The organism is Alterinioella sp. B-7, assembly GCF_056857775.1.
In genome coordinates, this window is record NZ_JBSXNT010000036.1 from 1 (window position 1) to 55,477 (window position 55,477).

A 55,477-nucleotide genomic window follows, 5' to 3' on the forward strand; every position below is an offset into this window, starting at 1 on the left:
AGTCCGTCCAAAATCGACCAAACCGCCGCTCAGGCGGCACAAACGGCGCGAAAATCGCTGGCAACGGCGTCTGTCCGGCGCCAAACTGCCTTCAAGCCGAAGCCTCGGCGCAGCCGAAGGCGTTGATCAGACGTTCCCTAACGAATCGCTTCATAGAGTTTTCTTTGAAGACGTGTCGCCGCTGAAACGCATCCTGGCACATGCCGATAGCGTAAAACTGATATACTATATTCGCGATCCCCTGTCACAGGCCCTCTCTGCATACGGCCAATCTGTCAAACGAGGGGGATCGATGGCATCTGTCTCTGAATATCTTCTGTCTGACATAAATTTGAAAATCTCAATAGAGTTCCTGGAGCTTTTGGATGCACTTCCGGTCCAGGTTGAAATCGTGAATTATTCGCGCCATGAAGATCGCCATATCGCGCGCTTCGGCCAGGCTTTGGGCCTGGCCGATGATGTGCTTTCTTTGCCCGAAGGACGACGGGTCAACCGGTCGCTGACAAGGTCCGAGCTGTATTTTCAACAGCAGTTGAGCAGCCATGCAAAGAACCCAAAAGCTGCCAATATTTCCGATGCACTTTGCAACGGGCTGCCAGATATTCCTTCTGAAATTCCTTATTTCAGTGCTGAAACCCATCGGGCCTTCATCGAAGCGCAGCTTCCCTGGGTTGAAAAACTGAACTCTATGATCCCGGCCGAAGAAGCGTTGGCGCTGCCGCAATATGACGACATTGCCCCAAATCTCGCACCGAAGGACGAGACAGTGTTGGAGTTTTCCACGGCCCAGATCGACGTTTTGGCAAGAACGCTGATGCAGAGAATTCCGTCTCAGATCCTTAATAAGGACGTGCGCGAGCTTGCTTCGCGAATCCGGCCTGACCACCAATTGACCGAGACCGATGCGGTTATCCTGCTGGATATGGCGGCGGCGTTCTTGCCGAACGCTGAAGGTGTCCGCAGGAAAAGGGACAGGCTGCGTGAAAAAATTGCTGGTCGGACAAAGGGGAAAGCTCCGGCGCGAAACAAGTAGGTCGTTTTCCCCACTCTAAGGATTGTAATGTCGCGAGCGTGGGTCACGCGGTGGTGGGTCTCTCAATCAGATGTGGGGTCGTCCCGTTTTGTGGGCGAATTGAACCTGATGGGCAGAACAGTATCTGAAGCGGTCCGATTGAGATCTTGCGGCTGACCGAAGGAACGGAGTAGGCAGTGGGCGACCCGCGAAGGAGGCCCAATGACCGAAGAATTCCTGAACAGCTTCATGACCGGACCCGACGAACGCGGCCGCTTCGGCGATTTCGGCGGGCGCTTCGTCTCGGAAACCCTGATGCCGCTGATCCTGGAGCTGGAAAAGCAATACGAACACGCCAAGACCGATGACAGTTTCTGGGCCGAGATGAACGATCTCTGGACCCATTACGTGGGCCGCCCCTCGCCGCTCTACCATGCCGACCGGCTGACCGCGCATTTGGGCGGGGCCAAGATCTACATGAAGCGGGACGAGCTCAACCACACCGGCGCGCACAAGATCAACAACGTCCTGGGCCAGATCATCCTGGCCCGCCGCATGGGCAAGACCCGCATCATCGCCGAAACCGGCGCAGGCCAGCACGGCGTCGCCACCGCCACCGTCTGCGCCAAGTTCGGCCTGAAATGCGTCGTCTACATGGGCGCGCATGATGTCGAGCGTCAGGCCCCCAACGTCTTCCGGATGAAGCTTCTGGGGGCCGAGGTGGTCTCGGTCACGTCCGGGCGGGGCACGCTCAAGGACGCGATGAACGACGCGCTGCGCGACTGGGTCACCAATGTGCGCGACACGTTCTACTGCATCGGCACCGTCGCGGGCCCGCACCCCTACCCGGCCATGGTGCGCGACTTCCAGACCATCATCGGCAAGGAAGCCAAGGAACAGATGCAGGCGCGCGAGGGCCGCCTGCCCGACACGATCATCGCGGCCATCGGCGGCGGGTCGAACGCGATGGGCCTCTTCTACCCGTTCCTCGACGACAAATCCGTGAACATCATCGGGGTCGAGGCGGGCGGCAAGGGCGTCAACGACAAGATGGAGCATTGCGCCTCGCTGACCGGCGGCCGCCCCGGCGTGCTGCATGGCAACCGCACCTACCTGCTCCAGGACGATGATGGCCAGATCCTGGAAGGCTACTCGATTTCGGCGGGGCTGGATTACCCCGGTATCGGGCCGGAACATTCCTGGCTGCACGAGATCGGGCGCGCGAAATATGTCTCCGTGACCGACAAGGAGGCGCTCGCCGCCTTCCAGCTCTGCTGCGAGACCGAGGGGATCATCCCCGCGCTGGAGCCTTCGCACGCACTCGCCTATGTCATCAAGATCGCGCCGGAGCTGCCCGAGGATCATATCATCTGCATGAACATGTGCGGGCGCGGCGACAAGGACATCTTCACCGTCGCGCGGCACCTGGGTTTCGAGATGGGCGGGCATTAGGCTCTGTCGGTCGGATTCTGGACAGACGGGGGCAAGGCTGCGGTCTCGGCCTCGGTTTTTCCGGTCGTAAACCTCCGTTTATTCCCCTCATCCGGTGTTTATGCGAGGCTGGCTAAACGCCGGGCCAATGGCGTCATGGCCCGGTTCAGGCCATCTGGGGTCTCAAGCGGCGAGGACCAATCCCTTCCCGCATCACCCTTTGGAGAAGGAAAACCCCATGTCCATCAAACGCCTTACCGTCCTTATCGGCGCCGCCAGCCTGATCGCCACCGTCGGCCTCGCCCAGACCGCACCCCAGGCCGGATCCTCGCCCTGGCTCGCCACTGTGATGGAGGAGCTTGCAGCCGCCGGCTACGGCCAGTTCGAGATCGAGACCGAGGGGAACCAGGTCGAGGTCGAAGCGCGCAACGGGGCCGACGAGATCGAGCGCTACTATTCCCTGGACGGCACCTTGCTGCGCGAGGAGGTCACGGTGAACGGTGTCGAAACCGAACGCTATTTCGATGCCGATGGCAATGTCATCCGCGAAGAGATTGACCGCGACGATGACTGACCCCATCTGAAAATGGCACCTGCTCCGCCAGCGATGGCGGAGCGACCCATCGGAGAAAGCGCATGCGCGCCCTCATCACCCTTCTGTTCTTGACCCTCGCCACGCCCGCGCTGGCCGATGGAGCCGCTGCCGCGAGGCTCTGGATGGCGCAATTGCAGGCCGAGGGCTATACCGAGATCGAGGAAAGCTACACCTGGCTGTGGCGGATCCGCATCCTGGCCGAACGCGGCAATGTCGAGCGTGAGATCATTCTCGACCGTGCCACAGGCGAGGTCTTGCGGGACATCTCGCGCGCCGAAGATGGCTATCTGCACCATCCCGATGAAGACGATGATGACGAGGATGATGCAGATGACGACTAGGCGCATGACCTGGGCATTGCGTCTTCTGGTGGCCTTTCAGGCCGCTTTTACAGCGGTGTTCCTGTGGGATCTGGCGGCCAGCATCCTGGGCCTGCGGACAACGCCCATATCGTGGCAAATGCGCGAATTGATCGAGGTCGGGGCAGCACTCGGCCTGCTCGCCGGGCTGGTTGCCGGCACATTGGTGTTGCGCCGCGCCCGGGCGCGCCAGCTCCGCGCCGAGGACAGCCTGCGCGCGGCCTCGGGTCATTTCATGGATCTCGTGCAGGACCGCTTTGCCGATTGGGCGCTGACCCCCGCCGAACGGGACGTGGCGCTCTTCGCGCTCAAGGGGATGTCGCTGTCCGAAATCGCGGCGTTGCGCGACACCTCCGAAGGCACGGTCAAGGCGCAGACAAACGCGATCTACCGCAAGGCGGGCGTCACCGGCAGGCCGCAATTGCTCAGCCTCTTCATCGACGATCTGCTGGCCGGGGCGCCGCCCCTGATCACGACGCCGCCGCGTGCGCCCGCAAAACCTCCAGAGGTACGATCTCCAGCGCCTTTTGATGTGTCGCGGCCAGGTTGACCTGCGGCGCGCAGCCCTCGTCATGGGCCTGCAGGAACCGCGCGGCGCAAAGGCACCAGTGATCGCCCGGGTCCAGCCCCGCGAACCCGAACTCGGGGCGCGGCGTGGACAGGTCGTTGCCGACATATTTAGAGAACGCCAGGAACTCCGCCGTCATCAGGGCACAGACCGTGTGGCTGCCTGCATCCTCGACGCAGGTATTGCACGCCCCGTCGCGGAAAAACCCGGTCATCGGCTCGGTGGAGCAGCTTTGCAACGCCTCGCCCAGAACATTCACCGACGGATCCATATCACTCATGTCTCATCCTCCTTTGCGCCAGCCTACAGGCTTTCGGCGATCAGGCGAAAGATGCGGATATTCTCTTCATTTACCCCTGGCTCCCGGAACTGCCGGTCGGCGGCATTGGCCGCGATCACCACGCCGTTCACCTGATCGACATAGACATATTGCCCGTAAATGCCGCGCGCCATGAACTGCCCCGGTTCCGCGCCGACAGGAATCCACCATTGATAGCCATAACCGATCCGCCCCGGTTCCGTATTGGCCGAGGGTGTGGTGGAGGCGTCGACCCAACCCTCCGGCACGATCCGCGTTCCGCCATAGACACCGCCTTGCAGGAACATCAGCCCAAGCCGCGCATAGTCGCGTGTGGTCAGGTTCAGCCCGCCCAGGACGAAGGCGACCCCCTCGCCATCGGTGATATAATAGGGCTCCCGCTCCAGCCCCAGGGGCGCGATCACGCGCTCGGAGAGGAGGTCGGGGATGCTGCGGCCCGTGGCCCCCCGGATGACCATGCCGATCACATGCGTGTCGATCGAGACATATTGCCATTGCTCCCCCGGATCGCGGTCCCGCGCCTCCAGGTCGGCGGCGAACCGGTCCATCGACCGGCCAAGCGCCAGCGCCCGGCCCATCCGGTTGATGTCGGAATCGTAATCCAGGTAATCCTCGTCGAATGTGACGCCCGATTGCATCTGCAACACGTCGCGGATCGAGGCCCCCTCATAGGCCGACCCCTCCAGCAGCGGCGCGTAGTCCGTCACCGGGGCGTCGAGATCGGGGATGGTGCCATCGGCGACCAGCGTTCCCATCAGCGCGGAAAGATAGCTCTTCGCCACCGACCAGCTGATCCGCAGATCGTCCGGCCCGGTGCCAAGATGATAGCTTTCATGCACCAGATCGCCCTCGTCGAGGATGACCAGCGCGGTGACCGATCGCTCCTCGATCCAGGTCTCCACCTCATCCGGCAGGTCGTAGGGCGCGCCCTCGGGCAGGGGCGACACGGGGCCATCGCCGCGCGGTACGGGGGTGGTCAGGAAGGCGCGGTCCATATGGCTGAAATTCTGCACGATCCGGTCGGGCGCAAACAGCGTGTTGACCGCCCAAAGCCGCATGATCTCCTCGCGCTTCCAGACGCCCAGGGCGGCCGCTGCCAGCAGCAGAACCAACAGAATTCGCAGGCTTATCCTCAACACGCGCCGCATGATCGCTCCTCCCCCGTTTGGCCTGCAGCAGATCACGGGCGACCCGCCCCGATCAATCCGAACCCGACGTCACGCGGCCCATTTGATCCAGCGGCCATGGAAATCCACCCGCGCCAGCGTCTTGCGCGCGCCACCCGGCCACAGACGCACCGTCAGCGCCGCGCCATCACCGAGCGCATCGGCCTCCATCGCCAGATGCGCCAGCGGGGCGTGTTGCGTGGCCCGTGCGCCCGCGTCTTGCAGCGCCGCTTCGCATCTTGCCGCGGTCTCGGGCGGGAAATACTGCCAGGCGATGGTGTTGTAGACAAGGTGCAGGGCGCCGGGGCAGGGGGGTGCCAGTCTGGCCTCCAGCCAGGGCGCGGCATCGCCCCGCGCGGGCCGGGTCGTGGCAAGCGCAATGGCGTTCCGGGTCAGCGCCGCGCGATAGGGCTGGTCGGGCCAGAGATAGGCCAGGATGCGCAGCGCATCGCCCGCCTCGGAGGGGTCCAGCGGGTTCAGGTCGATCCCCGCACGGTCCTGCACGGTGATGGGGGCAGGGGCGGGGGCCGCGCCGTGCCAGTCGGGGGTAAAGCGCACCGGGCTGCCGCCCGCGCCGATCACCCCGCCGGGCGTCTCAAGCGCATAGGCGTCAAAGGCCATGTTCAACCCGGCGCTCGCCCCCAGTTCCGACAGCACAAAGGGCAGCCCGCAGCGCCCCGCCAGCCAAGCCGCGCCTGCCAGCAGGACCGCCGACCGGCGCACCTCATTGGTCTGCGGGGCCGAGTCCAGCCAGTGCAGGATCTGCGCCTCGTGGGTCTGCACCGCGGCCGCAAGCGCGGGTTTCAGAACGTCATCCCCCACATCCTGCGGCGGATAGGCCGCGACCAGCCCCGCATCCTTGCCCTGCAGGACCAGCGCATGCAGCGCGCCCGCCAGCCGCAAGGGCACCGAATGGCCCGAGGGCGACAGATCGCCTGGCCACGCCTTCACCCGCGCCGCCACCGCGCCGGTGTCACCCTCCAAGACCTGCCACAGCAGCGGAAGCATCCGCCCCATGAAAGGCGAGTCAAGCTTGGCGCAGGCCCGCGACTGGATGGCAAAGGCGTCTGCCGCCCTCACCGAAACTTGTCCATCAGCTTCTGCATCGCGCTGCGCGTGTCGGGCGCCTCGGCGGGGGGCTGCTCGGCGGGCTTTTCCGCCACCTCTGTGCTCGTCTCGCGCACCGGCTGCATCCGCAACGCAATCGCGTTCATGAACCGGCCCTTGTCGCCCGCCGCCAGGTCCGGCGCCCCATCCGCGATCCCGCGCAACAGGTCGTCCAGCCCGTCCTGCTCGGCCTTGGCGAAATCCGACAACACATATCCCGACACCCGGTCCTTATGCCCCGGATGCCCGATGCCGATCCGCACGCGGTCATACTCCGCCCCGATATGCGCGTGCAGGGACCGCAGCCCGTTATGGCCCGCGTGACCGCCGCCCGTCTTGACCCGCACCTTGCCCGGCGCAAGGTCCAGCTCATCGTGAAACACGGTGACGTCACCGGGCTCCAGCTTGAAGAAGCGCATCGCCTCACCGACCGATTGGCCCGAGAGGTTCATGAAGGTCTCGGGCTTCAGAAGCGCCAGTTTCTCGGACCCGAACCGCCCCTCGCTCAAGCTGCCCTGGAACTTCGACCGCCACGGCGAAAACCCGTGCTCCTCCGCGATCCGGTCCAGCGCCATGTAGCCGATATTGTGCCGGTTGCCGGCGTATTTTCCGCCGGGATTGCCCAGGCCGACCCAAAGTTGCATCCCCGTCCCCTGCGATTGCCAATTCCTGCCGTTCTATAGGCGGGCCGCCGGGATCTTTCAACAATTCCGGGGCTTGGCGGGACGGTGTCGCGGTCTTACCTTTGGCCCCGGCGCAAAGCGGACAAGGGGGCGGGCGCATGTGGGACTGGCTGTCGGAGAACGCGGGGATCATCCAGGTGGCCGTGGCCGCGATCACCGCGCTGGTCTGGCTGGTCTACCTGCACATCCTGGTCTCGGGCCTGCGCCGCCAGCGCCGGACCGAGATCCTGATCCATCTGGGCGGCGCCGAGGACACCGATGCCCGCGTCATCGTCAGCAATCTGGGGTTTGAGCCGATCTACGTGCTGGAGGTCATCCTGTCGATCTGGAACGCCGATGGCGGGCGCGAAAGCTCGGTCGCCGATCGCACCGAGATCGCGCGGCAGGACCTGACCTCGCCCTTGCAATCGACCCTGCAAGGCCCCCTGAACAGCGGCGAGTTCGTCGATATCGGCAGTTTCGAGAACCTTTTGCAGCGCACCCGCTGGAAGACCGCGGAAGACCTTGAGATCGCTGACCTGGAGCGCGCCGAGATCAAGGTGGCCGCGATCACGGCGGGGCGCAGCAATATCGTCGCGGCCTACCGCCAGTTCCATATCGAGGCCAAGGGGGATGTCTGCCGGATCAGGCCCGACACGCTCTCGGCCAGACAAATCCGATCCTGGTGGGGGCGCAGCAAGGTCAGGCGGCAATTGCAAGCGCGGCTGGACGGCTGACAGCCCAAAGAAAAACGCGGGGGCCATGACAGCGCGCCCCGCGTTCCTTGATAACCTTGCGATGGAACCCCCGGATTACTCCTTGGTTTCGCCTTCGCCGTCGCCAGCCTCGTCCGATCCATCCTGATCGACATTGATGGCTTCGACCTCGTCGGCGGCCACCTCATCCTCGTCCTCGGCTTCTTCAGCAGCGGTGAGGGCGGAGGGGGCGGTGATGTTGGCGATGACGAAATCGCGGTCGATGGTCGGCTTCGCGCCCGAGGGCAGCTTGACCGAGGAGATCGAGATATTGTCGCCGATCTCCATTTCCGACACGTCGATGGTGATGTGATCGGGGATATCGCCCGCGGTCACTTTCAGTTCGACTTCCGGGCGGATCAGCGTCAGCACGCCACCGCGCGACAGGCCGGGGCTCTCCTCTTCGCCGACAACCTCGACGGGGATGTAGAGCGCGATCTTGGTGGTGCGGCGCAGGCGGATCAAGTCGATATGCGTCGGCAGGTCCTTGACCACGTCCCGCTGCACGGCGCGGCAGATGACGCGCACGTCGTCCTGGCCTTCCATCTTCAGGTTGAAGAGGGTGGCAAGGAAGCGGCCCGCCTTCAGGTGCTTGATCAGCGCGTTGAAGGGGATCTGCAACGCCAGCGGATCAGCACCGCCACCGTAAACGACTCCGGGCACCATGCCATCACGGCGTGCTTGGCGGGCGGCCCCCTTGCCTGTCCCCGCGCGTGCCTCGACTACGAGATCGGGAATCTCTTTAGCCATAGGTATTCTCCATATATTAAAGGGCGGCCTCCAAGGGTGTCCGCCACGTGAAGCCGCGCGTATAGACCAGGATCGCCTGCTTGGAAAGGGGCAAAGGCGCTTTGGCGATTGCTTTGGATAAGGCCCCGTGGCAAGGGCCGATCCATGTCGATCCTTTCCGCCCTGCGCCTCAGCCATCGCCCCGCCCGCGGCTTTGCCGTGATCGGCGTCCTGTGGGGCAGTTTCGCCGCCCAGGTGCCGGTGTTCAAGGCCGGGTTGGGGGTGGATGACACGCTTTTCGGCCTGATCTTCCTTGGCACTTCCCTGGGGCTGGTGACGACGATCTGGCTGGCCCCGCTTTTCGACCGCATCCTGGGCCGCTCCGCCATGCCGGTTGCCGCGATGCTGGTGGCCAGCGCCTTCCTGATGCCGGGGCTGGTGACACATCCCGCCCTCTTCATGGGCGTGATGATGGCGCTCGGCCTCACCTCCGGCCTGCTCGACGTGGTGATCAATGCCCGCGTGTCCGAGCTTGAGGCCGCCAACAACCGCTCGCTGATGAACGCCAATCACGGCATGTTCTCGCTGGCCTATGCGATCTCGGCCATGCTGACGGGCCTCGCGCGCGAGGTCGGGCTGCCGCCCGTCGCCGTTTTCGCCTGCCTCTGGCTGGTCATCGCGGTGCTGGCCTCTGGCATGCGCCTGACCCCCGCCCCCGTCGATGAGGCCGAGCGCGCGGCCCAGGGCGCCTTCCCCTGGCGCGTTGTCCTCATCTGCGGCGGTATCGTCCTCATCGCCTTCTTCGTCGAGGCCACGGTCGAAGCCTGGTCGGCCCTGCATATCGAACGCACCCTTGGCGGGCGGGCGGCAGAAGGCGCGTTCGGTCCCGCCGTCCTGGGCCTCACCATGGCCTTCGGGCGCTTCTCGGGGCAGGCGATCTCGGGCCGGTTCTCGGAGACCTCGGTGATCGTGATCGGCTCGGGCCTTGCCAGTATCGGCGCGCTCATTGCCGCCGCCGCGCCCGGCCCCGCCATCGCCTATCTGGGCTTCGGCACCATGGGGCTTGGCATTTCCGTGGTCGGGCCGATGGGTCTGGCGCTGGTCGGCCGCCTCGTGCGCCCCGGCAGGCGCACCGCCGCCGTGGCGCGCGCCGCCGTGATCGGCTTCGTGGGTTTCATGGCCGCGCCCGCCGTGATGGGCCTGATGTCAGGCGCCTTCGGGTTGCGCATGGCCTTCGTCGCGGTGGCGATGCTGGCGCTGATCGGCCCCGGCCTGGCGCTGGCGATCCGCGTTCAGGCCCAGTTTCCCTCGAAATCGGCGGGGATCAGCAGGTTGTGACGGCCCAGGTTGCGCACGTCGCGCTCGCCTGACAGGGCCATGGCGGTGTCCAGCTCCTTGTGGATCACCTCCAGCGCCTTGGTCACGCCCGCCTCTCCCATCGCCCCCAGCCCGTAGACGAAGGCGCGCCCGATATAGGTGCTCTTCGCGCCCATCGCGACCGCCTTCAGCACGTCTTGGCCCGACCGGATGCCGCTGTCGAAATGCACCTCCACCTTGTCGCCCACGGCCTCCAGGATCGAGGGCAGCATCCGGATCGCGCTCAACGCCCCGTCCTGCTGCCGCCCGCCATGGTTCGAGACGACAATCGCATCCGCCCCCACATCAATGGCCCGTTTCGCATCCTCCACATCCAGGATCCCCTTGAGGATCACCCGCCCATCCCACCAGCTGCGCAGCTCGCGGATCCGGTCCCAGTCCAGCGCGTGATCGAACGCCTTCGAGGTCCATTCGCTGAGCGACCCGGTCGCATCCACCCCCTTGGCGTGGCCCACGACATTGCCGAAGGTGTGCCGCCTGGTGCCAAGCATCCCCAGGCCCCACCGCACCTTGGTCATCATGTTGGCGACAGAGGCAGGTGTCAGTTTCGGCGGTGCGGAAAGGCCGTTCTTCACGTCCTTGTGCCGCTGCCCCATGATCTGCAAATCGGCGGTGATGACCAGCGCCGAGCAGTTCGCATCCTTCGCCCGCGCGAACAGGCGGCGCATGAAATCGTCGTCCTTCAGCGTGTAGACCTGGAACCAGAACGGTTTTTCCGTGTTCGCGGCCACATCCTCGATGGAACAGATCGACATGGTCGAGAGGGTGAACGGCACCCCGAACCTCTCCGCCGCCCGCGCCGCCTTGATCTCGCCATCGGCGCATTGCATCCCCGTCAGCCCGACCGGGGCCAGCGCCACCGGCATCGCCACCTCCTGGCCCACCATCGTCGTCGCGGTCGAGCGGCCCGTCATGTCCACGGCGACCCGCTGGCGCAGGCGGATCAGCTCGAAATCAGTGGTATTCTCACGAAAGGTCTGCTCGCTCCAACTGCCCGATTCCGCGTAATCGTAGAACATCTTCGGCGTGCGGCGCTTATAGATGCGCTTGAGATCGTCGATATTGGTGATGACGGGCATCGGGGCGTCTCCGCGTGTGACTGGTAAGATAGTTTTACCAATCAAGCCCAGACCGCGCAATGCCCTTCGCCCGCGCCCCTCAGGCCCGGTGTGCGCCCTCGGCCAGCGCGCGCACGAAATCCAGAACCTCGGCCACCGGCTTGCCTGCCGCGATCTCGGACACGATGGCCGAGCCCACGACCGCCCCATCCGCGATCCGCGCGATGCCTTCCGACATCTCGGGCGTGCGGATGCCGAAGCCCACGATGATCGGCAGGTCGGTCTGCGACTTGATCCGCGCCACTTCGGGCGCCACGTCATCGGCCTCGGGCGCGGCGGCCCCGGTGATGCCGGTGATCGAGACGTAATAGACAAAGCCCGACGTGTTCTCCAACACCTTGGGCAGGCGGGCATCATCGGTGGTGGGCGTGGCCAGCCGGATGAAGTTCAGCCCCGCCTTCTGCGCCGGAATACACAGTTCCTCATCCTCCTCGGGCGGCAGGTCCACCACGATCAACCCGTCGATCCCGGCCTCCTTTGCGTCCCTCAGGAACGCCTCCACACCGTGGTTGTAGATGGGGTTGTAATAGCCCATCAGCACGATGGGGGTGGTGTCGTCGCCCTCGCGGAACGCGGCGGCCATCGCCAGCGTCTTCTTCAGCGTCTGGCCGGCCTCCAGCGCGCGTTGGCCCGCAAGCTGGATGGTGGGGCCGTCGGCCATCGGATCGGTGAAGGGCAGGCCAAGCTCGATGATATCGACGCCCGCGGCGGGCAGGCCCTTCACCACCTCCAGCGAGGTGTCGTAATCGGGATCGCCCGCCATCACATAGGTGACGAAGGCTTTCTTGCCCGCGCTGGCAAGCTCGGCGAATTTGGCGTCGATCCGTGTCATTCTGGGTTCCCCATCTGGCGTCCGGCCCGGTTTGGCGAATGCCGCGCCGGAAATCAATGGGGTCCGCACAGGCGAGGACGCCCGGCAGGGGCGGAGGAGCGGCTCCTCGCCCCCGTTCCGGGCGCTCCTCGCCCTATCCCGTTGCGCCCTATCCCGCATCCGCATAGAAGGCGCGCAGGATCAGCCAGGCGGAGAGGGATCATGGGATTCAGGATGGGAATTGTGGGTCTGCCCAATGTCGGCAAGTCGACCCTTTTCAACGCGCTCACACGCACCGCCGCCGCGCAGGCCGCCAACTTTCCCTTCTGCACGATCGAGCCCAATGTCGGCGATGTCGCCGTCCCCGATGCGCGGCTGGACCGCCTCGCCGCCATTGCCGGATCGAAACAGATCATCCCCACCCGCATGACCTTCGTCGACATCGCGGGCCTGGTGAAAGGCGCGTCGCGCGGCGAAGGGCTCGGCAACCAGTTCCTCGCCAATATCCGCGAGACCGACGCCATCGCCCATGTGCTGCGCTGTTTCGAGGATGGCGATGTCACCCATGTCGAGGACCGCATCGACCCCGTCGCGGATGCCGAAACCATCGAGACCGAGCTGATGCTGGCCGATATGGACTCGATCGAGAAACGCCTGCAGACCATCACCCGCAAGCTGCGCGGCGGCGACAAGGAGGCGGTGCAGCAGGAACGCCTGCTCAAGGCGGCGCTGGCGATGCTGGAAGACGGCAAGCCCGCCCGCATGGTCGAGGTCGCCCCCGATGACGCCAAGGCCTGGAAGATGCTGCAACTTCTGACCACCAAGCCCATCCTCTATGTCTGCAATGTTGAGGAGGCATCCGCGGCCACGGGCAACGAATTCTCCGCCAGGGTCGCAGACATGGCCGAGGCCCAGGGCGCCGCCCATGTCGTGATCTCCGCCCAGATCGAGGAGGAGATCAGCCAGCTCGACGCCGAGGAGGCCGCCATGTTCCTCGACGAAATGGGGCTGGAGGAGGCGGGCCTCGATCGCCTCATCCGCGCCGGATACGAGTTGCTGCACCTTGAGACCTATTTCACCGTCGGCCCCAAGGAGGCGCGCGCCTGGACCATCCGCACCGGCACCACCGCGCCCAAGGCCGCAGGCATCATCCACGGCGATTTCGAACGCGGCTTCATCCGCGCCGAGACGATTTCCTATGACGATTACATCGCCCATGACGGCGAACAGGGGTCAAAAGACGCGGGCAAGATGCGCGCCGAGGGCAAAGCTTACGTCGTCAAGGATGGCGACGTGCTGCACTTCCTGTTCAATACGTAATCCAGGTCAGAACGCGACCTGCAAGACTGGCCAAACGATCAACAGGAAAAGCGCGGCGCAGCAAAACAAGGCCAAGCCGAACCCGGCAGCTTTGACCCGCCGCACCCGGCGCACCATGTCGCCGCGCTCGATCTCGGTCAGCGCCGCACCGGTGTTCAGCTTGTCCTCAAGAATATCCGCCTCACGCTCAAGCGCCTGTCGGCGATAGGTGAACATCGCGCCAAATCCCGCGATCAGATGAACAACAGTCGGCAGCAGCGTCGTGGCGATCATCAGGTAGAGCGGGATGCCGCGCAGCGGGTTCGACGCGATTTCGGCCCAATAGGCCTGCCACGTAAAGGGCAGGGTGCCGGGGCTGACCCGGTCCCAGACCGCAAGGGCCAGAACGATGGCGGCCAGCAGACCGGCAAGACAGATCAGCGCCAGCACCAGATCAAACGCCGACCGCATCAGGATCAATGGCAGCGATGGCCGTTTCGCCGCATCCGTGGCGGCCTCTGCCAGCGGGGCCAGAAACCGCCGCGTTATGGCAATCGACAGCCAATCGGCCACCGCGTTGAGGATTGGCAGGGCCAGGTAGAGCAGCAGGATCAGCGCCGCCGCTTCTTGATTGCCAACGGCAAAGGCAACGGCACCGGCAAAGGCAAAGGCAACGGCACCGGCAACGGCACCGGCACCGGCAAAGGCAAAGGCAAAGGCACCGGCAACGGCAACGGCAAAGGCAACGGCACCGGCAACGGCACCGGCACCGGCACCGGCAAAGGCAAAGGCACCGGCAACGGCAACGGCAAAGGCACCGGCAACGGCAACGGCAAGCAATTCAAACCCCGCCCGGACCGCCTTCGCCAGAAAACCGGTCCGGGCGGGGGCAGTGTCAAGTGGGCCGAGCAAACGGTCAACAAAAAAATCGGCAAACTTTTCGGCGTTTTTCAGGATCCAGAAACAGATGCCCCACGCGCCAATCAGGGCCATGGCCTTTCCGATTCGCACCAGGAACCGGGGTTCATCCGGGAACAAAGCCAACCCACCCGGATCATACGCATTGGCCACAACCCACCCCAGCAGAACCGCCAGGATCGGATAGAGCAGGGCAAGGGTCAGGCAGCGGTCGAATGCGCGAAGGGAGAGTGCTTTGGGCCCATAGAAGGCGACCGCGAATTGCTGAACCTCGGCGATGGCATCGAAATAGGCCTGGCCCCACCCGCGCCGCCATCTTTGGGTCAGTCGCGGCCAGGATGCCCTGTCCTTCAGAATATCGCCGAGCGACGGGATGCCCGCCCGTGCCCGCGCCCCGATCAGGACGGCAAACAGCAGCGACAGCACCAACGCGAAAAAGGCGATGATTCCGCTATGTGCGTTCGTCCAGTCTCGAAAAAGGCCCCACCATTCCATTCGCAACGCCGCTCCTGCCCGAGGTTTCCCTAACCGTAAGGGGGGACCGTTTTTCGGGCAAGATGCGCGCCGAGGGCAAAGCCTACGTCGTCAAGGATGGCGACGTGCTGCATTTCCTGTTCAACACCTGACGGGCGGCGCGGCGGGATCGCCAGGTGTCGCCGCCACCAGCCAGCCCCGGTAGCGCACGATCAGCGCCCCGGTGATCGGCGCGCGCAGGCTGACGTCGAAATGGAACCTGCCGTCCCGCACATGCTCCCGCGCCTCCGAGACCGGCAGCAACCAGCGCGGCATCGGGATCGGCCCGACGCGGCCCGACCTGACCGGATAGAGCAGTTCCTCCCCCGCGACCCTCAGCCCCAGGAGGAAGGTGAACGGTCCAAAGCGTTCCGTCATCCCTGCGCGTGTCGGGATCAGGTGCGACCGGAACCGCCGCGTGCCAAACCGCCTCTCCCAGGTCTCGCCGCGCCGCGTCACGGTCTTCGTGACCTCCACCTCCACATCCGGGCTGGCGGGCGGAAACCGGACCAGCGCGGCCAGCAGCCGGGGCCAGAGCCCCGCCCCGCGCATCACCTCGCTCCGCCCCTGCCAGCGGCTCTTGTCCGCCGTCACGTGGGTCTGCCGGATCGGCGCGGGCAGGGCCGCGAAGCTTTCACCAAGGACGGCCTCGAAGATCGGCATGAACGGCACGGTATCGCGTTCCGTCCGCACCTGAAGGTCGCGCATCGCGGCCTCGGCTTCCGCCAGCGTGACGACCCCAAGCGCGGGCCGCGCGCCCAATGGCAAGGCGTCCCGGCGCAGGAGGGCGCGCGCGGCAATCGCCGGGATGAACGGCCCGTCGCCATCCTCGGCCAGCAACCGCCACCTGCGCCGCTCGCGCCCCGTGATCACCGTCACCGACATCGCGCCGCGTCCGCTGCCGAACGGGGCCAGCAGGTCGGCCAACCCCTTGAACACCGCCAGCACCGGCCCTGAGATCGGCACCGGCACCACCCGGCGCAGCATGGCGAAAGCGGCCAGCCCGTAGCGCATCACGGCCAGTTCCAACCCGGCCCGGAACACCACCGTCCCGGCCCCGAAATGCGCCGGGAAAAGGCGCAGGTCCGGCACCTCGATCATCCATCCCTGCCGCCTTGTGCCACCCGGCAGAGTGTAGCGCGCCGGGCTGGACCATCCCGGCACCTCCTCCCACGTCCCGCCGCGCCAGACCGCCATTGGCCGCCCGGCCTGTGACAGGATCGAGCGCATCACCGACCGCCCGCGCGGGCTGCGGTTTCCGGGCAGGATCGCGGTGTCGATCACCCGTGGCCGCTCCTCGCCCGCCAGCGCCGTGACCGCCGCCGAGGACAGCGCCGGAACCGACGAGAGGCCCGAGATCACGCAGACCCCGGCGGCCCGCGCCGCATCGTCCAGCGCGGTAATCCCGGTGCAGAAATCGGCGTCGTCGCACAGGTCGAGGTAATGCACCCCCGCCGTGATCGCCGCGCGCGGCAGGCGGTAGGGATCGCCGCCATAGGCGTGAAACGGCCCCGCGGCGTCGATCACGACCTCAAAGCCCGCCAGCCCGTCCAGCGCCCCCGCCCGGTCCATCCGCAACGCCCCGGCCCCGATCTCGGTGGCCAGGCGCTCGGCGGCCCCAAGGTCGCGCCCCGCGATGGTGACCGCATGGCCATCGCGCACAAGAAGCCGCGCCAGCCGTTCGCCGAAGACGCCATAGCCGCCAAGCAAAAGCACCTTCATCGCAGCAACCTCGCCTGGAAATCCGGGTCCGGCAGGGCGCAGAGATCGGCCCGCCCGAACAGCCGGTAGCGGTTGCGCGCAAGTGCCCGGTAGAACCAATCCCTCACCGGACGCGGCAGCACGCGCAGCCCCCCGGCGATCCGGCCCCATCCGCCAAAGCACCGCCCCGCTTTCATGATTGCATCGCTGTCGGCATACGCCACGCCATCCACGAGGAACAGCCAGCTTTCAGGATCCTCCGCCTCCAGCCCGTAATGCGCCATCAGCGCGGCGCCAAGCGGCGTCTGCATCGGGCAGATGCGCACGCGCCCGGTCTTGTCCAGCCGGTGGATCATCCGCGCGCCCCAGCTGCAAATCGCGCAGCTTGCATCCAACACCGCAACCGGCGCGCTGTCATCGAAGGCGGGCACGTCGGGGTCGTCGCGATAGGAATTGGGCGGGGTCATTGCGGGGCCGACTATCCGCCAGGTCCGTCCCCGCCACAAGCCCGCGCTTCAGCCGGAAACGCCGACGGCTCCCTATTCGGCGGCGATCCGTGCGGCGGTCGGCAGCGCCTGTTCCAGATCGGCCAGAATATCCTCGACCTCCTCCAGCCCCACCGACAGGCGGATCAGCCCGTCGCCGATGCCATGCACCGCGCGTTCCTCGGGCGTATAGACCGAATGTGTCATGGATGCCGGATGCTGGATCAGCGTTTCCGCATCGCCAAGCGACACCGCGCGCTGGATCATCTGCAACCGGTTCATCATGGCGCGGCCCGCCTCCATGCCGCCCTCCAGTTCAAAGGCGATCATCGCGCCGGGCTGGTCCATCTGGCGGCGTGCCAGCGCGACCTGACCGAAGCTCTCCAGCCCCGGATAATGCACCTTGGTGACACCCGGCTGCGCCTCCAGCCAATCGGCGATCACCTTGGCCGAGGCGCAATGCCGGTCCAGCCGCAGCGCCAGCGTCTTGAGACCGCGCAGCACCAGCATCGCGTTGAAGGGCGCCATCACCGCGCCCGTCATGTCCTTCATGCCCACCATGCGGATTTCGGTGATCTCTTCGGCGCGGCCCACCACGATTCCGGCCACGACATCGCCATGCCCGCCCAGGTACTTGGTCGCGGAATGTACCACCAGGTCGGCCCCAAGCGCGATGGGCCGGGTCAGGTAGGGCGTGGCATAGGTGTTGTCGACCACGACCGTCGCCCCCGCCTCATGCGCGATCTCCGCGACCGCGCGAATATCGACCAGCCGCATGTTGGGGTTCGCGGGCGTCTCGAAATAGACCACGCGGGTCTTTTCGCCGATCGCGGCGCGCAGGGTCTCCGGCTCGGTCAGGTCGATATGCGTGACGGTGACGCCCCATTTCTCCAGCCCGTGATGCAGGTAGGTGAAGGTGCAGCCGTAAAGCGTCTTGTCGATGATGATCTCGTCGCCCGGTTTCAGCAGCGTCCACAGCGTCGAGGTGATCGCCCCCATCCCCGAGGACAGCGCGAGGCCCGCCTCGGCCCCCTCCAATGTCGCCATGCGGTTCTCCAGCAGGTCGCAGGTCGGGTTCGAGATGCGCGAATAGAAATGGCCCTGACGCTCGCCCGCGAAAATCTCGCCGCCCGCCTCGGCGGTGTCGAAAGTGAAGGTCGAGGTCAGGTGCAGCGGCGGAACCAGCGCCCCCTCGTTCTGCCGCGGATCATATGCGTGGTGAATTGCGCGCGTGGAAAAACCCTTGCCGACAGCCATGACAGCCTCCTCATGTGCGATTTGCGGCAGGATGGCATGGGGGCAGGGGCATGTGCTTGCTATCTATGCCACTTTGACGGTAGATATTGGCATTAAATGCCAGAGCTGGCCGAAATTGGGGGCAGAATGGATAGCAAGGATCGCCAGATCCTCCGCGCCTTGCAGCAAGATGGCCGGATGACCAACCTGGAGCTGGCCGAGCGGGTCAGCCTCTCGCCCTCGCCCTGCCTGCGCCGGTTGCGAAACCTCGAGGCTTCGGGGGCCATTCGCGGCTTTCACGCCGATGTCGACCGCGCCGCCTACGGCCTGCCGATCCTGGCCTTCGTCCAGATCAGGCTGGAGCGTCACAGCGAAGAGGTCGTGCGCCAGTTCGAGGCGCGCGTCGCCGGTCTCGCCGAGGTTCTGGAATGTTACATGCTGACCGGCGGGACGGATTATTTCCTCAAGGTGGTGGTCTCGGGCCTGGATGCCTACGAGGAATTCATCCGTCACCGCATCCACACCATCGGCGGCATCGGATCCATCGACACCAGCTTCGTCTACGGCACGGTCAAGCGTTCCGGCGTGTTCCCCCAGATCGACTGAGGTGGCGCGACGATCCGCACCGGGGGGTGTACAGGGGGTGCATCGGGGGGTGTACGGGGGGCACCCCCCTCATTTCGGGCATTTCGGGGTCAGACGCGGACGATCAGTTTGCCGGTGTTTTCGCCCCGGTAGAGCATCCCGATCGCATCCATCGCGGCCTCGGGCCCGTCCAGAAAATGCTCGCGCACGGTCAGCTTGTCCTCGCGCAACCACCCCGCCAGAGCGGCCAGCGCCTCCTCGGTCCGGTCGGCGTAATCGAAGGCGAGAAAGCCCTGCATCCGCGCCCGCGCGACCAGCAGTTGCCGATGCACGCGCGGCCCCATTGGCGTGGGATTCCAATCGGTTACGGCAGCCGTCCCGCAAATCGTGATGCGCGCGCCGAGGGCTAGATGCGCCATCACCGCATCCGAGATCGGCCCGCAGGTATTGTCGAAATAGCAGTCCACGCCATCCGGGCAGGCTTCCGCCAGCGCGCCACCAACGTCTTGGGACTTATAGTCAATCGCCGCGTCATATCCGAAGTCTTCGATGCAGGCCCGAGTCTTCTCAGCCCCGCCCGCGATCCCCACCGTCCGGCACCCCATGATCTTCGCAATCTGCCCCACCGCCGACCCCACAGCCCCCGCCCCAGTCGACACTACGACGGTATCCCCCGCCTTCGCCGCACAGCTTTCGCGCAATCCGAAATAGGCGGTCACGCCGTTCAGCCCCATGATTCCAAGGGCATAGCTGCGCGGCAGATCGGTCTCTGTCACCTTGCGGCTGATCTCGCTGCCATCGCTGATCTTGTGCGTCTGCCAGCCGAAAAGCCCGTGAACCACATCGCCCTCGGCGTAATCCGGGTGCCGACTTTTGAGCACCTCGCCAACGCCAAAACTGCGCATTGGATCGCCAAGCGCCACCGGCGGCGAGTAATTCGGCACATCGTTCGCCCATCCCCGCATCGCCGGATCGACCGACCAATGCGTGACCCGGATCAGCACTTCACCCTCACCCGGTAGGCCCACGGGCACTTCGCGCCGCTCGAAATGTTCAGGCCCCGGAACCCCCACGGGCCGATTGGCAAGAATGATTTGCGTGTTCATCATGGCGGACCCTTTCGCTTTGCTGACGCGCCGCAGACTGCGCCAGGGCCGCATCCGCGACAACACGAAATGCCGCCCCGCATGATCTTTTCCGGGGCAGGCAACTGCTGCGAACAGCATCAAGGGAACAAGAGACCCCTATCGAACGTTGGCCGTGCGGAGATGGGAAAAGGACCAGAAAGCCCTTGCTGAGCGATGCATGGATCGGAACCTATTGCGGACCGGCACCCGGTCCGGGCGACCTCTGGTTGCGCTGGAACCTCGATCCGATCCTGCTGGTTGCCCTCTTTCTCCTGTCCATCGCCGTCGCGCGCAGTCGAGGCCATGGCGCTAGAGGCGCGCTGTCCATCGCCGTTCTGGCTTTGGCCTTCGTCTCGCCCCTCTGTGCACTCTCCTCGGCGCTGTTCTCGGCCCGGGTGGTGCATCACGTGTTGCTTGTCGCCGTCGCCGCCCCGCTTCTGGCTGAGGTCTGGCCCGCCCGCCGGGTTCGCAGTGCGGTGCCAGCCTTCATCGTTTCGACAGCCGTTCTCTGGGCGTGGCATGCCCCGCTGGCCTATGACCTCGCGCTTGGCCATGTCGGCGTCTACTGGGTCATGCAGGTATCCCTTCTGGCCAGCGCGACCTGGTTCTGGCGCGAGGTGCTCGCCCCGGACCGCTCGCCCATCGAGGCGATCGCGCTGATCGTGGCGGGGTTCGCGCAGATGGGGATGCTTGGCGCGCTCCTGACATTTGCGCCGGACCCGCTTTATGCCGCGCATGCGGTCGCGCCCTTCGCTTGGGGCCTGACCCCGCTGGCCGACCAGCAGCTTGGCGGATTGCTGATGTGGGTGCCGGCCGGTCTGCCCTATGCGGTGGCCGGCGTCGTGGTGGCGCGCCGGAGTTGGGCGACGCTTCGTGCCGGTGCCGCATGATCGACTGGAACACCATCCTGGTCGCGCTCTTCAAGGGCGTGCATATCGCCGCGCTGATGCTCTGGTGCGGAGGATTGCTGGCCTTGCCGCTCATGCTGTCGCGCCACGATCCGGCGGTGACCCCGGACGATTACCGTCGCATCCGCAGCGCCACGCACACGACCTATGCCATCATCGTCACGCCGGCCGCCATCATTGCCGTGGTGGCGGGCACTTGGCTCATCTTCCTGCGGGAGGTCTTCGTGCCCTGGCTCTATGCCAAGCTGCTGTTCGTCGCGGCGCTTTCGGCGGCGCATGTCTGGATCGGCCACCTGGTCGTACAGGTCGCCGAGAAACCGGGACGGTCCCGCTCGCCCTGGCCCTACCTGCCGGTGACCGCCACGCTGGTTCCGGTCCTCATCATTCTGATCCTGGTGCTGGGAAAGCCCGAACTGGGTGAAATTCCGCTGCCCGACTGGTTGCGTGAACCGCGCGGCGGTCAATTGCCCTTAGACGTGCCAAGCCGATAATCGAAGACGAGTTTGCCGCCATGCCATCCCGTGAATGCCACCATGACCGCACCGAGCCCCGACAGCAGGAGGCCATAGGGCAGCACGGCCTCCTCATAGCCGTCGAGCCTGTGGCCCCAGTTCGTCCCCAATACCGCCAGCAGGGTGACGGCGATGATCGCATGGGTCCAGGCCGCCGCGCGCGACCGGATCCCGCGGACCAGCAGAAGCTCGGCGGTTCCGGAAAAACCCGCCAGCATCCCGAAGAGAAACCCTGTCCCCGCAGCCCACAGCGCCGCTCGCGCCCAGAAGGGATCGCCGGTCCACCAATAGAGCAGATCGGCCCCCAGAAGGCAGAAGGACAGCGCGATGGGGAAGGCGACGCTCATGGCGTGGATCGGGTGACCACTCAGCGCGATGCGGGGCTCGGTCTCGTCATAGCCGGGTTGGGCTGCGATCGGGTCGTCAAGCCTATCCGGCGTTTCGGGTGCAGTGTCCTTGGTCACGGTCGCGGTCTCCTCCGGGGCATGGCTGCAGGGTCAACGTCCATCTTGCTGATTGGTTGCAGCGGCGACCTCTCAATCGTCGATCCCGCCGGTCCCGCCGCGCGCAGCATCGCAACGCTCTGGTGGGTGATGCTGGCCGGTGCGGTGGCGATCCTTGTGATGGTGACAGGGCTTGTGGTGGCCGCATTCCGGGTGCGACAGCCCGATGCCGGTGACGCCCGACGTGAGAAGATCTGGATCGTCGGCCTCGGTCTCGGGTTCTCCATGACGGTCCTTGCGGCGTTGCTGGCCTATGGTCTGGCCGCCGGTGAGCGTCTCATGCCCCGCGCCGCCCCCGACGTGGTGCGCGTCGCCGCCGAGGCCCGCCAGTGGGAGTGGCGTTTCACCTATGACGATCGGCCCGGCCATGTCACCGCCAACCTGCTGCATATCCCCGCCGGTCGTCCCGTCGATGTCGCGATCACCAGCGTGGACGTGGTCCACAGCTTCTGGGTGCCGCGGCTGGCCGGAAAGCTGGACGCCATACCGGGGCATGTCAACGTGCTGAGAATCGAGGCCGACCTGCCCGGCACCTATCGCGGGCTGACCGCTGAATATAATGGCGAAGGCTATCGCGGGCACGTCTTCGCGGTTCAGGCCCATGACGCCGAGGGTTGGGCCGCATTCCTCGAAGGGAGTACGCCATGACTGCCCTGCGCCGCCATCGCAAGCTGAGCGCCATCTGGGCCTCCGAACCCGGCTGGAAGGGCTGGACCAGCAGCGTCAACCACACCGATCTAGGCCGGATGTTCCTGGTCACCGCCTTTTTCTTTTTCCTGGTGGGCGGCCTTCTGGCCATGCTGATCCGCGCGCAACTGGCGACGCCGGACTCGGCCTTCGTCGATGCGGGCGCCTTCAGCCAGTTCTTCACCATGCACGGAACGATCATGATGTTCCTCTTCGCCATCCCCACCTTCGAGGGGCTGGCGATCTACCTGCTGCCGAAGATGTTGGGCACGCGCGACCTGGCTTTTCCGCGCCTCACCGCCTACGGCTACTGGTGCTACGTATTCGGCGGATTGATGCTGCTGGTGGCGCTGGTCTTCGGCATCGCGCCGAATGGCGGCTGGTTCATGTATCCGCCGCTGACCGGGCCGCTGTATTCGCCGGGGATCAACACCGATTTCTGGCTGATCGGGATCACCTTCGTGGAAATCTCGGCGATCTGCGCCGCCGTCGAGTTCACCGTCTCGATCCTGAAATACCGCGCGCCGGGGATGTCGCTGGACAAGATGCCGATCTTTGCCTGGTATGCCCTCGTCACCTCGCTGATGATCCTGACGGGGTTTCCGCCGCTCATCCTCGGCTCGATCCTGCTGGAGGTCGAGCGCGCCTTCGGCCTGCCGTTCTTCCAGGCCGATCTGGGGGGCGACAGCCTGCTGTGGCAGCACCTCTTCTGGCTGTTCGGGCATCCGGAGGTCTATATCATCTTCCTGCCCGCCGCCGGTGTGATCTCGACCATCCTTCCGGTGATGGCACGCACGACGCTGTTGGGCTATGGCTGGATCGTGGCCTCGGCGGTGGCACTGGCCTTCCTGAGTTTCGGGCTCTGGGTGCATCACATGTTCACCACCGGCATCCCCCAGATGGGACTTGCCTTCTTCTCGGCGGCCTCGACGCTGGTGGCGGTGCCGACGGGGGTGCAGGTCTTCGCCTGGATCGGGACGCTGTGGAAGGGGCGGCCCGAATTGCACCTGCCGATGCTGCATATCCTGGGCTTCTTCGTCACCTTCGTCATCGGCGGGCTGACCGGCGTGATGGTGGCCGTCGTGCCCTTCGATTGGCAGGCGCATGACACCGCCTTCATCACCGCGCATCTGCATTACGTGCTGTTCGGCGGCTTCGTCTTTCCGATCCTCGCCGGGATCTACTACTGGCTGCCGCTGGTCACCGGGCGCAGGCGGTTCTTCCGTTTGGGCGAGATGGCCTTTGCGCTGATCTTCCTGGGCTTTCACGGCACCTTCCTTGCCATGCACTGGGTCGGGCTTCTGGGTCAACGCCGCCGGATCGAGACCTATGACGCCGAAACCGGATGGGGCGCGATCAACTTTGTCTCGTCCCTCAGCAGTTTCGTCATGGCGATCGGGCTGGCGATGGTGCTGATCGACGTGGCGATACACGCCCTCATCGCGGTGCGCGGCAGGCGCAATCCCTGGGGGGCGGGCTCGCTGGAATGGGCCAGCATGTCGCCGCCACCCGCCTACAACTTCGCCAGCCTGCCCGAGGTGACCTCGCGCGAGCCACTTCACGGCGATCCCGGCTTGCCCAACCGGCTGGCCCGTGGCGAGGGCTACCTAGGCACCCCCAGGGACGGGCGGCGTGAGACGCTGAGCGTGGACATTTCCAGCGGACGGCCAGAGTCGTTGGTGATCTATCCTGGCAACACCCGGTTGCCGATCGTGATGGCGGCGGTGACCGGGCTCTTCTTCCTGTCGATCCTGCTGAAACTGTTCTGGCTTACGCCCTTCGCCCTGGCAGGCATCGCCACCCTGGCGCTGGTCTGGGTCTGGCAGTTGGGAGACCGCGCCGATCAGGGACCGCAGGACGCGGGCCGTGGGGCTGTGTTGCCGCTGGCGGGTGAAACCGACCGCGCGCCGGGCTGGTGGGGGTCGGTCTTCCTGCTGGTCGCGAACGCGACCTTCTTTGGCTCGCTTCTCTTCGGTTACGCGTTCCTGTGGACGGTCGCCCCTGGCTGGCCGCCGCCTGAGTGGCTGCCGCCGTCAATTGCCGAACTGGGGATCGGTGCCGGATTGGCGGTCGGGGCGGCCCTGGCCATGCGCCTGGCCATTCGGCGCAACAGGCGGTCCGAGACCGCGGTGCCATTCCTCGCGCTGGCGCTGGCGGCAACGCTGGCAACGGCCCTGACTTTCGGGATGCTCATCCTCCGGCTGCCGCCACCGGATGGCCATGCCTATGCGGCAACTCTGCTGATCCTCGGCGCCTATGTGATGCTCCACGCCGTGCTGGCCGGGTTGATGCAGGCGTTCCTCATTGTGCGGGCCCGGCGCGGCTTCATCTCGTCCCGGCGCAGGGCCGAATTGCCCATCGTCCTGCTCTGGTCCGACTACCTCGCGGCGATCGCGGTACTGAGCCTCCTCGCCGCCCACCTTCCAGGATTCCTGGTATGAGGGACGTCTTGCGCATCTTGCTGCCCCCGCTGATCTGGCTGGCCAGCTTCAGTGCGATCTACGGGCTGCACGGGGTCGGCTGCGTGCTGCTTTGGCCAGAGGTTGCGATGCCCGTGATGTCCCTCTTCCGATGGCTGCTGTTCCTGGCCTGGCTTGCGGCTGTTCTGGCGCAGGTCGGTCTGCTCTTGGCTCTGCGCTCCGAGCGTTTCCGTTCGGACTCTCCCTTCATCCGATGGACCAGTACCGCCATGTCCTGGGCGGGACTCATCGCAACGCTCTGGACGCTATATCCCGTCGCCGTGCTTGCACCATGTGCAGTGGGCTGACCAAGTCCCGCAGCCGCGCGGCACCGGAACGCAAGTGTCGCCCCAGGGGCATTGCCCAATGCACGTCACGCGATTGCGCGCTGATCCGGGAGCGCAGAATGATCAGATCTTGTCCAAACCCGGAGCGTTACAGCATGACCTGTGCCGGTTCCCCGGCGTGTCGGGCTTTTTCGGTAGAAGGCTAGAATCGCCTTGTAATCCCCATCTTCGCTTGGCTATACGCGTCGGCGGAGACGTGGCCGAGTGGTCGAAGGCGCTCCCCTGCTAAGGGAGTAGGCGGGAAACCGTCTCGAGGGTTCGAATCCCTTCGTCTCCGCCATTATCCTCTGATTCCATTGGATAAATTCGTTACGCGGGCCTTTTCTCGGCAATTACGGCATGTCTTCGGTCTATCGCGCCGCGCGGATCATGCGCATGCAATGCAGCACCCCCCTGATACCGATACGATTGATTGTCCGTGCGGATCTGCGCGTTGTGCTGTATCACTCCATGACCCGATCCGAGTGAGGTTTCCACCGATGCCCCGTCCCGATACCATGCAGGCCGTTCTCTTGACCGGCCATGGCGGGCTCGACCGGCTGGAATGGCGTGACGATGTTGCTGTTCCGGTGCCCGAGGAAGGCGAGGTCTTGATCCGTGTCGGCGCATCGGCGGTCAACAATACCGATGTGAACACGCGCACCGGCTGGTATTCCAAGGCCGTGCGCGGCGACACTGGATCGGCGGCGACGACTGGTTACGATGGCGCCTCGGATGCCGACGGGGCCTGGTCCGGCGCGTTGAGCTTTCCGCGCATCCAGGGTGCCGATTGCTGTGGCGAGATCGTTGCCGCGGGCTGCGGTGTGGATACCCGGCGCATTGGTCAGCGTGTGCTGGTGCGGCCGATGTACCATCCGACAGGCGCGGAGGATCCCCATGCCCTCGTGACTTTCGGGTCCGAGCGCAACGGGGCCTTTGCCGAGTTCTCCACGGTCGAGGCCGAACACGCGATCCGGGTCGATAGCGCGCTGAGCGACCTGGAGCTTGCCTCCTTTCCTTGCGCCTTTTCCACCGCGGAGGGCATGATCCAGCGCGCCGCGCTCGGGGCGGAACGGGTTCTGATCACCGGGGCCTCGGGCGGGGTCGGATCGGCGGCGGTGCAATTGTCCAAGCGGCGCGGGGCGCATGTGACGGCGGTGACCAGCGCCTCAAAGCAGGCGGAGCTGATGCGGTTGGGGGCAGATACGACCCTGACCCGCGAGGATGCGGTGCCGATGGACGGGTTTGACGTGGTGCTGGACCTTGTCGGCGGGCCGCGTTGGCCGGAATTGCTGGAGGCGCTGGCCATTGGCGGGCGCTACGTGACCTCGGGCGCCATCGCCGGGCCGATCGTGGAGCTTGACCTGCGCACACTCTACCTGCGCGACCTGACCCTCATCGGCAGCACCCGGCAGAACCCGCGCGTCTTCACCGATCTCGTGCGCTACATCGAGGCGGGCGAGATCCGGCCCGTTGTGGCCGAGAGCTTTCCGTTGCGCGATTTGCGCGCGGCGCAGGAGGCGTTTCTTGAGAAATCCCACATGGGCAAGATCGGCATCGACGTGCCGGGTTGATCGCGCGCGGGCGTGAATGGGGACACGCTACCGTGCCTTGCCCGCCTCATCACGCGCAAGACCAAGCAGCCAGTCCCGAACGTGCGCCGCTGCCCCTGACCCGATATGCCGTGGTGCAAGCAGGTAGAAATCCAGACCTCCCTCCAGGCTGCATCTGACCGGCTGGACGAGACGGCCCTCGGCCAGGTCCCGCGCTACCAGGAAGCGGCTGGCAAGGGCAATCCCCTGTCCCGCGAGGGCCGCATCGAGGCTGAGCGTCGTCTGGTTGAAACGCAGACTGCGTGGCGCGTCCACGCTCTGGCCGAACGCCGACTGGAAGAATTTCGGCCAGAGGTCATGCGTGTCATGCAGCAACGTCATCCGCGAGAAAGCCAAGGCATCGAGCGGCAGATCCTGATTGGCGACAAGCGCGGGGGAACAGACGGCGATAACGTCTTGCGAGAACAGCAGATCGGCCCGAAGGCTTGCCCCGAAAGGTGGGCGTGCCTGCCGCACCGCAAGGTCGATCCCGTCCGAGTGAAAGCTGGCAACCCGCTCGGTCGCGGTGAGGCGGAGATCAATGCCGGGATGGGCGCGGGTCAGGTCCGCCAGACGCGGGATGAGCCATTTGGAGGCGAAGGTCGGCGTGACGCTGATCGTTGCCCGCGCGGGGGCGCGACGCAACGCATCCGTCGCCTCGGCAAGCTGCGCAAAGGCGCGCGAGACAGCCGCATGGTAGGTGCGCCCTTCCTCGGTGAAGGACAGACCCCGCGGATGCCGCAGGAACAGGCGCAGGCCGAGATGGTCTTCCAGTCCGCGCACCTGTTGGGCAACGGCGCCCTGCGTCACGCCCAAATCATCGGCGGCGGCGCGGAAATTCAGGTGCCTGCCCGCGGCAGAGAAGGCGCGGAGGCCGTTCAAAGGCGGCAATGCGGCGTCATCGGGCATGATAGAATTTCTACTGTCACGTGACAGAGCTTCTGGTTGGTGATTCAAGCATAGGCGCCCTATTTCAAGAAGAGAAGGTAAAATTGATATGCGACATGCGGCAAGGAGGAACGGAGCATGACGATAGAAAAAACAGCACTGATCACGGCGGGCGGCAGCGGCATGGGGGCCGGCGCGGCGAAACGGCTTGCGGCTGATGGATACAAGGTTGGCGTCCTTTCCTCCTCCGGCAAGGGCGAGGCCCTCGGCGAGGCGCTTGGCGGTTTCGGCGTCACCGGGTCGAACCGGTCGGTCGCCGACCTTGCCCGCCTGGTGGATGGCGCGATGGATCGGTGGGGGAGGGTCGATGTCCTCGTGAATTCCGCCGGACATGGGCCCAAGGGCGACATCCTCGAAATGACCGATGAGGATTGGCATGACGGGCTGGACGTCTACCTGATGAACGTGATCCGTCCGACCCGTCTTGTCACGCCGATCATGGCGGCGCAGGGCGGTGGCGCGATCATCAACATCTCGACATTCGCCGCTTTCGAGTCTGATCCGTTGTTTCCGACCTCGGGGATCTTCCGGGCGGGGCTGGCGGGGTTCGCCAAGCTCTTCGCCGACCGCCATGCGGCGGAGAATATCCGCATGAACAACATCCTGCCGGGCTTCATCGACAGCCTGCCCGAGACTGAAGACCGACGCGCCCGCATCCCGATGGGGCGTTACGGCCGGGAGGAGGAGGTTGCCTCGCTGATTGCGTGGCTTGCGTCCGGAGATGGCGGCTATGTCACCGGCCAGAACTGGCGCATCGACGGAGGTTTGACGCGTGGCGTTTGAAGCGACACAGATCGCCGGACACGGGCGCGGCGTTTTCGTCATTAAATGGACCGCGTCGATCATGCAGATCCTCGGCTATGCCGCGACCGGCTTCGGCTGGAGCCCCTGGAACCTCTACCTGTTTCTCGTGGGCGTCTTGGGCTGGCTGGTCGTCGGCATGCTCTGGAACGACAAGGCCCTCATCTTGATTCACCTCGTCGCCCTCGGCTCGATGCTGGCGGGGATGGCCAGTCGGTAGGAGCAAGTCCGGCGGGGACTGCGTCGAAACCTACCGTTTGCCGCCGATATAGGCTGCCAATGCCGCCTCGGTCCCGTCCTGCCAGATCAGCGTAATCCAGCGTACGAAGGCGGCTGAGAAGGCCGGATCGGCGGCGGTATCCGCGTATATGCCGGATTGCTCCAGCCAGGCGAGGGGGCGGGTCTTGGCCGCGTTAGCCGTCTGGTGCAAGTCCGCCCAAAACGGGTCGTTCGGCTCGATCACCGTGCCGTCCTCGCGCTGACCGGCGCACATGCGCGCCCATAGCGCCTCGACCAGGGCCAGTCCGTCGACAGGCCCGCCCGCCGCCAGTGCATCGTGCAGGATCGGCAGGACAAAGCCGGGATGGCGCGAGGAGCCGTCAAAGGCCACCCGGCGCGTCGTGTCGCGGATCGCAGGGTTGGCGAAGCGGCTTTCGATCAGGTCAAGATACTGGTCCGGCGTCATGTCCGGCACCGGGTCGATATAGGGCAGGATCTCTTCGCTCTGCACCTTGCGGAAGAAGGCGCGGATGACGGGATGCGCCATGCAATCGGCGATGGTGCCCTGGGACAGAAGCTCGCCCGCATTGGCCAGAACCTGGTGGCCGGCATTGAGAATGCGGATCTTCATCATCTCGTAGGAATGCACATCTGCGGTGAGGGTCGCGCCGACCCTGTCCCAGTCGGGGCGGCCCGCGCAGAACGCATCCTCAAGCACCCATTGGCGGTAGTTTTCATGCGTGACCGGCACTTCGTCCGCGATGCCGAGGTCGCGCGCCAGCGCGCGTTCGGCGGGGCCGGTGGCGGGCACGATGCAATCCACCATCGAGTTCGGGAAGGCGCCCTCGCTGTCGATCCAACCGGCAAGGTCGGGATCGCTCAACCGGGCCAGCCCGACGACGGCCTGACGCAGGATATCCCCGTTGCCGCGCAGGTTGTCGCAGCTCATGCCGGTGAAGGGGCCGTGCCCTTCCGCGCGACGCTGGCGCAATGCGGCGACCATCGCGCCGAAGGCGGTGCGCGGCCGGTCGGGGTTCTGCGCGTCATGCCGGATATCGGCATGGCCCGTGTCCAGCCCGCCGGTGGCCGGGTCGATATGGTAGCCGCCCTCGGTCACGGTCAGCGCCACGATACGGATCGCGGGGTCGGCCATGGCGCGGATCAGGCTGGCATTGCCCTCCTCGATCGGCAGGTAGTCGATCATCGCGCCGGTCACTTCCGCCGATCGGCTGTCGGGCGACAATTCGATCAGCGTGGTCAGGCAATCCTGCGCCAGCAGCTTCTTGCGCATGGCCGCGTCATAGGAGCGGACACCGGCCCCCAGGATCGCCCAATCCCGCGCCGCGCCCAACTGCATCAGCCGGTGCAGATACCAGGCCTGGTGCGCGCGGTGGAAATTGCCCAGGCCGATATGAACCATGCCGGGGGTCAGCGCCGCGCGGTCATAGACCGGTCTGGCGATATCGGCGGGCAGGCGGTCCAGCGTCGCGTCGGACAGCGGAAGGGGGTCTGAAACTGAAACTGTCATTAGCTCATCCAATTGCCGCCATCGACGTTGTAGGTTTGCGCGACGATGTATTCGGCCTCGTCCGAGGCGAGGAACACCGCCATCCCGGTCAGGTCGTGGGCTGTGCCCATGCGACCGAAGGGAACAGCCGCGCCGACCTCGCGTTTCTTCTGCCCCGGTGCCTTGCCTTCATGCTTGGCAAAGAAGGCATCGACGCCGTCCCAATGCTCGCCATCGACGACACCCGGCGAAATGGCGTTCACGTTGATCCCGTGCCGGATCAGGTCCAGCCCGGCGGATTGCGTAAGGCTGATGATCGCGGCCTTCGAGGCGCAATAGACGGCGACCAGCGGCTCACCCCGGCGGCCCGCCTGGCTGGCCATGTTGATGATCCGACCGCCGCCCCCGCGCGCGATCATGTGCCGGGCGACGGCCTGCAAGGTGAAAAGCGTTCCCGCCACGTTGATCTTGAACGCCGCGTCGAAATCGGCGCGCTCGATCTCGACAATCGGCGCGGCGGTGAAGATCGCGGCGTTGTTGATCAGGATGTCGACCTGCCCGAACCGGTCCACCGTCTCGGCCACAGCGGCCTCGATGCTTGCCTGCTGGGTCACGTCCATCTCGACCGCGATGGCCGCATCGCCGATGTCCCGTGCGGCCTTGCTGGCGCGCTCGATGTCGATATCGGCGAGGGCGACCTTGGCCCCCTCCGCCGCATAGGCCTGGGCGAAAGCCAGCCCGATCCCGCGCGCGGCACCGGTGATCAGGGCTGATTTTCCTCGCAGGCGGCCCATCAGATCCGCAGCCCCTCGGCGTCGAACCTGTGGATCCGGTCCGCGTGCAGCGGCGAGATATGGACGGTGTCGCCATGGCTGGCCACAAACTCGCCACCGACGCGCACGGTCAGCGTGGCCGCCGGATCGCCCTCGGGATGGACGTGAATGAACGTGTCCGAGCCGAGGTGTTCGGCGACGCCGACGGTGCCTTTCCAGCGCCCCTCGGTGGTCGAGACCGTCAGGTGTTCGGGCCGGATGCCGATGGTGTGGGCATCGTGCTCGGCGGCATCCGCGCCGGAGAAGAAATTCATCTTGGGGCTGCCGATGAAGCCGGCCACAAAGAGGTTCTGCGGCGAATGATACAGCTCCAGCGGGCTGCCGACCTGTTCGATCACACCGGCCTGCAGGACCACGATCTTGTCGGCCATGGTCATCGCCTCGACCTGGTCATGCGTGACGTAGATCATCGTCGTCTTCAGCCGCTCATGCAGTTCGCTGATTTCAAGCCGCATGCCGTGGCGCAGGGCGGCATCGAGGTTCGACAGCGGCTCATCGAAGAGGAACGCCGCCGGTTCGCGCACGATGGCCCGACCGATGGCGACGCGCTGGCGCTGGCCGCCCGACAATTGGCCAGGACGCCGGTCCAGGTAATCGGTCAGGTTCAGCGCCGCCGCCGCGCCTTCGATGCGGCGGTCCTGCTCGGCCTTGTCCATGCCCGCCATGCGCATCGGAAAGGCGATGTTCTTGCGCACCGACATATGCGGATAGAGCGCGTAGGACTGGAACACCATCGCCAGGCCGCGCTTGGCGGGCGGCACGCGCGTGGCATCGTTTCCGTCGATGCTGATCACACCGCCGGAGACGTCCTCCAGCCCCGCGATCAGCCGCAGAAGGGTGGATTTGCCGCAGCCCGAGGGGCCGACGAAGACAACGAATTCGCCGTCATTGATGGTCAGGTCGAGCGGCGGGATGACGGATACGTCGCCAAAGCTCTTCTCGACCTTATCGAGTGTAATGCGTCCCATGGGGCCCTCCGTTCATTTCACCGCGCCGAATGTCAGGCCACGGACAAGTTGTTTCTGGCTGAACCAGCCAAGGATGAGGATCGGTGCGATGGCCATTGTCGAGGCGGCACTGAGTTTTGCGAAGAACAGGCCCTCGGGGCTGGAATAGCTGGCGATGAACGCGGTCAGGGGCGCGGCATCCACGGCGGTCAGGTTGAGGGTCCAGAACGCCTCGTTCCAGGCGAGGATGAAATTCAGCAGCAGGGTCGAGGCGATGCCCGGAATGGCCATCGGCGTCAGCACATAGAGCAGCTCGTCCTTCAGGGATGCGCCGTCCATCCGCGCGGCTTCCAGGATCTCGCCGGGAATTTCGCGGAAATAGGTGTAGAGCATCCAGACGATGATCGGCAGGTTGATCAGCATCAGGATCACGACCAGGGCATAGCGATTGTCCAGCACCCCAAGCTGGATGCAGAGCAGGTAGATCGGGTAGAGCACGCCGACCGCGGGCAGCATCTTGGTCGAGAGCATCCACAGCAGGATGTCCTTGGTGCGGCGCGACGGAACGAAGGCCATTGACCAGGCGGCGGGGATCGCGACGAGGAGGCCCAGGATGGTCGAGCCGCCCGCGATGAAGATCGAGTTCCACAGGAACCGCATGTAGTTCGACCGCTCCTGCACCACCTCGTAGTTTTCCAGTGTCCAGTCGAAGAACAGGAAGACGGGGGGGTTGGCGATGGCATCCGCCTCGGTCTTGAACGATGTCAGGATCGTCCAGAGGATCGGGAAGAAGATCAGGAACCCGACAAGCCACGCGAGTGTGGTGTTCAGGGCCTTGCGTCGGGATGTGACAGCGCGTGCCATGGTTCAGCTCCTCCTCAACGATCCAGGTTCTTGCCGACGATGCGCATCAGGAAGAGCGCAATGATGTTGGCAAGGATGATGGCGTAGACGCCGCCCGCGCTGCCCAGTCCGACATTCTGGCTTTCCAGCACGCGCTGGTAGATCAGGTAGGTCAGGGTCCGGGTTCCGAAGGCGCCGCCGGTGGTCACGAAGATTTCGGCGAAGACGGCCAGAAGAAAGATCGTCTGGATCAGGATCACGATGGTGATGGCGCGGCTCAGATGCGGCAGGGTCAGGTAGAAAAAGCGCGACAGCGGCCCGGCGCCATCCATCTCGGCGGCTTCCATCTGTTCTCCGTCCAGCGACTGGATCGCGGTCAGCAGGATCAGGGTCGCGAAAGGCAGCCATTGCCAGGACACGATCACGACAAGCGCGAAGATCGGCATCTCGCTGAGCCAGACCACCGGGTCGGCCCCGAAGAATCGCCATAGATGGGCGAAGAGACCGTTCACGGGATCCATGAACATGTTCTTCCAGACCAGCGCGGAGACCGTCGGCATGACGAAGAAGGGCGCGATGACCAGGATGCGGACAACGCCCTGTCCCCACATCGGCTGGTCCAGGAGGATCGCCAGAAGGATGCCGAAGACGATCGAGATCAGCAGCGCACCGCCGACGATCATCAGCGTGGTGACGATGGACGGCCAGAAGGCGCTGGACGAGACGAAACGGACGAAATTCTCAAGCCCGACGAAGCCCTGGTCGCCGCCACGCAGGGGCAGGTAGCTTCTGAGCGAGAACCACACGGTCATGGACAGGGGCACGAGCATCCAGACGAGGAGCAGGAAGACGGCGGGGGCCATCATGACTCGGGCGGCTGATCGGGAATGCTGTGTCGCCATGGGACAAATCCTCTGCGGTCAGGCGCTAGGCCCGTTGGAAACCGTGTTCAGGGGGAAAGATGCGGGGCTTTGGGGCCGGAAGGCAACGGCGCGCGCTGCCTTCCGGGATCGTTGAGAGGGGCGGCTTAGCGGTAGCCGGCCGCTTCCATCGCTTCGTTGGTGATGGCCTGGGCGTTTTCCAGGGCCTCTTCGACCGAGATCTGACCGGCATAGGCGGCCGCGAATTCCTGGCTCACCTCGGTCGCGATACCCGCGAATTCCGGGATCGCCACGAACTGGATGCCGACGTAAGGAACGGGGTCCACGGTCGGGTTGGTCGGATCGGCCGCAAGGATCGAGTCCAGCGTCATCTGTGCAAAGGGCACATCCTGGTAGTTCGGGTTCTCATAGAGCGAGGTGCGCGCACCCGGAGGCACATTGGCCCAACCTTCGTTCTCGGCCACCAGCTCGATATAGTCGGTCGAGGTTGCCCATTCGATGAACTGCATCGCGGCGTCTTCCTGCTGCGTGCCGGCGGGGATCGCCAGCGCCCAGGCCCAGAGCCAGTTCGCCCGGCGATCGACGCCTTCGGAATTGGGGGCCAGTGCAAACCCGACGCTGTCGGCGACGGTGGAATCTTCCGGGTTGGTCACGAAGGACGCCGCGACGGTGGCGTCGATCCACATGCCGCAGAGGCCCTGGTTGAAGAGGTTGAGATTCTCGGTGAAACCGTTGTTCTCATACCCGTCCGGCCCGTAGTCGTTCATCAGGTTGACGAAGAAGTTGAGCGCCTCGGCCCATTCCGGCTGGTCGAACTGGGCGTTCCAGTCCTCGTCGAACCAGCGTGCGCCGAACGAGTTGCCGGTGACGGTGATGAAGGCACCGCCTTCGCCCCAACCGGGCTTGCCGCGCAGGCAGATGCCGTTGACGCCGTTTTCGGGATCATCCATGGCCGCGGCGGCCTCGCGGATGAACTGCCAGGTTGGTGCCTCGGGCATTTCCAGACCGGCCGCCTCCATCAGGTCGGTGCGGTACATGATCATCGAGCTTTCGCCGTAGAACGGGGCGGCGTAGAGTGTGCCGTCATGGCTGAGGCCCGCGCGCATCGCGGGAAGCAGGTCGTCGACATTGTATTCTTCCGACAGGCCGTCCAGCGGAACGAGCCAGCCATTGGCACCCCAGATCGGGGTCTCGTACATGCCGATGGTCATGATGTCGAACTGGCCGCCATTGGTGGTGATGTCGGTCGTCACGCGCTGACGAAGGACGTTTTCCTCCAGCGTGACCCATTCGACATTGATGCCGGTCTCTTCGGTGAACTGGTCGGTGTAGCCCTGCATCCGGATCATGTCGCCGTTGTTCACGGTGGCGATGGTGATGGTGGGCGCGTGGCTTTCAGCGAATGCCGCAGTTGCCGATACGCAGAGCGCAAGAGCAGTGGATGTGCGTAGTGCTGCCTTGAAGAACATCCTATTCCTCCCTGTTTGGATGTGATCGCAGGCAAGATGTCCAGAATGTTACTCCGAGTCAACAAAATATTTTACGCGCGTAAAATTTACTGATGAATCAGGCCGAATCCCGCAAGATCAATCGCGCCGCGAACAGGGTTTCGCGCCGCTGATCGAATCGCCCGCCGCTTTCGATCAGTTCAAACAGCGTATCGACGCTGCGCCCGGACACTTCCGCGTAATCATGCGCCGCCGTGGTCAGCGAAGGGCAGGTGAAGCGCGAATAGGGATGATCGTCATGGCTGGCGACGCGCATCGCGCAGCCATCGCCGCGCCCCACGCGCAGGCCGTGCTCGTAACAGGCCGCCAGAAGGCCGATCGCGAGCCGGTCGTTGCTGCACAGCACCGTGTCGGACGGGAAGCCGCCGGATGCGATCACGTCATGCGTGCCCTTGTGGCCGATCTCCTCGAAGCGCCAGCCCTCGCCGTCGATCTTGATCACCTGCGGGTCCAGCCCCGCGCGTTCCATCGCCGCGATATAGGCCAGCCGCCGCTTGTTGGCATTCGGGTTGGCAGGGGTTTTCATCTCGAAAAAACAGGGCGGGGTGCCGGTGCGGCAGAGGTAATCGACGGTCTGATCGACGAAACTGACATTGTCCGATCCGATGAAGGCGGCGCCTGTCCCCTCCATGTTGCTGTCAAATAGAACGGTGGGAACCGCCTTGCAAAAGCTCTCAATCGCGGACCGGTCCGAGATCCGGCCAAGCGGTGCCAGCAGGACACCGGCGGGCTTGATCGAGCGCAGGCTTTCCAGGTTGTCGATCTCTTGCCCGCGATCCCCGTGCGAGCCGAGCAGGATGGGCCGGAACCCGGCCTCGATCACCAGCATCTCGATGCTGCGCGCGATCTCGGCAAAGAAGGGATCCGCCAGGTAGGGAACCACGATGCCGATATTCTTGGTCAGACGCCGGTTCTGGTTCACCGCGTAGATGTTCGGGCGGTATTCGTGGCGCTCCAGCGCGGCCTCGATTCGTTTGCGTGTCGTGGCCCGGACGCTGTCGGGATCGTTGAAATACTTGGATACGGTGGGACGCGACAAGCCGCTGACGGCGGCGAACTCCTCCATATTCCGTATCTTTTTTTCGGGCATCCCGTGGCTTCCTGGTCCATGTTCCTGTGCAAGCCGGGTGAACGGGGCTTGCGTCTTGCCCAGTTAACCTGAAAAACATTACGCGAGTAAAGTTTTATTCGAGAGCCGCGACCGTCGCGGCAAGGGGACTGGAATGTATCTGGGCATAGACTTGGGAACCTCCGGGGTAAAGGTCTGCCTCATGCGCCCGGATGGCACCGTGTCGGAAACGGCCACCGCCCCGCTTGCCACAAGCCATCCCTTCGATGGTGCCAGCGAGCAGGATTGCCTGTCCTGGTGGGACGCCTGCTGCACCGCCGTGCAGTCGCTTCCATCGGCGTTGCGCCACGAGGTGCGCGCCATCGGGCTGTCGGGGCAGATGCACGGGGCGGTTGTGCTGGACGGGCAGGGGCAGCCGGTGCGGCCCGTGATGCTGTGGAACGACGCCCGCGCCACGAAGGAAAGCGCCGACATGATCGCGGCGGAACCCGAGGCGGGCGAGATCGCGGGCATTACCCCGATGGCGGGCTTCACCGCGCCCAAGCTGCTTTGGCTGGCCCGGCATGAGCCTAAGGCACATGCCCGCATCGCCCATATCCTGCTGCCCAAGGATTATCTGGGCCTCCGCCTGCATGGGCGCTATGTCACCGATCCGACCGATGCGGCGGGCACCTCCTGGCTGGACCAGCGCACCCGGCAATGGTCGGAGAAGATCTGCGCGGTCAGCGCGACGGACCCGGCCTGGTTGCCCGAGATCGCCTATGGCACCAAGGTGGCGGGGGAGTTGCGGACCGATGCCGCCCTAGCGCTCGGGCTGCCCGCGGGCATTCCCGTGGCGGTCGGAGGTGGCGATATCGCGGCGGGCGCCGTGGGGATCGGTGCTATCGGGGCGGGGGACGGGTTCATCTCGCTCGGCACCTCGGGGCAGCTTTTCGTGACGACGCCGGACTATCGCCCGAACACCGACAACCTGATCCATGCCTATGCGCATACGGTGCCGGGGCTGTGGTTCCAGATGGCCGCGATGCTGAACGGGGCACGCCCGATGGCGTGGCTGGCCAACCTTCTGGGCCGACCCATCGCCGACCTGCTGGCCGAGGCCGAGGTGGCGGAGGCGGGGCCGATCTTCCTGCCCTATCTGACCGGCGAACGCACGCCGCATGGCGATTCGACGATCCGGGCCGGATTCTCGGGCCTGGGCGAGACCACGACACCGGGCGGGTTGATGCGCGCGGTGGTCGAGGCGATTGCATTCACCCTTGCCGATGCCTCAGATGCGTTGCGGCGCGGGGGCACGGAGCCTGGCACGCTGCTGGCCATTGGCGGCGGCACCAAGAGCGATTTCCTGATGCAGACCATCGCCACCGTCATGGATTGCCGGATCGGCAGAAGCGGCGCGTCCGGGGTCGGGCCCGCGCTTGGCGCGGCGCGGCTTGCCTGCGTGGCAGAAAGCGGGCGGGCCATGCGCGATGTGATGACCAAGCCCGAGGTCGCCAGGTGGTTTGAACCGCAGAGCGCCGACAAGGACCAGTTGCAGGCGCGGTTGGCGGGGTTCCGCGCGCTCTACCCGGCCCTGCGCGGCGTGCAGGCGGCAGGCCGGTGGACCTAACGCTGTGGTTTGGAAATGTCTGCCGCGATCCTGCGCCGCATCAGGCGCTGGTACAGCCCCGGCGACGCGCGCGAGATCAGCGCGGCAAGACGGGCCACGCGGCCCACGGGGATGAACTCCTGCCCCCGCTCGACCCCGCGCAGGATGGTTTCGGCGGCGGCCTCTGCCGACATGTAATCCACACCGTCAGTGGCCGAGCCTGGCCGCTGGATACCATCCTCGCCGCACCCCGCATTGCCCAGATTTGTCGCCACGAAACTCGGGGCCGCGATCAGGCAGCGCACGCCGAACGCCGCTTCCTCGGATCGCAGCGACCCGAAAAACCCCTGCATCGCATGTTTCGATGCGGCATAGGCGGTGCGGCCATAGAGCGGCGCAAAGCCCGCGACGGATGAGATCGCCAGATGGGTGCCCCGGCTTGCCCGGATCGGGTGCAGGAACGCGCGGGCCAGCTCCACCGCGGCAAAATAGTTGATCTCGAACACGCGCCGGTGGCTTGCGGCGTCGGCCTCGGCGAAGGGGCCGATCTGCGACACGCCCGCATTGTAGATCACCATGTCGATCGAGGGGCGCGCGGCGATGATCCGATCCGCCGCCCGCGCCAAAGCCTGCCCATCGGTGAGGTCGACGGCCACCGGCGTCCGGGTTTCCGTATCCTCCAACCCGCCAGTGTCGACATCCATCAAGACGCAGTGCCAGCCCCCGGCCTCCAGCCGTGCCGCCATTGCCCGTCCAAGGCCGCCATTACCCCCTGAAATGACGGCCGTTCTCATGGGTTCGCCTCCAGCCGCCAGAGATCGAAGACCTGGGCCGAGGACAGTTCGGGCGTGTAGCCGAACACCTGCTTGAGCCGCTGATTGTCCAGTACGGGCCGGTATTGCAGGAACCTCACCTGCTCCGGCCCATAGCGCGACAGGCCGAGGGGATGCGCCACCGCCAGCGCCAGTTTCAGGGCCGACGCCGGCAGGCGGAGAACCGGCTTGCCCAGCGCGCGCGCAATGTCATCGACCGTCATCCAGCCATCCCCCGCGACATTGTAGACCCCCGCCGGGGCGCCCGTCGCGGCGCGTTCGACGATCCGGGCCAGGTCACGGGTCCAGATGAAGACGAAGGGGCTGTCGCTGCCCCGGACCGCCAGAAGCCACCTGCGCCGGAACAGAGCGGTGATCTGGTTGTCGGTCCCCGCCCCAAGCACGGTGCCGACGCGCAGCACGACCTGTTCCAGCCCCGGATGATCGCGGCGCGCGTCCGCCAGCATCGCCTCGACGCGGGCCTTGTGGTCGGCATAGGCGAACTCGGGATTGCCGCGGCAGGGCGCATCCTCGGTCAGGGGCACGGGGTTGTCGGCGTGATAGCCATAGGCCGCGCCGGAACTGGTGACGACCAGCCGCGTTACCCGATGCGCGATGCAGGCCGCCAGCACGTTGCGCGTGCCGGTCACATCGACCGCGAAGGCCCGGTCGCGGGTCATCCCCGGCGGTGGCGTCACGATGGAGGCGAGGTGGACCACGACATCCGGTTTCTCGTCGCCGATGACGGTATCAGGATCGGGGCCGGTCACGTCCATGCGCCGGAACCGCACGCCTTCGGGCAGGCCCACGCGGGCGAGGTCGGTGACCAGGATGTCCTCGCGCGGCAACGCATCGGCCAGCGCCCGTCCCACCATGCCCGCGCCGCCGGTGATCAGGATGCGGGTCATGGCGCGACCGGGGTGCGGGCCATCACGCTGGCCAGTGCCAGCCCGGAAATCGCGTGCCAGATGCCCCAGAACGCGGCGACGATTGCCATGCCGCCGAGCCCGCCAAAAAAACCGAAGATCAGGACAAGGCCGAGCCCTGAGTTCTGGATCCCGGTCTCGATGGTCACGGCGCGGCGGTCGAAGGGCGACAGCCCCGCGAGGCTGGCCAGCGCGTACCCCCCCGCAAGGGCCAGCGAATTATGCGCGATGACCAACCCGGCAATGCCGCCCGCGAAGGCCAGGAAAAGGGCCCAGTTCGCGGCGAGGGCCAGCGCGATGAAGGCCACGAAAATCGCCATCGACACCCATTGCAGCGGCCTGCGCAACCGGCGCGTCAGATCGGGCCGCCCGGTGTTCAGCGTCACCCCCAGGATCAACGGCAGGACCAGCATCAGGCCCACGGTAATCGCGATGCGCACGGGGTCGATCGAGGTGGCGCGCAGGATCTCGGCGGAGGGTTCATAGAGGCTGCCCCAGAACGCGATGTTGAGCGGGGTCAGCAGGATGGCGCCGACAGTGGCGAAGGCGGTCATCGACACTGACAGGGCGGCATTGCCCCCGGCCCGATGGGTGATGAAGTTCGAGATATTGCCGCCCGGACAGGCCGCGACAAGGATCAACCCCAACGCCACCGAGGCGCGCGGCGTCGTGGCCAGCACCAGCAGGAAAGTCAGCGCGGGCAGCAGCAGGAATTGCGAGGCGAGGCCCACGATCAGCGGTTTCGGGGCCTTCGCCAGCAGCTTGAAATCGCGCGCGGTCAGGTCGATTGCGATCGAGAACATGACGATGGCCAGGATCGCGTTGAGCAGGGTCAACGACCCGGCCGAGAAATTCAGAACCGCCTCGTCAATCATGCGCGGTTGCCTTTCAGCTTGCGGATCCAGCCTCGCACGGCCTTGAGATAGGTCGCCTTGTCGACGTAATAGGCCATGCGCGGCAGGTCGAGGTAATTCATGCCCCCCGTCGCGCGGTCGAACTCCTGCGCTTTTGCCTGCTGCAACTCCCGTGCCTCGGGCGTGCCCTCGCGCAGCCCCTTGATATAGCGCACCACCATTTCCGCCTGGTCGTGGCGCCCCTGCCAGCCGAGGCCCGTGGCCTCGACCATGCCGAGGAGGAAGAGGTCATCGCGCTTCGGGTGCATGGCGTTGAGGAAGAGATGTGGCGCATCACCCTGCCAGTTGAGCAACCCGTCGTCGATGAACGGGTAATCCAGCTTGTAGCCGGTCGCGGCCAGGATCATGTCATACTCGGCGCTGGTGCCATCGTTGAAATGGACGGTCTGCCCATCGAACCGGTCGATATCGGGCCGGATCGAGATGTCGCCATGGCCCGCATGATACAGCACCAGCGAATTGACCACGGGGTGACTTTCATAGAGCTTGTGGTCGGGCTTGGGGAACCCGTATTTCTGCGGGTCGCCCACGAACCATTTCAGCATCGTGCCATCGACGAGCCGTTTCAGCGCCATCGGCAGCCGGATCGCACCGCCCAAGGTGTCGGCGGGCCTGCCGAAGACGTATTTCGGCACGAAATGATAGCCCCGCCGCATCGAGAGGTCGCACGACACCCCGTGATGGATCGCGTCCACCGCGATGTCGCAGCCGGAATTGCCCGCGCCGATCACCAGCACGCGCTTGCCGTCGAACTGGCGCGGATGGCGGTAGTCGGCGGCATGGATCAATTCGCCGTCGAAATTGCCCTTGAACGTCGGCATGTTGGGCGTGCTGAGCGTGCCATTGGCAATGAGGAGGCCCGCGAAGTCCTCCTCATGCGTGCCGTCCGCGTCGCGCCAGGTCACACGCCAGCCGTCGCCAGGTGATCCAAGCGGCGTGCAGGACAGAACCTCGGCCCCGAACCGGTAATGCCGGTTCAGGTCGAACGCCTCGGCGAACTCCTCGAAATAGCGCTTCATCTCGCGGTGCGAGGGGTATTCGGCCACATCCTCACGCATCGGGAAATCGGTGAACTCGGTCATCTTGCGCGATGAGATCAGATGCGCCGTTTCGTACATGGTCGATCGGGGGCCTTCGATGTCCCACAATCCGCCCACACCTGAGTTCAGCTCGAACCCCTGAAACCCGATGCCATGCCGGGACAGCAGCTTGGCCGCCGCCAAACCCATCGGCCCCGCCCCGATCAGGGCGAAGCGTTCGCGCGCGTTTGTCATTATCGTCCTCCGTTCCTGCGCTTAAGTTGAACAACTGTTCAAAACAAGGCAAGATGAAATCCATGATGACAGCCCAATCCACGGTGTCCGAACGCAAAAGAGCGCCGTCCAAGCGGGCGCTGGCGACGCGGGACCGTGTGTTTGACGCGGCGGAACGGGTGTTTGCGCAGCGCGGTTTCGACGGCGCCACGATTCGCGACATCGCGGCGGAGGCAGGCGAACCGGTCGGCACGATCCACCATCACGGCGGCGGCAAGGAGGTGCTGTTTCAGCGAACCGTGGCGCGCCGGGCCGAAGCCTTGTCGGATGCGCGCCTGGCCATGCTGGAGCGGATCAAGGAAAACCTGACCCTCGAAACCGTGCTGGAGGCTTTTATCCGCCCCTTCTTCGCGCTGTCGGCACAGGATGGGCGGTGGCGCGATTACGCGCGGCTGGTGGCCTATGTCTCGGTCGATGACAGGTGGCGCGAGGTCTCGGCGCGCCATTTCGATCCGACGGCGGCAATCTTCATTGCCGAAATGCGCAAGCTGATGCCGGGGGTCTCACCCCAGCAGGTGGCCGAAGGGTTCGTGTTCTCGGTCTCGGCGATGCTGGCGCTCCTGACCTCCGGCGACCGGATCGCAGCCCTTGGCGGATCGGTCGGGTCCGAGGCCGACCAGGTCGACCGCCTGATCCGGTTCTGCGCGGCGGGCATGGCCGGGAGGCTGACCCGATAGGATCACGCCGCGACGCGAGGCTCCACTTCTGCAAATGCCCAGATCATCAACTCGTCTAAATCTGCCGGGATCTGCACGGCCAGACCGGCGGTGAAGGCGTGAAACGCCTCGGCATTCAGGCTGTTCAACCCGACCAGAACCGGAATGCCCCGTGCTGCGGCCTCGGCGATGGCGCCCCGAAACCCGCGCCCTTCGGCCTCGTGCTTGCCGAACTTGTTGATGATCAGCATATCCGCGCCCTGCGCCAGTCGTGCCTCGGCCCGCGCGACCGCCGTTTCCAGCGCGGCAGGGTCCAGCCGACATCCCCGCGCCGCTGCGCCCAGGTTCTGCGAGATCCGCAAGGTCGGCCCGTCCGGCAAGACCCGCACATCCATGTCACAGCGATGCGTGTCGGGCCGGTCGGTGTTGATCTGGACGGTGCCGCACAGGCGCGCGCCCCCGGCGATCAGGCGGTCGGCAAGATCGGCCAGCAGCAGGTCGGTATCACCGCGCCCCTCGGCCATGACATAGGCTATGTTCATTATCTCTCTCGCTTTCTCATCAGGTCTCGAAGGGCAGGAATTCGACCAGGTCGCCCGCGCGCATCTGGTCGGCCTCTGCCGGGATCAGGATCAGCCCGTCGGCGCGGGCCAGCGTGGCGACACGGGCGGAATGGGTTTGCCCCTCGAACCGGACCATCTCGCGGCCATTGGCGTCATGTCCGGCCAACAGGGCGGGGCGCATCTCACAGCGGCCCGGCTTGTGCTCCAGCGGATCGGCAAGGACCGCGTGGCGGCGCGCGGTGACGGGCTGCCTGCCGGTCAGGTGGTCCAGCAGGGCGGTTCCGAAGACCTGCCAGATCACATGGGCCGAAACCGGATTGCCCGGCAGCCCGAGCCATGCAGTGCGCCCGAGCGTGCCGACCGAAACCGGCTTGCCCGGTTTGATCGCGACGCCGGAAAGGTGGATCGTGCCGCCAAGCGCCAGCAGCGAGGGCTTGACCAGATCGGTATCGCCCACGGAAATGCCGCCGCTGGTGATCAGAAGATCGGCCATATCGGCCAGCGCGGCGATCTGCGCGGTCAGCGCGTCGGCGTCATCCTCGGCCACGGCACGGGCGGTGATCTCGACATCCGGGCGGGTCAGCATCGCGATCATCATCGGGCCGTTCACGTCCCAGATCTGACCGGGGGCGAGGTCCTGGCGCTGCGGAACGATCTCGTTGCCCGTCAGCAGCAGCGCGACCCGCAGCGCCTTCGTCACGGTCACCGACGCGCGCCCCGATGCGGCGGCGGCGGCGATGTCGCGGGCGGTCAGGCGCCGCCCGGCGGGCAGGATCACGTCGCCTTGTCCCATGTCATCGGAGACGGCCCTGACGTTCTGGCCGGGGGAGGGCCGGGGGCGGATCTCGATGCGACCGGGATGGGCGGTGACCGCCTCCTGCATCACCACGCAATCGGCCCCGCCGGGCACCGCGCCGCCGGTGAAGATGCGCGCGGCATGGCCGGGGGGCAGCGGGGCACGGGCATCGTCGCCCGCCGCGATCCGGGCCGAGACCGGCAAGACCCAGGGGCCATCGCCGATCAGGTCGCCCGCGCAGAGCGCATAGCCATCCATCGCGGAAGAGGCGAAAGGCGGCACATTGGCGCGCGCGGTCACCGGGCGGGCCAGCACGCGGCCCATGGCCTTGGCCAGCGGCACGTCTTCGGTATCTTTCCGGCGGGGCAGGGCGCGGATGCGCTCCAGCGCCTGGTCGATGCTGGCCAGTCCCTGCGCGGCGTCGCAGCCGCAGCCGGGCGCGTCCAGTCGGGCGATCACGGTCATGTTTCGGTCTCCGTCACGTTTCGTGGGCGTGCGACGCTGCATTGCAGATCGCGCAGGCGCCCGTCTTTCAGCCCATAGATCAGGCCATGCACGCGGACATCCTCGCCACGTTTCCAGGCCGCTTGCAGGATCGGCGTTTCGGCCACCCTTCGCACGCCCTCGACGACATTCAACTCGGCCAGCTTGTCGCGCCGTGCCTCGGCGCTGTCCAGCCGCGCCAGGTCCAGGGCGTAGGCGCGGCCAAGGCGGCGGATCGGTTCCAGCCAGTGATCGGCCAGCCCATGAGCGATCTCCTCGGTCGCCGCCTTGACGCCGCCGCAGCCGTGATGACCGCAGACGACGATTTCGCGGACCTTGAGCGCATCGACCGCAAACTCCAGCGCGCTGAGCAGGTTGAGGTCGGAGGAATGCACCACATTGGCGACATTGCGATGCACGAAGACCTCGCCCGGATCCAGACCTGCCACGACATTGGCCGAGACCCGGCTGTCGGAACAGCCGATCCAGAAGAACTCCGGCACCTGCTGCACGGCGAGGCGGGCGAAGAACTCCGGCTCCGCCGCGCTCCGGCCCTCGGCCCAGTCTCGGTTGCGTTGCAGAAGATCGCTCAGCATCGCGCCCGCCTAGCCCGCCATTTCCGGGTTCTTCAGGTCCGCGCCCTTGATCTCGGCTTCGGACACCAGACCGGCGACGAAATCCTTGGCGGCGCGGGCCCAAGCGGCCTTCTCCATCGCCTCGGCGATGCGCGGCTTGACGGCGTCGAAGGGCAAGACCGCCCCCTTGGCCAAGCCATCGAGGCGGATGATGTGATAGCCGTGACGGGTCAGGACGGGGTCCGCCGTGATCTCGTGTTCGGCCATCTCGCGCAGGGCGGCCTCGAATTCCGGCACGGTGTCGCCGGGGCCAAGCTGGCCCAGGGCACCGCCCGCGGATTTCGAGCCGCAATCGCTTTCCTCACCGGCCAGCTTGTAAAACCCCTTGGGCGCGTCCAGTGCCGCGGCGGTCAGGGCCCGTGCCTTGGTCAGCGCCTTTTCGCGGCCCGCCTCGTCGCGCGGATCACAGGCCACCAGGATATGCGACACCTCCCAAAGCGGCGGTGCGCGGAAGCGCGACGGGTCTTTCAGCCATTCGGCGCGGATGGCGTCCTCGGAGGGGGCCTGCGCGTCGATGGCGGTATCGAGAAGGCCCCGGATCAGGGCCTCCTCCTCGGTCTCGAACCGGCCCGGGCCCACTTCGGCGGGCTCGGGCGCGATGCCCCGGCGGGCCGCCTCCTGCAACAGCAGGGTGCGGATCGCGACGGCATTGGCGGCCTTGCGCCAGGCGATGCCGGGCTTGCCCTTGGGGCCGGTGTGGTTCTGGGTCTCGGCGGCCACCACGGCGTGGGGGACGGTTTCGCCATTGACCACCAGGTCGGGGAAGAGTGCAGCATTCATGGCAGCTTACTCCGACCGGGCCGCAGGGGCGCGGCGTGTCCGCACGATCTGATAGCCCGAGCGGAAAAGGTAACGGAACGGAGCAGCGAAGCCCGACACCATATGCACAAGCCGCGTGAACGGGAACAGGATGGTGATCAGCAGGCCCAGGAAGATATGCACTTTGTAGAGCCAATGCACGTTGGCCACGTCCAGCCAGGCGTTGATGTTGAGCAAGATCACGCTTTGCGACCAGTTCATGAAGGTGACCATCTCGACCCCGTCCATATGGCGCAGCGTCAGGGTGATCGTGCCCAGGCCGATCAGCAATTGCAGCCAGATCAGCACCATGATGCCGATATCGGAGAAGCTGGAGTTCATCCGGATGCGGCTGTCGGTCAACCGGCGGTGCAGCAGGATTGTCGCGCCGACAAGCGCCACGGCGCCGGCGATGCCGCCGATCAGCACGGCCATCCACTGTTTCACCGCGTAGGGGATTCCCAACGCGTCCAGCACCCAGACCGGGGTGAAGAGGCCCAACAGGTGGCCGAAAAACACCGTGATGATACCGACATGGAAGAGGACCGAGCCCAGGATCAGCTGCTTGCGCCGCAAGAGCTGGCTGGAGGAGGATTTCCAGGTGAAAGGGTCGCGCTCGTAGCGCGCGATCGAGCCCACGATCAGCACGGTGAGCGCGATATAGGGCATGATCCCGAAGATGAAGAAGTCGATACTGAAGTTTGCAAACATTTCCATTACTCCCTATTCGGCCGCGTGGGGCGCGTTACGGACGGGCATGTCCATTTTCGACAGCATGTCGCGAACCTGCGGACAGCCTGCGTTGGGGTCGGGGCCGAAGCGCACTTCGCTTTCCTCCCAGACCTCGTCCAGCGCCTCCAGATCCTCGGGGTCGTCGTCGGGCTGCTCCAGCAGTTCCGCCAGTGCCTCGTCGTTCGCCCTGGCACCCGATAGCTGGAAAAGAGCGGCGAACACGGCACCATAAGGACTTTCGCGCCGGTCAAGCCGGGTGGCGAGCGCCTCGAAGATATGGGCCGCGTCCGCCAGAGTTTCCCTGGCCTCGACGAAGGGTTGCGTGGCCAGGAATTCCAACAATACGGGCAGGTGATCGGGCAGTTCGGGCGTGGCGGGGTCGAACCCCGCCGCGCGGTAGGTTTCCACCAGCGAAACCATCGCGCCGCCCCGGTCCCGGCTTTCGCCATGGACATGCTCGAAGAGGTTGAGCGACAGCGTGCGCGAGCGGTCGAAGAGCATCACGAACTGCTCCTCCAACTCGTAGATGTCACGCTGCGCCAATTCCTCCAGCAAGGGGCTCAGATCCCGGCGGGCGGCGGCGGTCAGACGGCTTTCCGCCATCAGCGTGCCGGCGATCTCGGGCATGGCTGCCTGAAGCTCCCGGGTGGGATAGCTCAGGATCAGCGACAATGCCTTCAAGGTGCGGTCTTGCAATTGCAGGGTCATTACCTCGCCTCCGTCGGCATCTTCAGGGGTTTCTTGCCGCCGCCGAAGAGCGATCCGCCCTTGTTGCCGGTGGAGCAGCCATTGCTGTCGGTAAAGCCGCAGCCGCCGCGCAGGTCATAGGCTTCCTCGACATGTTCGCGGTGCGTCGTCGGGATGACGAAACGATCCTCGTAATCGGCCAGCGCCATGATCTTGTACATGTCCTCGATCATGCGGCCATTCAGGCCGACGCTTTCCGCGATGCCTTCGTCGATGACGCCCTCGACGGTCTTGGACCGCATGTAGGAGCGCATCGCCAGCATCCGTTCCAGCGCGGTGACAACCGGGGCTTCTTCGCCCGCCGTCAGCATGTTGGCCAGATACTTGACCGGAATCCGCAGGTTGCGCACATCCGGCATCCCGTTCTTGGAGCTGATCGCGCCCGCCTCGGCGGCGTTCTGGATCGGGGAAAGCGGCGGGATATACCACACCATCGGCAGCGTCCGGTATTCGGGATGCAGCGGGAAGGCGACCTTCCACTCCATCGCCATCTTCCAGATCGGGCTTTGCTGCGCGGCCTTGATCCAGTCCTGCGGGATGCCGTCACGCTTCGCCGCGGCGATCACTTCGGGGTCCTTGGGGTCCAGGAAGACGCTCAGTTGTGCCTCGTAGAGGTCGCTCGTTTCATGCGCGTTCGCCGCTTCCTCGATCCGGTCGGCATCGTAGAGGATGACGCCGAGATACCGGATTCGACCGACGCAGGTTTCCGAACAGACGGTCGGGTTGCCGCTTTCGATCCGGGGATAGCACAGGGTGCATTTCTCGGATTTGCCGGTTTCCCAGTTGTAATAGACCTTCTTGTAGGGGCAGCCCGAGACGCACATCCGCCAGCCGCGGCATTTCTCCTGGTCGATCAGCACGATGCCGTCCTCCTCGCGCTTGTAGATCGCGCCAGAGGGGCAGGAGGCCGCACAGGTCGGGTTGAGGCAATGTTCGCACAGCCGCGGCAGATACATCATGAAGGTATTTTCATACTCTCCATACATCTGCTTCTGGATGCCTTCGAAATTGTAATCCTTGCTGCGCTTCTCGAACTCCCCGCCCAGGATTTCCTCCCAGTTGGGGCCTTTCTCGATCTTCTGCATCCGCTCGCCCGAGATCCGCGACCGGGGCCGGGCGGTCGGAAACGCCGCGCCCTCGGGGGCGGATTTCAGGTGGTCGTAGTCGAAATCGAACGGCTCATAGTAATCGTCGATCTCGGGCAGGTCCGGGTTGCCGAAGATGTTGGACAGGATACGCCACTTGTTGCCCTGCTTGGGCTGCAACTTGCCGGCGCGGGTCCGTTCCCAGCCGCCGTTCCAGCGGGCCTGGTTCTCCCAATCGGTGGGATAGCCAAGGCCCGGCTTGGACTCGACGTTGTTGAACCAGGCGTATTCGACTCCGTCGCGGCTGGTCCAGACGTTCTTGCAGGTAACGGAGCAGGTGTGGCACCCGATGCATTTATCGAGGTTCAGCACCATGCCGATTTGAGCGCGGACTTTCATTCTGCTGCCTCCGTGGGGGTTGCTTCATTGTCGAGCCAGTCGACGTTCTTCATTTTGCGGACCACGACATATTCATCGCGGTTCGACCCGACCGTGCCGTAGTAGTTGAAGCCGTAGGCCTGATGGGCGTAGCCGCCGATCATATGCGTGGGCTTCAGCGTGGCGCGGGTGACCGAGTTGTGGATGCCACCGCGATTGCCGGTCTTTTCACTGCCCGGCGTGTTCACGATCTTCTCCTGCGCGTGATACATGAAGGTCGAGCCTTCCTTGATCCGCTGGGACACAACCGCCCGGGCCGTCAGCGCCCCGTTCACGTTGTAAAGCTCGATCCAGTCGTTATCGACGATGCCCACCTTCTGCGCGTCCACCTCGGAGATCCAGACGACCGGCCCGCCCCTGTTCAGCGTCAACATCAGCAGGTTGTCGGTATAGGTCGAGTGAATGCCCCATTTCTGGTGCGGCGTGATGAAGTTCAGGAACAGGCTGTCGCCTTCGTCCAGCACGTCCTTGTTGATGGTCTTGAGGTCCACCGGGGGCCGGTAGCTCATCAAGCCTTCGCCGAATGCGCGCATCCACAGGTGATCCTGGTAGAGCTGCTGACGCCCCGTCAGGGTCCGCCACGGGATCAGCTCATGCACGTTGGTGTAGCCCGCGTTGTAGCTGACCTTCTCGGATTCAATCCCCGACCAGGTGGGGCTGGAGATGATCTTGCGGGGCTGCGCCGCGATGTCCCGGAAGCGGATCTTGTTGTGATGCTCGCCTTCGGCCAGGTGCGCATGTTCGCGACCCGTGGCCTTCTCCAGCGCGTGCCAGGCCTTGACGGCCACTTCACCGTTGGTTTCAGGCGCCAGCATCAGCACCGCTTCGCAGGCATCGAGCGCGCTTTCCATCTTCGGTCGACCCTCGGCCGAGCCGTCAAGCTGGCGGCCATTCAGATCGCCAAGATTGTCCACCTCGCTTTGCGTGTTCCACGAGATGCCCTTGCCGCCATTGCCGAGCTTGTCCATGAGCGGCCCAAGCGCGGTGAAACGGTCGTAGATCTTGGTGTAATCCCGCTCGACCGCGATGAAGTTCGGCGCGGTCTTGCCGGGGATCAGGTCGCATTCGCCCTTCTTCCAGTCCTTGACCTGGTCCTGCGCGATCTCGGCAGGGGTGTCGTGCAGGATCGGAAGCGCGACGATGTCGGTCTCCTCGCCCAGGATTTCCGGCGCGACCTCCTGCACCTTCTTGGCAATCGCCTTGAAGATTTCCCAGTCCGACTTGGATTCATACGCCGGATCGACCGCCGCCTGAAGCGGGTGGATGAACGGGTGCATGTCCGAGGTGTTCATGTCGTCCTTTTCGTACCAGGACGCGGTCGGCAGAACGATGTCGGAATAGACGCAGGTGGTGGACATGCGGAAGTCGATGGTCACCAGAAGGTCCAGCTTGCCGCGCGGGGCCTCCTCGTGCCACTTGGCCTCCTTGGGCAGTTGCCCGCCTTCCTCGCCCAAGTCCTTGCCCATGACGCCATGCTTGGTGCCCAGGAGGTGCTTGAGGAAATACTCATGCCCCTTGCCGGACGAGCCAAGCAGGTTGGAACGCCACACAAACAGGTTGCGCGGCCAGTTCGCCGGATCGTCGGGGTCTTCGCAGGCCATTTGCAACTCGCCCGATTTCAGCTGCTCGGTGACATATTCCGGGATTGCCTTTCCGGACGCCTTGGCCGCCTTGGCAACCTCCAGCGGGTTGGTCTTGAGCTGCGGCGCGGAGGGCAGCCAGCCCATGCGCTCGGCCCGGATGTTGTAGTCGATCAGGTTGATGTCCCAATCGCCTTCGGGCGCGGTGGGGCTGAGGATCTCCTTGGCCTCCAGCGTCTCGTAGCGCCACTGGTCGGTATGGGCATACCAGGCGCTGGTGGAGTTCATGTGACGCGGCGGGCGGTGCCAGTCCAGCGCGAAGGCCACCGGCAGCCAGCCGGTCTGCGGGCGCAGTTTCTCCTGGCCCACGTAATGCGCCCAACCGCCGCCGGATTGGCCGACGCAGCCGCACATCACCAGCATGTTGATGATGCCGCGATAGTTCATGTCCATGTGGTACCAGTGGTTGATACCGGCCCCCAGGATGACCATGGACTTGCCCTGCGTGTCCTCGGCGTTCTGCGCAAATTCACGCGCGACATGGATGATCTTGTCGGCGGGCACGCCGGTGATGCGCGATGCCCAGGCCGGGGTGCCCGGCATCTCGTCGGCATAGTCGGACGTCACCCAGTCGCCGCCAAGCCCGCGATCCAGGCCATAGTTGGCGCAAAAGAGGTCGAACACCGTCGTCACCAGGGTCTCGCCCTCGGCGGTGGTCACCTTGCGGGCCGGGATGTTGCGCGTCAGGATATCGGGGTGATCCGCGCCGGTGGCGAAATGCTCATGCGCCTGGCCGCCGAAATAGGGGAAGTCGACGCCGACGACATCGTCATGGTCTTCTTCCAGGATCAGGCTCATCTTGAGCTGCGTATCCGCCCCCTTGGCGCGTTCCTCGAGGTTCCATTCACCCTCTTCGCCCCACCGGTAACCGACCGAGCCATTCGGTGCGACCAGGTCGCCGGAAGTCTCGTCCAGCGCGACGGTCTTCCATTCCGGGTTGTTGTCCTCGCCCAGTTTGCCATCCAGATCGTCGGCGCGCAGGAAGCGGCCCGGAACGTATCTGCCGTCTTTCTCCTCCAGCTTCACCAGCATCGGGAAGTCGGAATATTTGCGGCAGTAATCCTCGAAATACTCGGCCTGACGGTCGAGGTGGAATTCACGCAGGATGACGTGGCCGAACGCCATCGCCAGCGCCGCGTCGGTGCCCTGCTTGGCGGGCAGCCAGACATCGCCGAACTTGGCGGCCTCGGAATAGTCGGGGCAGACGACGGCGGATTTGGTGCCCTTGTAGCGCGCCTCGGTGTAGAAATGCGCATCCGGCGTCCGCGTCTGCGGCACGTTCGAGCCCCAGAGCAGCAGGTAGCCCGAGTTATACCAGTCAGCCGATTCCGGCACGTCGGTCTGTTCGCCCCAGGTCATGGGCGAGGCGGGCGGCAGGTCGCAATACCAGTCGTAGAAGGACATGCAGACGCCGCCCATCAGGGACAGGTAGCGCGAGCCCGCGGCATAGGAAATCATCGACATCGCGGGGATCGGCGAGAAGCCGAAGATGCGGTCGGGGCCATAGGTCTTGGCGGTATAGGAATTGGCGGCGGCGACGATCTCGGTTGCCTCTTCCCAGGTGGCGCGCACAAAGCCGCCCTTGCCGCGGGTCTCGACATAGCCCTGGCGCAGGATCGGATCGGCTTGGATCGCGGTCCAGGCCTCGATCGGCGATTTCGTCTCGCGCATCTTGCGCCAGACCTTCATCAGTTTGCCACGGATAAGCGGGTTCTTCACCCGGTTGGCGGAATAGAGATACCACGAATAGGAGGCGCCGCGGGCGCAGCCGCGCGGTTCGTGGTTGGGCAGGTCGGGCCGGGTGCGCGGATAATCGGTATGCTGCGTTTCCCAGGTGACGATGCCGGACTTGACGTAGATCTTCCAGCTGCACGACCCGGTGCAGTTCACGCCATGGGTCGAGCGCACGACTTTGTCGTGGCGCCAGCGGTTGCGATAGGTGTCCTCCCAATCGCGGTTTTCACGGGTCATCTGCCCATGTCCGTCCGAGAACTTTTCGACCGTGTCGGAGCGGAGGAAATTCAGTCTGTCGAGCAGGTGGCTCATGTCATTGGCTCCCTAAGGGGTGGGGTGGTGGGGCCCGCCCGAAGCGGCGCTCCGGGCAGGCGCTGTCGGATCAGGGGTTCTTGATGTAGGCGTTCGGGCGCAGGTAGAACCACCAGTTGATGGCGATGCAGAGCACGTAGAAGGCCGCGAACCCGTAGAGGGCGTATTCCGGCGTGCCCGCGCTCATCTGCTCCCCGAAAATCTGCGGGATGATGAACGCGCCATAGGCGGCAACCGCGGCAGTCCAGCCCAGGACCGGTCCGGCCTGCTCCTTGTTGAACGCAACCGCGATCGTGCGGAAGGTCGAGCCGTTGCCAATGCCGGTGGCGGCGAACAGGATCAGGAACAGGATCAGGAAGGGCAGGAAGAAGTCCTGCGGCGTCGCCGAGGCATAGGCGGCCTGGATGAAATAGGCCACGCCAAGCGCCGAGGCGACCATCACGATGGAAATCCACTGCGTCACACGCGCCCCGCCCAGTTTGTCGGCCATCATGCCGCCGATCGGACGGATCAGCGCGCCGATGAACGGCCCCATCCAGGCAAACATCAGGGCGGATGGGCCATCGGGGTTGGCGGTGTCATGCGTCATGATACCGTCGATCTCGATATGCTGGAAGCCGAAGACCACCTTGATGGTCAGCGCCAGTGCCGCCGAATAGCCGATGAAGCTGCCGAAGGTCATCGTGTAGATCACGGTCATTGCCCAGGTGTGCTTGTTGCCGAAGATCTTGTACTGGCGCGACAGGTTCTGCCCGACGGCACCGGGGATCAGCTTGAGGCCCAACACGGTCAGCGCGATCACGATGGGCAGCACGAGCCATTTCGACAGGCCCAGACCGGAGGACGGCATGCCGCCTTCCACGCCCGGAAGCATCAGCCAGATGCCAAGGACAGAGGTCGCAAACCCGATCAGCAGCATGCCGGTGATGATACCAAAGGCCCCAAACGGGTTCGGGATGTTCGGGCTGACATGTTCGTCACGGATGTTGTTCATTCCGAACCAGCCGATGATGACCAGCGGAACCAGCGCAAGCAGCCAGACGAAGCCTGCGTTCTGAATGTATGTCTCGGATCCTGCGGGGATACGGGCAAAGAAGGTGCCCGAGGTGTTCTGCAGCGTCATCGACTCGCCGCCGAACAAACCGAAAGTCATCACAAGGGGGATCACGATCTGCATCGTGGTCACGCCGAAATTGCCCAGACCGGCGTTCATGCCAAGTGCATAGCCCTGGATCTTCTTGGGGAAGAAGAACGAGATGTTGGACATCGAGGAGGAGAAGTTGCCGCCGCCGATACCCGACAGGAACGCCAGAACCTGGAACTGCCAGAGCGGCGTATCCGGGTTGGTCAGGGCAAAGCCCGTCAGGACAGCGGGGATGATCAGCAGCGCGGTCGTAAAGACGATGGTGTTGCGCCCGCCAGCGATGCGGATGAAGAAGGTCGAGGGGATACGCAAGGTCGCCCCGGCGAGACCCGCGATCGCGGTCAGGGTAAAGAGCTGTGATTGCTCGAAGGCAAAGCCCAGGTTGATCATCTGGACCGTGATGATGCCCCAGTAGAGCCAGACGGCAAAGCCGCAGAGCAGCGATGGAATGGAAATCCAGAGGTTGCGGTTCGCAATCCCCTTGCCGGTCGACGCCCAATAGGACTCATCATCCGGTGTGTAGTTTCTCAGGTCTTGTCCCACGAGTGGTCTCCTCGTTCTTTAGGGTGTGTGACGCCCCGCCGCCTGGGATCGGCGGCGAAGCGCGGGAGATGTTGCTTATTGCGGCTGCGGCGCTTGATCGCGGTTTCTGATCGCGATCAGGCCTTCCTCCAGCTCGGCATTGGCCCGTTCGGCACGGCGGCGCAGCGTCTCGATATTGGCCGCGGCGAAGTTGGCGCGTTCCTCGTCTTCCTGGCGGGTCGAGAAGCGGACGAAGAAGGCCAGGAACGAGGCACAGGTCACCACGATGCCGAGGATGAAGAAGGCTTCGGACCAGTCGATCATGTTCTTGAACAGGAACCCCGCCAGAACCGCGCCCGCATTGCCGCCCGCGCCGACCACGCCGGCCACGGCACCAAGCGCCTTCTTGTTGATGAAGGGCACGACCGAATAGGTGGCCCCTTCGGCCATCTGGGTGAACAGCGAGAACACGATGAGCGACGGAATGGCCAGGAACAGCACCTGCATCTGGCTGAAGATCATCAGCGCGATGCCCTCGAACAGGAGGCAGATGAAGAGCCAGAACGACCGCCCCCGCAGGCCCCAGAGCGCCCCGAAATTGTCCCCGAAAATGCCGCCGAGCGTCCGGGCAAAGAGGTTCATCAGGCCAAAGCTTGCGGCCACCAGGCCGGCAGTCACCAGCGTGAGGTCGAAATAGTCGATGAAGTAGAGCGCGGCGACGTTGTTGACCGTCAGCTCGATGCCGAAAGAGGCCCCGTAGATGACGAACAGAACCCAGACCCTCGGGTCGCGCAGCGCCTGCCTGTAGTTCTTGTTGACGTTCTTTTTCTCGATCATGCGGCCCTGGGCGCGCAGATCGTCGAAATTGCCGTCGGGCGCGTCCTGGGTCAGGAAATAGTAGGCGATCCCGACCAGGAAGATGATGATACCGACAACGACCATCGACAGTCGCCAGCCGACCGCCTCGGAAAAGCCGAACCCGACAACCATGACCGAGAACAGCAGCGGCATGACGAACTGCGTGACACCGCCACCCAGGTTACCCCAACCGGCCGATGTGGCGTTCGCCTGGCCCACCACGTTCGGCGCGAACATGACCGAGGTGTGGTATTGCGTGATCACAAAGGAGGCCCCGATGCCGCCGATAAGAACGCGGAACAGCAGGAAGGTCTCGAAACTTTGCGCCAGACCAATGCCCATCACCGGCAGCGAGCCCAGAATCA

The 55,477-nt window shown here is 65.0% G+C and carries 54 protein-coding genes, 1 tRNA gene and 1 pseudogene (1 of these 56 cut by a window edge); 21 read left to right on the top strand and 35 right to left on the bottom strand.

Translation table 11 applies throughout. The features are described 5' to 3' along the window. The 5 genes from AC13C7_RS13465 to AC13C7_RS13485 form a co-directional block, all read left to right on the top strand. A partial coding sequence (locus tag AC13C7_RS13465; RefSeq protein ID WP_482867792.1) for a hypothetical protein occupies positions 1–1,033 on the top strand: 1,033 nt, incomplete at its 5' end. Positions 1,034–1,234: 201 nt separating this feature from the next. Further along, positions 1,235–2,464, top strand: a complete 1,230-nt coding sequence (gene trpB, locus AC13C7_RS13470) for a tryptophan synthase subunit beta (RefSeq protein WP_482867793.1) — start codon at positions 1,235–1,237, stop codon at positions 2,462–2,464. 217 nt (positions 2,465–2,681) lie between these two features. Next, entirely contained in the window at positions 2,682–3,017 is a 336-nt protein-coding gene (locus AC13C7_RS13475) for a toxin-antitoxin system YwqK family antitoxin (protein WP_172320584.1), read from the top strand. A gap of 62 nt (positions 3,018–3,079) precedes the next feature. Beyond that, positions 3,080–3,379: a hypothetical protein gene (locus tag AC13C7_RS13480; RefSeq protein ID WP_172320585.1), complete on the top strand. Its 300-nt coding sequence runs from the start codon at positions 3,080–3,082 to the stop codon at positions 3,377–3,379. Continuing rightward, positions 3,369–3,947 (top strand): helix-turn-helix transcriptional regulator, encoded by a 579-nt coding sequence (locus AC13C7_RS13485; RefSeq protein ID WP_446121553.1) that lies wholly within the window; start codon positions 3,369–3,371, stop codon positions 3,945–3,947. The genes AC13C7_RS13480 and AC13C7_RS13485 overlap by 11 nt, the downstream gene beginning before the upstream one ends. On the opposite strand, the gene AC13C7_RS13490 is transcribed toward AC13C7_RS13485, so the two are convergent. From AC13C7_RS13490 to pth, 4 genes are all read right to left on the bottom strand, one after another. Next, a complete protein-coding gene (locus AC13C7_RS13490; RefSeq protein WP_482867794.1) occupies positions 3,868–4,245 on the bottom strand; it encodes a DUF2237 family protein in 378 nt (125 codons plus the stop codon). The two genes, AC13C7_RS13485 and AC13C7_RS13490, sit on opposite strands and share 80 nt — an antisense overlap. Positions 4,246–4,268: 23 nt before the next feature. Next, positions 4,269–5,432: a serine hydrolase domain-containing protein gene (locus AC13C7_RS13495; protein ID WP_482867795.1), complete on the bottom strand. Its 1,164-nt coding sequence runs from the start codon at positions 5,430–5,432 to the stop codon at positions 4,269–4,271. Positions 5,433–5,501: 69 nt separating this feature from the next. After that, entirely contained in the window at positions 5,502–6,530 is a 1,029-nt protein-coding gene (locus AC13C7_RS13500) for a DUF2332 domain-containing protein (protein WP_474886976.1), read from the bottom strand. After that, positions 6,527–7,201 (bottom strand): aminoacyl-tRNA hydrolase, encoded by a 675-nt coding sequence (pth, locus tag AC13C7_RS13505; protein WP_482867796.1) that lies wholly within the window; start codon positions 7,199–7,201, stop codon positions 6,527–6,529. The genes AC13C7_RS13500 and pth overlap by 4 nt, the downstream gene beginning before the upstream one ends. A gap of 137 nt (positions 7,202–7,338) precedes the next feature. Here pth and AC13C7_RS13510 point away from each other — a divergent pair, with 137 nt between their 5' ends. Then, the gene (locus AC13C7_RS13510; RefSeq protein WP_482867797.1) at positions 7,339–7,956 is read left to right on the top strand and encodes a hypothetical protein; all 618 of its coding nucleotides are present in this window, start codon (positions 7,339–7,341) and stop codon (positions 7,954–7,956) included. A 75-nt stretch (positions 7,957–8,031) separates the two neighbouring features. Here AC13C7_RS13510 and AC13C7_RS13515 read toward each other — a convergent pair whose 3' ends face one another. Next, positions 8,032–8,724 carry a 50S ribosomal protein L25/general stress protein Ctc gene (locus tag AC13C7_RS13515; protein WP_446117402.1) on the bottom strand — a complete coding sequence of 231 codons (693 nt, stop codon included), beginning with the start codon at positions 8,722–8,724 and terminating at the stop codon, positions 8,032–8,034. A gap of 144 nt (positions 8,725–8,868) precedes the next feature. Here AC13C7_RS13515 and AC13C7_RS13520 point away from each other — a divergent pair, with 144 nt between their 5' ends. Beyond that, entirely contained in the window at positions 8,869–10,041 is a 1,173-nt protein-coding gene (locus AC13C7_RS13520) for an MFS transporter (protein ID WP_172320593.1), read from the top strand. On the opposite strand, the gene AC13C7_RS13525 is transcribed toward AC13C7_RS13520, so the two are convergent. Together AC13C7_RS13525 and trpA are read right to left on the bottom strand one after the other, a co-directional pair. Beyond that, positions 9,996–11,159: an alpha-hydroxy acid oxidase gene (locus AC13C7_RS13525; protein WP_482867798.1), complete on the bottom strand. Its 1,164-nt coding sequence runs from the start codon at positions 11,157–11,159 to the stop codon at positions 9,996–9,998. The genes AC13C7_RS13520 and AC13C7_RS13525 overlap by 46 nt on opposite strands. Before the next feature lie 79 nt (positions 11,160–11,238). Continuing rightward, positions 11,239–12,030, bottom strand: a complete 792-nt coding sequence (trpA, locus tag AC13C7_RS13530; RefSeq protein WP_446168762.1) for a tryptophan synthase subunit alpha — start codon at positions 12,028–12,030, stop codon at positions 11,239–11,241. A gap of 201 nt (positions 12,031–12,231) precedes the next feature. Here trpA and ychF point away from each other — a divergent pair, with 201 nt between their 5' ends. Continuing rightward, the gene (gene ychF, locus AC13C7_RS13535; RefSeq protein ID WP_482867799.1) at positions 12,232–13,329 is read left to right on the top strand and encodes a redox-regulated ATPase YchF; all 1,098 of its coding nucleotides are present in this window, start codon (positions 12,232–12,234) and stop codon (positions 13,327–13,329) included. 6 nt (positions 13,330–13,335) lie between these two features. Here the strand turns inward: ychF and AC13C7_RS13540 are convergent, their stop codons facing one another. Next, positions 13,336–14,721 (bottom strand): hypothetical protein, encoded by a 1,386-nt coding sequence (locus tag AC13C7_RS13540; RefSeq protein WP_482867853.1) that lies wholly within the window; start codon positions 14,719–14,721, stop codon positions 13,336–13,338. A gap of 50 nt (positions 14,722–14,771) precedes the next feature. Here AC13C7_RS13540 and AC13C7_RS13545 point away from each other — a divergent pair. Then, positions 14,772–14,852 (top strand): annotated as a pseudogene (locus AC13C7_RS13545) (DUF933 domain-containing protein); the annotation flags it as partial. Here AC13C7_RS13545 and AC13C7_RS13550 read toward each other — a convergent pair. The 3 genes from AC13C7_RS13550 to AC13C7_RS13560 all read right to left on the bottom strand — a co-directional run bounded on the left by AC13C7_RS13550 (position 14,842) and on the right by AC13C7_RS13560 (position 18,182). Next, the gene (locus AC13C7_RS13550; protein WP_482867800.1) at positions 14,842–16,461 is read right to left on the bottom strand and encodes a saccharopine dehydrogenase family protein; all 1,620 of its coding nucleotides are present in this window, start codon (positions 16,459–16,461) and stop codon (positions 14,842–14,844) included. The pseudogene AC13C7_RS13545 and the gene AC13C7_RS13550 overlap by 11 nt on opposite strands. Then, positions 16,458–16,907, bottom strand: a complete 450-nt coding sequence (locus AC13C7_RS13555) for a thiol-disulfide oxidoreductase DCC family protein (RefSeq protein WP_172320598.1) — start codon at positions 16,905–16,907, stop codon at positions 16,458–16,460. The genes AC13C7_RS13550 and AC13C7_RS13555 overlap by 4 nt, the downstream gene beginning before the upstream one ends. 72 nt (positions 16,908–16,979) lie before the next feature. Beyond that, positions 16,980–18,182 carry a methionine gamma-lyase gene (locus AC13C7_RS13560; RefSeq protein ID WP_482867801.1) on the bottom strand — a complete coding sequence of 401 codons (1,203 nt, stop codon included), beginning with the start codon at positions 18,180–18,182 and terminating at the stop codon, positions 16,980–16,982. Positions 18,183–18,308: 126 nt separating this feature from the next. Here AC13C7_RS13560 and AC13C7_RS13565 point away from each other — a divergent pair, with 126 nt between their 5' ends. Continuing rightward, positions 18,309–18,767, top strand: a complete 459-nt coding sequence (locus AC13C7_RS13565; protein ID WP_482867802.1) for an Lrp/AsnC family transcriptional regulator — start codon at positions 18,309–18,311, stop codon at positions 18,765–18,767. Between the two features lie 89 nt (positions 18,768–18,856). Here AC13C7_RS13565 and AC13C7_RS13570 read toward each other — a convergent pair whose 3' ends face one another. Next, positions 18,857–19,855 carry an NADP-dependent oxidoreductase gene (locus AC13C7_RS13570; protein ID WP_482867803.1) on the bottom strand — a complete coding sequence of 333 codons (999 nt, stop codon included), beginning with the start codon at positions 19,853–19,855 and terminating at the stop codon, positions 18,857–18,859. Positions 19,856–20,037: 182 nt separating this feature from the next. On the opposite strand from AC13C7_RS13570, the gene AC13C7_RS13575 reads away from it, so the two are divergent. Together AC13C7_RS13575 and AC13C7_RS13580 are read left to right on the top strand one after the other, a co-directional pair. Further along, positions 20,038–20,763: a cytochrome c oxidase assembly protein gene (locus AC13C7_RS13575; RefSeq protein ID WP_482867804.1), complete on the top strand. Its 726-nt coding sequence runs from the start codon at positions 20,038–20,040 to the stop codon at positions 20,761–20,763. Beyond that, a complete protein-coding gene (locus tag AC13C7_RS13580) occupies positions 20,760–21,272 on the top strand; it encodes a CopD family protein (RefSeq protein WP_172320603.1) in 513 nt (170 codons plus the stop codon). The genes AC13C7_RS13575 and AC13C7_RS13580 overlap by 4 nt, the downstream gene beginning before the upstream one ends. Here the strand turns inward: AC13C7_RS13580 and AC13C7_RS13585 are convergent. Beyond that, positions 21,242–21,757, bottom strand: a complete 516-nt coding sequence (locus AC13C7_RS13585; RefSeq protein ID WP_482867805.1) for a DUF2231 domain-containing protein — start codon at positions 21,755–21,757, stop codon at positions 21,242–21,244. The genes AC13C7_RS13580 and AC13C7_RS13585 overlap by 31 nt on opposite strands. A 45-nt stretch (positions 21,758–21,802) precedes the next feature. Between AC13C7_RS13585 and AC13C7_RS13590 the strand changes: the two genes are divergently transcribed. From AC13C7_RS13590 to AC13C7_RS13610, 5 genes are all read left to right on the top strand, one after another. Further along, on the top strand, positions 21,803–22,444 hold the full coding sequence (locus AC13C7_RS13590; RefSeq protein ID WP_482867806.1) for a cytochrome c oxidase subunit II: 642 nt from the start codon (positions 21,803–21,805) through the stop codon (positions 22,442–22,444). Continuing rightward, a complete protein-coding gene (gene ctaD / locus AC13C7_RS13595) occupies positions 22,441–24,924 on the top strand; it encodes a cytochrome c oxidase subunit I (RefSeq protein ID WP_482867807.1) in 2,484 nt (827 codons plus the stop codon). The genes AC13C7_RS13590 and ctaD overlap by 4 nt, the downstream gene beginning before the upstream one ends. Further along, positions 24,921–25,250, top strand: coding sequence for a hypothetical protein (locus AC13C7_RS13600; protein WP_482867808.1), 330 nt, complete (start codon positions 24,921–24,923; stop codon positions 25,248–25,250). The genes ctaD and AC13C7_RS13600 overlap by 4 nt, the downstream gene beginning before the upstream one ends. Positions 25,251–25,479: 229 nt before the next feature. Next, a tRNA-Ser gene (locus tag AC13C7_RS13605) sits at positions 25,480–25,569 on the top strand. A 199-nt stretch (positions 25,570–25,768) separates the two neighbouring features. Further along, positions 25,769–26,842, top strand: a complete 1,074-nt coding sequence (locus tag AC13C7_RS13610; protein ID WP_482867809.1) for an alcohol dehydrogenase family protein — start codon at positions 25,769–25,771, stop codon at positions 26,840–26,842. Between the two features lie 27 nt (positions 26,843–26,869). Here AC13C7_RS13610 and AC13C7_RS13615 read toward each other — a convergent pair whose 3' ends face one another. Beyond that, positions 26,870–27,769, bottom strand: coding sequence for a LysR substrate-binding domain-containing protein (locus tag AC13C7_RS13615; protein WP_482867810.1), 900 nt, complete (start codon positions 27,767–27,769; stop codon positions 26,870–26,872). 117 nt (positions 27,770–27,886) lie between these two features. Here AC13C7_RS13615 and AC13C7_RS13620 point away from each other — a divergent pair, with 117 nt between their 5' ends. Then, positions 27,887–28,591, top strand: coding sequence for an SDR family oxidoreductase (locus AC13C7_RS13620; RefSeq protein ID WP_482867811.1), 705 nt, complete (start codon positions 27,887–27,889; stop codon positions 28,589–28,591). Continuing rightward, a complete protein-coding gene (locus AC13C7_RS13625) occupies positions 28,581–28,829 on the top strand; it encodes a DUF6552 family protein (protein WP_482867812.1) in 249 nt (82 codons plus the stop codon). Before AC13C7_RS13620 ends, AC13C7_RS13625 begins: the two co-directional genes overlap by 11 nt. Before the next feature lie 30 nt (positions 28,830–28,859). On the opposite strand, the gene AC13C7_RS13630 is transcribed toward AC13C7_RS13625, so the two are convergent. From AC13C7_RS13630 to AC13C7_RS13660, 7 genes are all read right to left on the bottom strand, one after another. Continuing rightward, positions 28,860–30,356 (bottom strand): mannitol dehydrogenase family protein, encoded by a 1,497-nt coding sequence (locus AC13C7_RS13630; protein WP_482867813.1) that lies wholly within the window; start codon positions 30,354–30,356, stop codon positions 28,860–28,862. After that, positions 30,356–31,129 carry an L-iditol 2-dehydrogenase gene (locus AC13C7_RS13635; RefSeq protein ID WP_482867814.1) on the bottom strand — a complete coding sequence of 258 codons (774 nt, stop codon included), beginning with the start codon at positions 31,127–31,129 and terminating at the stop codon, positions 30,356–30,358. The genes AC13C7_RS13630 and AC13C7_RS13635 overlap by 1 nt, the downstream gene beginning before the upstream one ends. After that, positions 31,129–32,136 carry an ABC transporter ATP-binding protein gene (locus AC13C7_RS13640; protein ID WP_172319475.1) on the bottom strand — a complete coding sequence of 336 codons (1,008 nt, stop codon included), beginning with the start codon at positions 32,134–32,136 and terminating at the stop codon, positions 31,129–31,131. The genes AC13C7_RS13635 and AC13C7_RS13640 overlap by 1 nt, the downstream gene beginning before the upstream one ends. A gap of 12 nt (positions 32,137–32,148) precedes the next feature. Then, positions 32,149–32,979 (bottom strand): carbohydrate ABC transporter permease, encoded by an 831-nt coding sequence (locus AC13C7_RS13645; protein ID WP_172319476.1) that lies wholly within the window; start codon positions 32,977–32,979, stop codon positions 32,149–32,151. Between the two features lie 14 nt (positions 32,980–32,993). Then, a complete protein-coding gene (locus tag AC13C7_RS13650) occupies positions 32,994–33,860 on the bottom strand; it encodes a carbohydrate ABC transporter permease (RefSeq protein WP_172319477.1) in 867 nt (288 codons plus the stop codon). A 125-nt stretch (positions 33,861–33,985) separates the two neighbouring features. Continuing rightward, positions 33,986–35,308 carry an ABC transporter substrate-binding protein gene (locus AC13C7_RS13655; protein WP_482867815.1) on the bottom strand — a complete coding sequence of 441 codons (1,323 nt, stop codon included), beginning with the start codon at positions 35,306–35,308 and terminating at the stop codon, positions 33,986–33,988. A 97-nt stretch (positions 35,309–35,405) separates the two neighbouring features. Next, positions 35,406–36,437 carry a LacI family DNA-binding transcriptional regulator gene (locus AC13C7_RS13660; protein ID WP_172319479.1) on the bottom strand — a complete coding sequence of 344 codons (1,032 nt, stop codon included), beginning with the start codon at positions 36,435–36,437 and terminating at the stop codon, positions 35,406–35,408. Between the two features lie 133 nt (positions 36,438–36,570). Between AC13C7_RS13660 and xylB the strand changes: the two genes are divergently transcribed. Beyond that, a complete protein-coding gene (gene xylB, locus AC13C7_RS13665; RefSeq protein ID WP_482867816.1) occupies positions 36,571–38,025 on the top strand; it encodes a xylulokinase in 1,455 nt (484 codons plus the stop codon). Here the strand turns inward: xylB and AC13C7_RS13670 are convergent. From AC13C7_RS13670 to AC13C7_RS13685, 4 genes are read right to left on the bottom strand one after another with little or no spacing between them, the layout of a single operon-like run. Beyond that, positions 38,022–38,798: an SDR family NAD(P)-dependent oxidoreductase gene (locus tag AC13C7_RS13670; RefSeq protein ID WP_482867817.1), complete on the bottom strand. Its 777-nt coding sequence runs from the start codon at positions 38,796–38,798 to the stop codon at positions 38,022–38,024. The two genes, xylB and AC13C7_RS13670, sit on opposite strands and share 4 nt — an antisense overlap. Next, positions 38,795–39,724, bottom strand: coding sequence for an SDR family oxidoreductase (locus tag AC13C7_RS13675; RefSeq protein ID WP_482867818.1), 930 nt, complete (start codon positions 39,722–39,724; stop codon positions 38,795–38,797). The genes AC13C7_RS13670 and AC13C7_RS13675 overlap by 4 nt, the downstream gene beginning before the upstream one ends. After that, a complete protein-coding gene (locus tag AC13C7_RS13680) occupies positions 39,721–40,617 on the bottom strand; it encodes a bile acid:sodium symporter family protein (RefSeq protein ID WP_482867819.1) in 897 nt (298 codons plus the stop codon). The genes AC13C7_RS13675 and AC13C7_RS13680 overlap by 4 nt, the downstream gene beginning before the upstream one ends. Next, a complete protein-coding gene (locus AC13C7_RS13685; RefSeq protein WP_482867820.1) occupies positions 40,614–41,930 on the bottom strand; it encodes a flavin-containing monooxygenase in 1,317 nt (438 codons plus the stop codon). The genes AC13C7_RS13680 and AC13C7_RS13685 overlap by 4 nt, the downstream gene beginning before the upstream one ends. 62 nt (positions 41,931–41,992) lie before the next feature. Between AC13C7_RS13685 and AC13C7_RS13690 the strand changes: the two genes are divergently transcribed. Beyond that, on the top strand, positions 41,993–42,646 hold the full coding sequence (locus AC13C7_RS13690; protein ID WP_482867821.1) for a TetR/AcrR family transcriptional regulator: 654 nt from the start codon (positions 41,993–41,995) through the stop codon (positions 42,644–42,646). Positions 42,647–42,648: 2 nt separating this feature from the next. Here the strand turns inward: AC13C7_RS13690 and AC13C7_RS13695 are convergent, their stop codons facing one another. The 10 genes from AC13C7_RS13695 to AC13C7_RS13740 form a co-directional block, all read right to left on the bottom strand. Continuing rightward, positions 42,649–43,167, bottom strand: coding sequence for a DUF2478 domain-containing protein (locus AC13C7_RS13695; protein WP_482867822.1), 519 nt, complete (start codon positions 43,165–43,167; stop codon positions 42,649–42,651). A gap of 19 nt (positions 43,168–43,186) precedes the next feature. Continuing rightward, positions 43,187–44,449: a molybdopterin molybdotransferase MoeA gene (locus AC13C7_RS13700; protein ID WP_482867823.1), complete on the bottom strand. Its 1,263-nt coding sequence runs from the start codon at positions 44,447–44,449 to the stop codon at positions 43,187–43,189. Continuing rightward, positions 44,446–45,063, bottom strand: coding sequence for a carbonic anhydrase (locus AC13C7_RS13705; RefSeq protein ID WP_482867824.1), 618 nt, complete (start codon positions 45,061–45,063; stop codon positions 44,446–44,448). Before AC13C7_RS13705 ends, AC13C7_RS13700 begins: the two co-directional genes overlap by 4 nt. Before the next feature lie 9 nt (positions 45,064–45,072). Next, entirely contained in the window at positions 45,073–45,882 is an 810-nt protein-coding gene (locus AC13C7_RS13710) for a peptidylprolyl isomerase (protein ID WP_482867825.1), read from the bottom strand. A gap of 6 nt (positions 45,883–45,888) precedes the next feature. Next, entirely contained in the window at positions 45,889–46,611 is a 723-nt protein-coding gene (gene narI, locus AC13C7_RS13715) for a respiratory nitrate reductase subunit gamma (protein ID WP_482867826.1), read from the bottom strand. A 12-nt stretch (positions 46,612–46,623) separates the two neighbouring features. Then, a complete protein-coding gene (gene narJ, locus AC13C7_RS13720; protein WP_172319490.1) occupies positions 46,624–47,340 on the bottom strand; it encodes a nitrate reductase molybdenum cofactor assembly chaperone in 717 nt (238 codons plus the stop codon). Next, the gene (narH, locus tag AC13C7_RS13725) at positions 47,340–48,863 is read right to left on the bottom strand and encodes a nitrate reductase subunit beta (RefSeq protein ID WP_482867827.1); all 1,524 of its coding nucleotides are present in this window, start codon (positions 48,861–48,863) and stop codon (positions 47,340–47,342) included. Before narH ends, narJ begins: the two co-directional genes overlap by 1 nt. Beyond that, on the bottom strand, positions 48,860–52,588 hold the full coding sequence (locus AC13C7_RS13730) for a nitrate reductase subunit alpha (RefSeq protein ID WP_482867828.1): 3,729 nt from the start codon (positions 52,586–52,588) through the stop codon (positions 48,860–48,862). The genes narH and AC13C7_RS13730 overlap by 4 nt, the downstream gene beginning before the upstream one ends. A 70-nt stretch (positions 52,589–52,658) precedes the next feature. Beyond that, a complete protein-coding gene (locus tag AC13C7_RS13735; RefSeq protein WP_172319493.1) occupies positions 52,659–54,275 on the bottom strand; it encodes an MFS transporter in 1,617 nt (538 codons plus the stop codon). A gap of 75 nt (positions 54,276–54,350) precedes the next feature. After that, positions 54,351–55,477 carry the 3' portion of an MFS transporter gene (locus AC13C7_RS13740; protein ID WP_482867829.1) on the bottom strand. 283 nt of this gene lie beyond the right edge of the window, so only the last 1,127 of its 1,410 coding nucleotides appear in the window; its start codon lies beyond the right edge, outside the window; the stop codon is at positions 54,351–54,353.

Coding starts and splice junctions, on each gene's coding strand:
- trpB (WP_482867793.1), top strand. CDS start 1,235: ATGACCGAAGAATTCCTGAACAGCTTCATGACCGGACCCGACGAACGC.
- AC13C7_RS13700 (WP_482867823.1), bottom strand. CDS start 44,449: ATGACCGTGATCGCCCGACTGGACGCGCCCGGCTGCGGCTGCGACGCC.
- AC13C7_RS13560 (WP_482867801.1), bottom strand. CDS start 18,182: ATGGCTGTCGGCAAGGGTTTTTCCACGCGCGCAATTCACCACGCATAT.
- AC13C7_RS13515 (WP_446117402.1), bottom strand. CDS start 8,724: ATGGCTAAAGAGATTCCCGATCTCGTAGTCGAGGCACGCGCGGGGACA.
- trpA (WP_446168762.1), bottom strand. CDS start 12,030: ATGACACGGATCGACGCCAAATTCGCCGAGCTTGCCAGCGCGGGCAAG.
- AC13C7_RS13670 (WP_482867817.1), bottom strand. CDS start 38,798: ATGAGAACGGCCGTCATTTCAGGGGGTAATGGCGGCCTTGGACGGGCA.
- AC13C7_RS13640 (WP_172319475.1), bottom strand. CDS start 32,136: ATGGGACGCATTACACTCGATAAGGTCGAGAAGAGCTTTGGCGACGTA.
- AC13C7_RS13730 (WP_482867828.1), bottom strand. CDS start 52,588: ATGAGCCACCTGCTCGACAGACTGAATTTCCTCCGCTCCGACACGGTC.
- AC13C7_RS13705 (WP_482867824.1), bottom strand. CDS start 45,063: ATGCTGAGCGATCTTCTGCAACGCAACCGAGACTGGGCCGAGGGCCGG.
- AC13C7_RS13600 (WP_482867808.1), top strand. CDS start 24,921: ATGAGGGACGTCTTGCGCATCTTGCTGCCCCCGCTGATCTGGCTGGCC.
- AC13C7_RS13710 (WP_482867825.1), bottom strand. CDS start 45,882: ATGAATGCTGCACTCTTCCCCGACCTGGTGGTCAATGGCGAAACCGTC.
- narI (WP_482867826.1), bottom strand. CDS start 46,611: ATGTTTGCAAACTTCAGTATCGACTTCTTCATCTTCGGGATCATGCCC.
- AC13C7_RS13475 (WP_172320584.1), top strand. CDS start 2,682: ATGTCCATCAAACGCCTTACCGTCCTTATCGGCGCCGCCAGCCTGATC.
- AC13C7_RS13550 (WP_482867800.1), bottom strand. CDS start 16,461: ATGAAGGTGCTTTTGCTTGGCGGCTATGGCGTCTTCGGCGAACGGCTG.
- AC13C7_RS13510 (WP_482867797.1), top strand. CDS start 7,339: ATGTGGGACTGGCTGTCGGAGAACGCGGGGATCATCCAGGTGGCCGTG.
- AC13C7_RS13655 (WP_482867815.1), bottom strand. CDS start 35,308: ATGTTCTTCAAGGCAGCACTACGCACATCCACTGCTCTTGCGCTCTGC.
- AC13C7_RS13540 (WP_482867853.1), bottom strand. CDS start 14,721: ATGGAATGGTGGGGCCTTTTTCGAGACTGGACGAACGCACATAGCGGA.
- AC13C7_RS13520 (WP_172320593.1), top strand. CDS start 8,869: ATGTCGATCCTTTCCGCCCTGCGCCTCAGCCATCGCCCCGCCCGCGGC.
- AC13C7_RS13610 (WP_482867809.1), top strand. CDS start 25,769: ATGCCCCGTCCCGATACCATGCAGGCCGTTCTCTTGACCGGCCATGGC.
- ctaD (WP_482867807.1), top strand. CDS start 22,441: ATGACTGCCCTGCGCCGCCATCGCAAGCTGAGCGCCATCTGGGCCTCC.
- AC13C7_RS13675 (WP_482867818.1), bottom strand. CDS start 39,724: ATGACCCGCATCCTGATCACCGGCGGCGCGGGCATGGTGGGACGGGCG.
- pth (WP_482867796.1), bottom strand. CDS start 7,201: ATGCAACTTTGGGTCGGCCTGGGCAATCCCGGCGGAAAATACGCCGGC.
- AC13C7_RS13555 (WP_172320598.1), bottom strand. CDS start 16,907: ATGACCCCGCCCAATTCCTATCGCGACGACCCCGACGTGCCCGCCTTC.
- AC13C7_RS13650 (WP_172319477.1), bottom strand. CDS start 33,860: ATGGCGACACAGCATTCCCGATCAGCCGCCCGAGTCATGATGGCCCCC.
- AC13C7_RS13660 (WP_172319479.1), bottom strand. CDS start 36,437: ATGCCCGAAAAAAAGATACGGAATATGGAGGAGTTCGCCGCCGTCAGC.
- AC13C7_RS13480 (WP_172320585.1), top strand. CDS start 3,080: ATGCGCGCCCTCATCACCCTTCTGTTCTTGACCCTCGCCACGCCCGCG.
- AC13C7_RS13525 (WP_482867798.1), bottom strand. CDS start 11,159: ATGCCCGTCATCACCAATATCGACGATCTCAAGCGCATCTATAAGCGC.
- AC13C7_RS13490 (WP_482867794.1), bottom strand. CDS start 4,245: ATGAGTGATATGGATCCGTCGGTGAATGTTCTGGGCGAGGCGTTGCAA.
- AC13C7_RS13645 (WP_172319476.1), bottom strand. CDS start 32,979: ATGGCACGCGCTGTCACATCCCGACGCAAGGCCCTGAACACCACACTC.
- ychF (WP_482867799.1), top strand. CDS start 12,232: ATGGGATTCAGGATGGGAATTGTGGGTCTGCCCAATGTCGGCAAGTCG.
- narJ (WP_172319490.1), bottom strand. CDS start 47,340: ATGACCCTGCAATTGCAAGACCGCACCTTGAAGGCATTGTCGCTGATC.
- AC13C7_RS13635 (WP_482867814.1), bottom strand. CDS start 31,129: ATGGGCCGCCTGCGAGGAAAATCAGCCCTGATCACCGGTGCCGCGCGC.
- AC13C7_RS13685 (WP_482867820.1), bottom strand. CDS start 41,930: ATGACAAACGCGCGCGAACGCTTCGCCCTGATCGGGGCGGGGCCGATG.
- AC13C7_RS13680 (WP_482867819.1), bottom strand. CDS start 40,617: ATGATTGACGAGGCGGTTCTGAATTTCTCGGCCGGGTCGTTGACCCTG.
- AC13C7_RS13695 (WP_482867822.1), bottom strand. CDS start 43,167: ATGAACATAGCCTATGTCATGGCCGAGGGGCGCGGTGATACCGACCTG.
- AC13C7_RS13485 (WP_446121553.1), top strand. CDS start 3,369: ATGACGACTAGGCGCATGACCTGGGCATTGCGTCTTCTGGTGGCCTTT.
- narH (WP_482867827.1), bottom strand. CDS start 48,863: ATGAAAGTCCGCGCTCAAATCGGCATGGTGCTGAACCTCGATAAATGC.
- AC13C7_RS13620 (WP_482867811.1), top strand. CDS start 27,887: ATGACGATAGAAAAAACAGCACTGATCACGGCGGGCGGCAGCGGCATG.
- AC13C7_RS13565 (WP_482867802.1), top strand. CDS start 18,309: ATGGATAGCAAGGATCGCCAGATCCTCCGCGCCTTGCAGCAAGATGGC.
- AC13C7_RS13630 (WP_482867813.1), bottom strand. CDS start 30,356: ATGACAGTTTCAGTTTCAGACCCCCTTCCGCTGTCCGACGCGACGCTG.
- xylB (WP_482867816.1), top strand. CDS start 36,571: ATGTATCTGGGCATAGACTTGGGAACCTCCGGGGTAAAGGTCTGCCTC.
- AC13C7_RS13690 (WP_482867821.1), top strand. CDS start 41,993: ATGATGACAGCCCAATCCACGGTGTCCGAACGCAAAAGAGCGCCGTCC.
- AC13C7_RS13580 (WP_172320603.1), top strand. CDS start 20,760: ATGATCGACTGGAACACCATCCTGGTCGCGCTCTTCAAGGGCGTGCAT.
- AC13C7_RS13495 (WP_482867795.1), bottom strand. CDS start 5,432: ATGCGGCGCGTGTTGAGGATAAGCCTGCGAATTCTGTTGGTTCTGCTG.
- AC13C7_RS13570 (WP_482867803.1), bottom strand. CDS start 19,855: ATGATGAACACGCAAATCATTCTTGCCAATCGGCCCGTGGGGGTTCCG.
- AC13C7_RS13615 (WP_482867810.1), bottom strand. CDS start 27,769: ATGCCCGATGACGCCGCATTGCCGCCTTTGAACGGCCTCCGCGCCTTC.